The following is a 57671-nucleotide window of genomic DNA, read 5'->3' as shown; positions in this document are numbered from 1 at the left end:
GCAGCGCGTCTATGGAAAAAAACACCAGCGCCACCCAGATGAAAAGGAAGGTAATTCCCCGGGTCGGGGAGAAGGATTCATTATAACAGAAAATGGCCAGCAGGAAAGCAGTGCTCGGCGCAATATATTGAAGGAAGCCAACAGCTGAGAGTGGCAGACGGTTGGCCGAGGCGGTAAAACAGAGCAGCGGCACGGTGGTGACAACGCCGCCCGCCATCAGCAGCAGATTGAGTGAAAGCGGATTGTTCACCAGAGACGAAGTGGGGGTATCGGCAAAAAACAACAGGGCCAGGGCGGCGGGCAACAGCAGACCGGTTTCCACCAGCAGGCCGATTATCGAATTCACAGCCACCTTCTTGCGCAGCATCCCATAGAGAGCAAAGGTTACCGCAAGCACAAGGGCGATCAACGGCAGGGTGCCAATCTGGATAAGCTGCAGCAGCACGCCAGCTGCGGCAAGGCCCATGGCGGTCCACTGCAGTCCGGTAAGGCGTTCACTGAAGAAGATCATGCCAAACAGTACGGTGATCAACGGATTGATATAGTAGCCAAGCGAGGTATCGAGGATATGTCCATTATTCACCGCCCAGATAAAGGTGAGCCAGCTCACGGCGATGATGACTGAGGTGGCAAACAACGTCAACACGGTGTGCCAGTTGGCAATCGTCCGGCGCACACGTCCCCATCCGCCTTGAAAAGAAACAATCAGCGCCAGCAGCACAAAAGACCATATCACCCGGTGAGCAAGAATCTCCAGCGGTGGAACCGTATCCACAGACTTGAAATAGATGGGAAAAAAGCCCCAAATAAGGAAAGCGCCGAGGCCGAGCAGCCAGCCAGAAACGGAACTGCCGGGAGCAGCTGCGGGAACACCTGCAGGAGGTGTGGAAGTGGTGGTCATATTTTCTCCAGAAATTGAGATGAGGCCACTATATAATCTGCTCCGGGAAAAAAATCATCGAATTGACATACAGTACACTGCGAGGGTAAAAAAAGGCTGTTGGTTCCACCCGGCAGTAGTGATATTGTACGAACAACAACTACCTGAAATTCTACGATTCAACTTTAAAGGAGCCCCGATGAACCCTGATACATTTTCCACCCTGCTGCAAGACCCAATGCTTTCACATCTCCTCATCTTCCTCGTTCTCGGGGCTTTTGCGGGAGTCCTCGCCGGTTTGCTCGGCATCGGAGGGGGACTGGTAATCGTGCCAATTCTTGCTTTTGCCCTGCCGCCCATGGGCATCCCGCAGGATATCCTGATGAACCTCGCGCTCGGCACCTCCCTCGCCAGTATCATCTTCACCTCAATCTCCAGCATGACGGCCCACAATAAACGAGGGGCGGTACGCTGGGACATCTTCAAAAGCATCTCTCCGGGCATCATCCTCGGCACCTTCATTGGTGCCCTCACCACGTCGTGGATACCCACCTGGATTCTCAAGGTGATCTTTGTAATCTTCCTCTACTATGCCGCTTCCAACATGATCTTCGGCCGTAAACCAACCGGTTCGCGGGACGTTCCCGGCACCGCAGGAATAGTCGGAGCTGGTGGAGTGATTGGTTTTCTCTCCTCGCTGGTAGGAATCGGCGGCGGGACTCTCTGCGTACCTTTTTTCCTGCTGTGCAATCTGGAGATTCACACCGCCATCGGCACGGCAGCCTCCATTGGCCTGCCCATTGCCCTCGCCGGAACTTTCGGAAACGTCATTGGCGGCTGGGGCAACCCGAGCCTGCCGCCCTGGAGCTTCGGCTTTGTCTACCTGCCCGCGCTTGCCGGTATTGTCTGCGCCAGCATGTTTACTGCCCCGCTCGGCGCGAAACTCGCCCACAAGATGCCGGTGGGCAGGCTGAAAAAGGCCTTCGCCGTGCTGCTGCTGGTCGTTGCCACCCGCATGCTCTATTCAGTGCTTCTTTATTTCCCGGTAACGCATAACTTTCTCACCACTGTTTTTCACTGATTAAGGAACTCCATGAAACCTGTTAAACAAGTCGCCGCCATCCACGACCTCTCCGGCTATGGCCGCTCGTCGCTTACAGTGGTTATTCCAATACTTTCCACCATGGGGTGCAACGTCTGCCCGCTGCCCACGGCGGTGCTCTCTTCCAACTCCTGCTTCCCCGGCTTTCATTTCGTCGACTTGACGGACGACATGGTGAAAATCATCGACCACTGGAAGTGTCTCAAGTGTGATTTCGACGCCATCTACAGCGGTTTTCTCGGCTCGTCACGGCAGATCGACATCGTTGCCGATTTTATTGACAGTTTTCATCGTCCTGAACAACTCGTCGTCATTGACCCCGTGCTTGGCGACTCCGGAAAACTCTACAAAACCTTTGATGAAACGATGGTGGTCAAGATGCGCGAGCTGATCCACCACGCAGGTCTCATTACTCCCAATCTCACCGAAGCGGCCCTGCTGCTTGACAGGCCCTGCAAAGAGGAAATTGAGCTGTCTGAGGCAAAAGAGTGGATCACAACCCTTGCTGAACGCGGGCCAAAGACAGTGATCATTACCAGCGTGAAACTGAAAGATGAGCAGGGCCAGACGTCGGTAATCGCCTGGAACAGCGTCGGCAAAAGGATGTGGAAGGTAAGCTGCGAATATCTCCCCGCCGAATATCCCGGTACCGGAGACACCTTCGCCAGCATTGTTACCGGCGCGCTGCTGCAGGGAGACAGCCTGCCCATCGCCCTCAACCGTGCGGTGCAGTTTATCAGCCTCGGGGTGCGCGCCACCTTCGGCTATGACTACGATGCGCGCCAGGGCATCATCCTTGAGCGTATCCTCCCTGCCCTGCACGCCCCGGCGCAGATCAGCAGCTATGAAATTCTCTGATTTCCACGGCGGAACACTTCCGCAACTCATCGCCAGCGACCTCGACGGTACTCTCCTGCCAAGAGGTGGAACCTTTTTCCCCCAGGACATTGAGACTCTGCACCGCCTCGGGGAAAAAGGTGTGGTGCGGGCGATTGTCACCGGCCGCAACCTTCACTTTGCGTGCGAGGCAATCCCCCCGGACTTTCCCATTGACTACCTTGTCTTCTCCTCCGGCGCAGGGATTGTCCGCTGGCCGGAGTGTGCAATGATCTTTACTGACAGCCTCGCCCCACAGCAGACGGAGAAGATTGTTCACACCCTGCATCAGGAACGGCTCAACTTCATGATTCACCGCACCATTCCGGGAGAACATCGCTTCTATTTTGAACAAAATTGCCAGGACTGCGGCGATTTCACCCATCGCCTGCACGCCCACCGCAATTGGGGAACCCCCCTTGAAGAGGCGGACCTGCAAAACCTTCCCGCCAGCCAGGCACTCGCCTTTATTGGGGTGGATGAGAGTCGATTTCTGAAGATCAAACGGGTGCTGCCGGAGGTAAAGGTCATCCGGACTTCCTCACCCTTTGGCACGGATGAGATCTGGACTGAGATTTTTCCTCTGCACATCTCAAAGGGGGCGGCAGTCCACTGGCTCTGCAGAGAACTACACCTTGATATGCGCCACACCATGGGTATTGGTAACGACTATAACGATATTGATCTGCTTGACGCGACCGCGCAGAGCTTCATAGTGAACAGCGCGCCGCTGGAACTGCAGCAGCGTTATATGGTCACGCCGGAAAAGGCGGGAATGAGCTGGGCAGTGAAAAAAAGCGTGGAGCTTTAGTTAAGGGAGGGCAACTTCTCAAAAAGTGGTGGACAACAAAAAACATTTAAGAACAAAGATTTTCTTGGAATTTAAACGGGAAGGACGGAAAAAAAGGAGACAGGAGAAGGGAGAAGGGAGACAGGAAAAAGCAAAAGGCGGAAAGACAAAGACCGGGCAGCCAGCGAAACACACGAAATATACGAAAGCTTCTCTATATAAAAAGCCTTTTTTCGAATGTTTAGAGTATTTTTGCCGTTGGCAAAAAACTTTGAGAAAAAGATTTTTAAAAATTAAACAGGGAATTGCTGTTGTTATATCTTTACTCTGCGTGTCCTTCGTGTCCTTCTCGGTGAAATTCTTTGTTTTTTTCACATTTTTAGAGTATTCCTTTGACAAAAAATTATTTTCACTGTTTCGTTTTTCACCAGAACACCTTAAAACAATTTCATCCTGCAACGGATGTCATTGAGGTTTGTTGCCCTGCTTTCTCCCTTTTTATCTTTGTCTTTTTTCATCATTTTGCAAGTATACGATATTCAAATTTATCAGATTGAGGTTTTAATCAATGACAGATAAATCAAGATATGTGAATCCGTCTGGAAGCTCTGTAGAATCAGAAGATAGAAATAAAATTGAGGCTGCCACCAATTTTATTTTTTCTAAAAATACAACTGGAATAATTTTTGGGATTTTATTATTCTTTTTTTTATATGTAGTTAGTAGATATAATTACTTGTTATTCCACACCTTAGCAGAGTTATTTTCAATCGCTGTCGCATGGAGTCTTTTTATCGTTGTCTGGAACTCACGGCATTTGTCAAACAACAGGGCTTTTGTTTTTATCGGGATTGCATATTTATTTATTGGTTCGATTGATTTGGTCCATACTCTTTCTTACAGGGGTATGGGGGTGATAGCACAAGAATGGGGATCTAACACTGCAACCCAATTGTGGATCGCAGCTCGTTTTATGGAAAGTATCTCCTTCGTTATTTTCCCTATTATATTTTTTAAGAAAATACGCTATTCCATCGTATGGTCGGCTTATTTCGTAATAACCGCATTAATCTTTATAACCATATTCTATTGGAAAATTTTCCCTGATTGCTATATTGAAGGGGTTGGACTGACCATTTTCAAAAAATCCAGTGAATATATTATATGCTTAATTTTATTCATTGCGTGGGCTTTACTCTCTCAAAGAAAAAGCAATGTAGATCGAGTCGTTTACCGTCTGCTGGTTTTTTCCATTGTTCTAACTATCTTTCAAGAGTTTGTATTCACTTTTTATATCAGCGTTTATGGTATCTCCAATTTTATTGGACACTATATTAAGATTCTCTCGTTTCTTCTCATATATATCGCCCTGGTCAGAACCAGCCTTAAGAAACCATACGAAACATTATTCAGAGAACTCAATACATCGGAGGTGAAATTCAAGGCGCTTTTCGAGGGAATGATCAGCGGAATAGCTTTACATGAGATTATTTGCGATAAAGAAGGGAATCCAATTGACTATCGATTTTTGGACATCAATTCGGCCTTTGAAAAAATGACTGGACTACATAAAAAAGATTTAATTGGGAAAACCGTGTTACAGGTGTTACCGAAAACCGAACCTTACTGGATTGAAACCTATGGCCGCGTAGCATTAACAGGAAATTCTGTCCAATTTGAAGACTACTCTATACAATTTAAAAAACATTTTGAAGTAAGTGCCTATAGCCTGAAATTTGGACAATTTGTTGTTGTGTTTAATGATATCACGGACCAGAAAAATTCCGAAGTGGAAAAAGATAAACTCATTGACGAAAAAGATAAACTCATTGGTGAATTGAAAAAATCTATGAATGAAATAAAAACGTTACGGGGTATTCTTCCTATTTGCTCACATTGTAAAAAAATCCGTGATGACAAGGGCTCCTGGAAACAAATAGAAGAATATATTCGAGATCACTCAGAAGCAGAATTCAGCCACGGCATTTGCCAGGAATGTGCAAAGAAATATTATCCGGAGATGGATCTTTATGCCGATAAAAAAACTTAACAAGAATTCTGCTCTCCCGATTGAATAATTTCTCTTTTTATGGTATGTTTTTTCCTTTAGTACATTGAAAAATCGCGCTTTTGGCAGGCGACACAAGCTGAATCGTAAAGTAGTCTCCGGGAGTATGGAAGATTTTGAGAGTGAATATGCCGAACTACAGGCAGATCCGTTTTAAATTGCCAGCTCTGAAAGAAACCGGAAACGAAAAACGTTTTATGGGGTCCTTGAATAATCTTGTATTTCGTTCATATTCGAGGCACAGAAAGAAATTTACCGGAGCTATATGTTTGATATTGCGAGGATAAATTTTTGACTGTAACGAAGAAGATGGGCGAAAGACTGATTATTCAAGGTTCCCTTATGTAGAACTGGGGTTTGATCTGGACCACAAGGGTTCAGACTGCACTGCTTTTTGTGGTGTAATACAAGTTCGCCGATTTTCAGCGTGCGAAGTATAAACACTCTAACTCTATCCACGAGTTGGAATGTTTCCCTTCCCTTCTCTCTTTTCCAAATCTACCCCCCAACATAGAGGTGCTCAATGATTGAGCTTGTTGATCTCGTAAAGTCTTACGACGGCGTGACCAATGTCGTCGATGGTCTGAATTTAACCATCAACAGCGGAGAACTTGTAGTGCTGATCGGCAGCAGCGGCAGCGGCAAAAGCACAATTCTGCGCATGATTAACCGCCTTAATTCCATTACCGGCGGCGATATTCTCATCGACGGTGAAAGTATCCAGAAAAAAAACCCCATAGAACTGCGCCGGGGAATCGGCTACGTCATCCAGAAGGTGGGGCTGATGCCGCACATGACGGTCGGAGAGAATATTGAGATGGTTCCCAAACTGCTCGGCTGGGACAAGAAAACCCGCAGAAAACAGGCAATGGCGATGCTCGCCCGGGTCGATCTTCCGGCAAAAGAGTATTACCCGCGCTACCCTGGTGAGTTAAGCGGCGGGCAGCAGCAGCGGATAGGGGTTGCCCGGGCGCTGGCGGTAAACCCCGAGGTCATCCTCATGGACGAACCCTTCAGTGCGCTCGACCCCATTACGAGAGAGCAGCTGCAGCAGGAAATTCTTGCCCTGCAGGATGAACTGCATAAAACCATCGTTTTCGTCACCCATGATATGGATGAAGCACTAAAGATCGCCGACCGCATCGCCCTGCTGAAAGACGGAGAGATTGTCCAGTACAGCACACCCGAAGAGCTGTTGCGCAACCCCGTCAACGAATATGTGCGGGAGTTTGTCGGCAACGACCGCCTCTGGCAGACGCCGGAATTCCTCTATGCCCGGGATATCATGCGCACCAATGTGACCCGTATCAGCATGAAGCGGACTGCCGCCCAGGCCATTGAAATGATGAAAGACAAAGATACCTATGTCGGCTACGTGATTGATACGGAATCCAGACCGGCTAAACGCTTCCGCGGGGAGGTGTCGATGCAGCAGCTGAAAAACGCCAGGGGCAGAAAGATGGCAGAGATAATGAACCCCGATGCGGTGTTTGTCTATGACCATACAAATATGGCAGAGGTCCTCAGCCTCATGCAGGAGCAGAACTACAAGCGGGTTCCGGTGCTCAATCGAGATCACTGTGTGGTTGGCTATATCAACCGCAGTGCTCTGCTCAATATCATCACCGATGTCATGCCGTCGGCAGGAAGCGATGATCCGGTCGAGCTGACTGCCGAAACAATCACGGAGGCCGCATAATGAATTTTTTTGAATATATCATCATGCAAAAAGCGGAGATTTTCACGCTGACTCTGCAGCATCTGGAAATAACCGGGATGTCCGTCCTCATGGCGGTTGCCATCGGCGTTCCGGTGGGCATCATGATCACCCGCTTCAAGAAAGCAGCGGGAATCGTACTTGGCATCGCCAACGTCTTCCAGACTCTACCGTCCCTCGCGCTCTTTGGCCTGATCATTCCCATTATGGGTATCGGCTATACACCTTCAGTGTTTGTCCTTTTCCTCTACGCCCTGCTCCCCATCATAAAAAACACCTATCTCGGTATTGACAGTGTTGACCCGGCGATAATTGACGCCGGCAAAGGGATGGGAATGACGGATGGACAGATCCTCGGCACGATTGAGATTCCCCTCTCCCTGCCGGTAATCATGGGCGGCGTGCGTATATCCACGGTCATCAACATTGGTACGGCCACTATCGCAGCTCTTATCGGTGCCGGTGGCCTCGGAGATCTCATCTTCAAGGGGATCTCCATGAACAACACCAACATGATTCTTGCCGGTGCCATCCCAACAGCCCTGCTTGCCATCGGCGCAGATTATCTGCTTGGCTGGATGGAACGAAGACTCACGCCGACCGGCGTCTCTGCTCCTTAATGCAGTTTCATTTTTTACATAAGAGATTTTACCATGAACAAGAAATTTTCGGTGATTCTTACCGCAACCGTCCTTCTTGGACTCTTCCTCGGGGGCTGTTCCAGTGATAAACAGAAGCCCATCAAGATCGGCCACAAAAATTATACCGAACCCAGAGTTCTCGGACAAATTTATTCGGTATTGCTGGAAAGCAATACAAAATACAAAACCACTGTCACCGAGTTTGGCGGCTCACAGCTCGTTTTTGCCGCATTGAAGAATGGAAATATAGATCTCTACCCGGATTACACTGGTACACTCTATGCCACCGTTCTGAAACAAGAAGGAGAGAAGGATCCGGAGAAGGTCTTTAAGATGGTGAAAGATTTTATGGAAGGTCCGGACTATAACTTTATCATTGGTAAACCCCTCGGCTTTAACAATACCTTTACTCTCTCACTGCCGCAGGATATTGCAAAAAAATATAATCTGGAAAAGATCTCCGATCTCGTCACCGCCGGCCCTCAACTCCGTATGGGCGGAACGATGGAATTTCTTTCCCGTGCCGATGGATTGCCGGGCGTGAAGAAGCTTTACGGCTTTACGTTCAAAGAAGAAAAAGGGATGGATCCGGGAATACGCTATACTGCCATAGAAAACGGTAATATTGATATCTCTGACTCTTACAGCACGGACGGGAAACTCAAAGAGTTTAATATGAAGACTCTGGAAGACGACAAGCACTTTTTCCCACCTTACTATTGCCTTACCATTTACAACGGTGCTTTTCAGAAGAATTTTCCAGGAGCCATGGAAGAAGTAGAAAAACTTGCCGGACAGATCAATGAAGAAGATATGCAGGAAATGAATTTTCAGATCGACAGCGAGGGAATACCGGAGAAAAAGGTCGCTGAAGATTTTCTGCGGAAGAAGGGCTTGATCAAGTAAAAGAAGCAGAATGATTTTACCCCTGTCAGGCCACATCAGATCCGTGTCATGATTTCAAATCAACAGATTGACCATCAGCCCGATCGGAAACATCTCAAGAACTTCAGCTGCCATCAGTGAAGGTTATCTGTCTGGCCGGGTAGAACGGAGGATTACGCCAGCCGGTGTGTATCCGTAACAAAACACAGCCTTTTACACAGGAGATTCACTATGAACAAGAAACTTTCAGTTATTCTTGCCGCCACCGTCCTTCTCGGACTCTTCCTCGGAGGCTGCTCCGGCGACAAGCAGGATCTCATTAAAATCGGACATAAAAACTATACCGAATCCAGACTTTTCGGCCAGCTCTACTCTGTACTGCTGGAAACCAATACGAAGTACAAAACCACCGTCACGGAGTTTGGTGGCTCACAGCTCGTTCTCGCTGCATTGAAAAGTGGAGATATAGATCTCTACCCGGATTACACTGGCACACTCTATGCCACCGTTCTGAAAAAAGAAGGGGAAAAGGACCCGGAGAAGGTCTTTAAGATGGTGAAGGACTTTATGGAAGGTCCAGACTATAACTTTATCATTGGTAAACCCTTCGGCTATAACAACACCTATACCCTCTCACTGCCCCAGGATATTGCAAAAAAATATAATCTGGAAAAGATCTCTGATCTGGTCACCGCCGGTCCTGAACTCCGTATGGGTGGAACAATGGAATTTCTTGCCCGTGCCGATGGATTGCCGGGCGTGAAAGAGCTTTACGGCTTTACGTTCAAAGAAGAAAAAGGGATGGATCCGGGAATACGCTATACTGCCATAGAAAACGGTAATATTGATGTTACCGACGCCTTCAGCACGGACGGGAAACTCAAAGAGTTTAATATGAAGACTCTGGAAGACGACAAGAACTTTTTCCCGCCTTACTATTGCCTTACCGTGTACAACGGTTCCTTTCAGAAGAAATTCCCAGGGGCCATGGAAGCAGTGGAAAAACTTGCCGGACAGATTAGTGAAGACGATATGCAGGAGATGAACTTTCAGGTCGACAGCAAGGGCATCCCTGAGAGAAAGGTTGCTGAAGACTTTCTCCGCAAGAAGGGTTTGATTAAATAAGCAGGAAGGAACAAAAGAAACAGAGAAGGGACCCAGAAAAGTAAAGCCCGACGGAGACGAGTTGTCCGCCGGGCTTTTTTGCGTCTGGAGCTGTCGAGAGAGGGGATGAATTTCACCCCTGCACTTTTTGCATTTTGCGCCAGTGTTGATGCAAAAACAGGGAAAGGAGCAGCACCGTGCCCCCTGCCCCGAGTCGCACCAGATCCGCGTCACGGTTCCAGATCATCAGATTGACGACCAGCCCGGCCGGAATCAGCACGTTGTTCATAATCGCCAGCACACCGGAATCCACCATTGTCGCGCCTTTGTTCCACAAAAAATAGCCAAGCCCGGAAGCGACCACGCCGAGATAGATCAAAATTCCCCACTGTAAACCAGTCGTCGGCAGTTTTTCAGAATTCCCCCACAGGATGAAGGCTGCCACCGCCACCACCGTTGCACCGAGATAGAACCAGCCAAAAATCCCCGCCTGTCCGATCGCACCCTCTTTGAGCTGTTCCCGCTCTATCAGTGCCTTGTATCCCACCTGACCAAGGGCGAAGCTGAAATTAGCCCCCTGCACTACAAGAAAACCGAGCAAGACATCGTCCCCCACCTGATGATAGCGGATGATGACCGCGCCGAGCACCGCGAGTGCTGCCGTAAACAGGTAGCGGGCGGAGAAACGATGATGAAGTACATCAAAGATGAGAGTAACATAAACCGGTGTTAACACAGTGAAGAGCAATACCTCCGGCACCGTAAGCAGGAGAAAACTCTTGTAGTAAAAGACATACATGATACCGAGCTGCACTGCTCCAAGAGCCATTAAACGCAGTGCCAGCCCGACACGCACCTTCCGCAGCAGCGGAAGGAAAAGTAGCGCTGCCAGCACAATGCGCACCAGCACTGCGAAATAGGAATCCACCTGACCTGCAAGATAGACGCCGATGAGACTGAAAGAGAAGGCCCAGATAAGAGTGGTGATAATGAGATAGTTCATGGATACCCCTGATTAGAAGAAAACAAAGTAATTGCTCAAAAATTTATGGAAAAAGATGAAGACAAAAAGGGAGACAGGAGACAGGAAAAAGCAGGGTAACATAACCTGGTGACGGCCATGTGGAGGAAACTGTTTCAAGGTTTTCTTGTAAAAGACGGAACAGCGAAAAGACTTTTTTGCCAAAGGAAGGCTCTAAACATCCGAAAAAGGGCTTTTTATATAAATTTTTCATGTGCTTCGTTGTCTTTCCGCTTTTCGCCTTTTGCTTTTTCCTGTCTCCCTTCTCCCTTCTCCTGTCTCCCTTTTTTATTCGCTCCGCTCTCAATCTCATCCGCACTCTTCGCCAGCTTCTCGGCCTCCTTCTGCCGATCGGTAACCCGGTAGAGGGTGGCAAGGTTGCGCAATACGACAGCCACACCTCGATCCGAGTCACCAAAAGCCTTTTTGCGAATAATCAGTGCCCGTTTAAAAAAAATCTCTGCCTGCTGTACATGACCCTGTCGGCCATAAATTGAAGCAAGGCTGTTGAGAAGGGAACCAACGGCGGGAGATTCCGCGCCAGGATTTTTTGTGTATATTTTCAGGGCGTGAAGAAAAAGCGGTTCCGCCTTTTTATCCTTCCCTTCCCCCACGTAAAAAAGAGCGAGGTTGTTAAGACTGTCGGCAAGAGCAGGATCATCGTCAGAGCGGTTTGCCTGTTCAATTTTCAACGCTCGTTCAAAGAGCTTTTCCGCCTTCCCCATATCCCCCTGATGCAAACGCAGCACGGCGAGGTCTGTCAGTGAACTGCCAACGGCAGGAGCAGACCTGCCGAGTTTCTTTTCCCGGATCTCCAGTCCCCGTGTGAACAACGGTTCAGCCTCTTCATAGCGGCCAAGCTGAAGATAGAGTCGGCCGAGAGTATGCAGCGCGGCCGCGTTCTCCTCAAGCTTCGGGTCAACCTCTGCCTCCGCCGCTTTCAGCGCCTTGTCCTTCTTTTTCTTTTCTGCCCCGTCCACCTTCTGTGAAATGTCATCAGCTGGTGGCCGCGACACGATCAATTGCTCCTCACTGCTCAGCTCCTGCCAGTCCTTCTCTGCTGCGACGAGAGAGACGACAAAGAGAAAGGTGAAAAAAAACACTATAGTGCCTGCACCATATTTCATAATCGGCAAACCTTTAAGCAAAAAGCGGATAAGCTGATGGAGCTGAGAGTTGTTCTTCTCCAAGAGAACGCGAAGTATAATCAGTTCACTGTGGATTATCCCGAAATTTCCACCCTTCCCAGTGCAACCTGGCCCCATCAAATTTATCGTGCCCCCGCACCTCGGCGACGGCATACCCCATGGGAATCACATTGAGCGGGACGATGCCCTCCGGCAGGCCAAGAATCTGCCGTACACTCGCCATACGGTCTTCGAAGGGAAAAGCAGCCGTCCATACAGCCCCCAGTCCCATTGAGGCAACGGCAATCAACAGATTTTCACTGGCTGCCGAACAATCCTGGATCCAAAGCTCACGCTCAACCCCCTCTCCGGTGCGCTCCATATTACCGCAGATGACAAAGGCGGCGGCAGCACCGGCTGTCATTTTGGCATGGGGCAGTGCCGCGCCAAGCTTCTTCAGCAGAGCCTGCCCGGTGACAATGATGATTTCCCACGGCTGCCGATTAACAGCAGTCGGCGCAGCCATGGCCGCCCTTGCGAGAGTGGTAAGCTGCTGTTTACTGAGAGGGGTGTCGGTAAATTTTCGTACGCTCTTACGGTTAAGGATGATATCAATCGTCTCGTTCATACACGTCTCCTTTTCTCCATTTACCGGGCGTCTGCGCCCATTGCTCTGCGTCCTCTGAAACTCCTCAAATCTGTCCACCACATCTCTGCCATCCCCCCTGCCCGCGATGAAAAGCTGTCGGGTGCAGGAGCAAGGTCATGACTCACCAGAAGAGAGATAATGGTACCTTGAAGAACCATTCTTTTGCACATCTTCTTCGCTGCAGTCAAAAAATTATCTTCGGACAAAGCGAAGAACGAGACCCTTATGGTATCATGCCCGTCTCCGACGAAGCAGCATATTGAAAATCCGCCGGAAATATGGCAAAGAAGCACTGCAGAGAAAACAGGCCCTCATTATTACAGGAGCACCATCATGCAACAGCTCAGTGAAAAAGAAAAAAACCGACAGATCAGCCGCGAGGCGATAACCTCCGTTCTGCTCTATTTCGCTTTTTTCCTCTGGTGGTATTTCACCGGCTATGGCATCGCCGAAAGTGGCACCCCGGAGACCTATACCTATATCTTTGGCCTGCCAATGTGGTTTTTTCTCAGCTGTATCGTTGGTTATGTCCTCTTCTGTGTGGCCAGTATTTTTGTCGTGCGGCTGGTCTTCAAGAATTTTGATCTCGGCAGCGAGGTGGAAGAATGACCTCCTACCAGAGTATCCTCATCAGCGTGGTGATCACCTACCTCTGTCTCAACCTCTTCATCGGCCTGTTGATCAGCCGCCGTCAGTCACACGGCGCAACGAGCAGAGGCTTTGTCAACGATTACTACATCGGCGGCCGCTCCATGGGCGGGCTGGTCCTCGCGATGACACTCATCGCCACCTTCACCAGTGCATCGAGCTTTATTGGCGGCCCGGGAATCGCAGCAGCAAAAGGCCTGGCGTGGGTCTATCTGGCGATGATCCAGGTACCCACCGCTTTTATCATCCTCGCTATCCTCGGCAAGAAATTTGCCCTCATCTCCCGCAAAACCGGCGCGGTCACAGTGACCGATTTCCTCCGCGCCCGCTATCGCTCGAAAGCAGTGGTGCTCATCTCTTCGCTCTGTCTCGTGCTCTTCTTTCTCGCTCAGATGATGTCTCAGTTCATCGGCGGCGCGGTACTCTTTCAGACCATCACCGGACTGGATTATGTTTACGGTCTGCTGCTCTTCGGCGTGGTGGTCATCCTCTACACCTCCATCGGCGGCTTCAAGGCTGTGGTCACCACGGATACCATACAGGGACTGGTGATGGTGCTTGGTTCAATCATCCTGCTGGCGACCATTGTTTATCAGGCGGGCGGTTTTGAGTCGCTGACCACACGGCTGCACGTGGTGACACCCAACTATGCCGACATTACCGCCGGTGGCACTATCAGCAAGAGCTGGCTTATGTCCTTCTGGGTCCTGGTAGGAGTCGGTGTACTCGGCCTGCCGCAGACCGCAGTGCGCGGCATGGGCTTCACCGACACAAAGGCACTGCATGCAGCGATCATCTACGGCACCATCGTCATCGGCTTTCTCATGCTGGTGATGCACATCTCCGGTGTCTTCGCCCCGGCTGTCATTGATATGGAGACACTGAAGTCCACGGACTATCTCATCCCGACCATCGTTACCCGGTATATGAATCCGGTGGTGGCGGGGCTCTTCATCGCCGCACCCCTCGCAGCGGTGATGTCCACCGTCTCCTCCCTGCTGATCCTCGCCTCGGCAGCGATCATCAAGGATCTCTATCTTAATTATCTCGTCAGTGAAGAGAAGCGGCATGAAAAAAAGTTTACCCAAAAACTGCCCGCCGTCTCCCGGCTGACCACCGCTTTTCTCGGTATCCTCGTCATCCTTTTCGCTATTACCCCGCCGGATCTCATCGTCTGGATCAACCTCTTCGCCATGGGCGGTCTGGAGTGCGCCTTCTTCGCACCGATCATCTTCGGACTGTACTGGCGGCGGGCCAACGCCACCGGTGCCATCCTTTCCATCATCGGCGGCATCGGCAGCTATCTTACCATTCAGTACAGCAGCTGGACGCTGTCTGGCACCCATACGATTGTACCGTCGATGATAATCGCAGTGGTCAGCTTTGTGGTGGGAAGCTGGCTCAGCAAACCTCCAGAAAAAGAGGTGGAGGAGTTGTTCTTCGGGGAGTAAGAATTATGGGCAAACATCCCTGTCTCCCAATGTGGCGTGTATGTTTCGCGGGTTATCGGTGTTCCTTCGGTTACAGTTGCACCGTTATTGTTACGTTTACCGGTACCGTGTAGACAAGGCATGCCTTGTCTCTACAACACCATTGCTGGAATCACTGTTGTACCGATTTTTCACCAATGATGATGTAATGCCACTGTTATCACTATTGCGATCAATTTTACATCCTGTTTATCCATTCGTGATCACCCAACAAAATATCCACGCAGCCGCATTCTTTGGTCAATACAAAATGTGATTGGTATTAAACAAAATCTTTGTCCTTAAATCTTTTTCGCCTTTATTCGTTGGCAAAAAAAATCTTTTGTTGTCCCGTCTTTTACTTTTCTTCGCGTTCCTTTGCGTTCTTCGCGGTAAAAAATTGTCTTACCGCTTTTGCTTTTCCCTTTCTTCTGCCTTCCGTAGCTTTTGAGAAATTACCATTATTTCATATAATTTGCACAAATACGATCCAGCGCTTCAACAGTCAGATCGATATCCTCAGGCGTGGTAAAGATACCGGGGCTGAAGCGTAGCGCCCCCCGTCCCGCCGTACCAATGGATTCGTGAACCAGCGGAGCGCAATGCAGACCAACACGGACGGCGATCTCAAAATCTCCATCAAGAATAGCCCCGACATCGTCCGGATCGGCACCCTTCACGTTGACTGTCTCCACCGCGAGATGCGGCCGCGTGCGACGGTCAGCAGCCCCGTACATCTCCAGTCCCTTGATACTCGCGAGGCCATCATGCAGGCGGTGCATCAACGCGTCTTCCTCTCCGCGAATTTTTTCCAGCCCTTTTTCCTGCAGATACGCCAGCGCACAGGAGAGACCAAGAATTCCCATATAATTCTGCGTACCAGCCTCAAGGCAGTGGGGAAAATCCTCCGGCTGGCGGAGACTTTCCGACGCCGTGCCAGTTCCCCCAAAGCGGGTTGGACGAATTCCACAGGAGGGGTTGAGCACGAGGCACCCTGTTCCCGTTGGACCATAGATCGACTTGTGACCGGGAAAGGCGATGGCGCTCGCCCGCATTGCCTCCATGGAGACAGGGATTCTGCCTGCGGACTGGGAGGCGTCAACGAGATATTCAAGAGCGAATTCCTCGCAGATGCTGCCAATCTCCTCCACCGGCTGAATCGTCCCCAGCACATTCGAGGCGTGGGTAATCTCCACCATTTTTGTCTCGGGACGGATGGCCTCACGAACAGCCTGAGGATCCACATAACCATCGCCGTCAAAGGGAATTATTGTTGTTGAAATTATTCCCTCCTCCTGCAGATGAAACAAGGGTCGCAGAACGGAATTGTGCTCCAGCCGGGTGGTAATGACATGATCTCCCGGAGAGAGCATGCCCATAATGGCCATGTTGAGGGCATCGGTGGCGTTCGCCGTAAAGATGACCCGCTTGGGATCTGGAGCATGAAAGAAGGCGACAAGGTCTTCTCTTGTCCTTGTAATGCTGGCCTCCGCCTCAAGGGCAGCGTCGTAGCTCCCTCGGCCAGGAGAGACTCCCGTTTCAGCATAGAGAGCAATCATGGTATCAAGAACAGTTTTTGGCTTTGGCCAGGTGGTGGCGGCATTATCGAGATATATCATGGGAAACTCCTGAAATGAGAGAAATGATTTGGGAAAGGGAGAAAGGAGACGGGAGACAGGGAAAAACAAAAGACGGAACAGCGAAAAAGGACTTTTTATATAAAAGCGTAACTTCTTAAAAAGCTATGGAAAAAGACAAAGGCAAAAAGCGGAAAGGCAATTTTTACCGCGAAGAACGCAAAGGAACGCGAAGAAAAGCAAAATCTTTTGAGAATAAATATTTTACAAATTTAAAGCGGGAAGGACGGAAAAAGGCTGCGGAGATAATCTCCGCAGCCCGGAACAACTGCAACCTTCGAGGTACCGTCAGGTACACACTTTTGGGTTGGGCAGGCCAGCGACCTTCCGTGCCCCGAGGCGGAGTCCCTCAGGAAACATCGCGTCAAGGGTAAGCAGGGAAAGCCCTGTTCCCTTCCGCAACTCCTTGTTCAAGGGAGCACGGAGATTATTTTCATAATAGTCGCGGACAAAGTGAATAACCTGCCACTGCTCTGCCGACAGTTCGGCAATACCGGACTCTGCCGCAAAGGCGACTGCGAGCTCTTCATTCCACTCATCGGGGTCCCAGAGGAACCCCTCCCAGTCACAATACACTTCCTGACCGGCAATCGTGCGGAATACGCGTTCTCGCAGTCTTTCATTGGCCGATAATTCGCTCATATCAGCTCAGGCCTTTCCTGCTGCTTTCAGCGCTGCGAGAACCCGTTCCGGGGTTGCCGGAAGTTCAGTAATGCGAGCGCCACAGGCATCTTCAATGGCGTTGATTACCGCCGGAGCAGTGGAAAGCATTGCCATCTCGCCAACACCGGTGGAACCGAGGGTTCCCTCCTTCCGTGGAGTCTCGCGGGTGACAACCTCAGAGTCGAAAAAGGTTTTGAAGGTCGGGAACTTCAAAGTTCTCCAGTCTTTCGTCTCCCCGGCGACATAGATTTCACGCAGGGCATAGCCAACCCCCATATCCATCCCGCCCTCCATCTGACCGGTGAAGTTGTTGGGGTTGATGATCGGTCCGGAGTCCACAGTGGAACTCATCTTCACAATCTTCACCTCACCAGTGGTGGTATCCACCTCAACCTCAGCCAGCTGAATAGACATGACGTCGGTCTCCGGAGACGGACCCTGACCGGTTTTCGGATCAAGCGGTGCTGAATCCACCGTATTCCGCTTACCGATGCAGCGGGTCTGTTTACCGGCATCCGTCAGTGCCTTGAAGGTTTTACCGCCTGCCTCGTCCATTGCTTTACGCAATTTCTGAAGAGCATCAACGGTCGCTCCGCCGATCATCAAAGTGACACGGCTCCCGGAAGCGGGGCCTGCGGGAGAGGTGTTGCCAGTGCTGCGGAGCTGAACCTGAATCCTGTCCAGCGGCAGACCGAGAACTTCCCCGGCCAGTTGACTCATCATGGAATCGGTGCCTTCGCCAGGATCAGCTGCGGCAGCATATACCGTAACGATATCATCCTCGCCGATCTCCACGGCAGCTGAGGCCTGGTCACCGGGGAAACCGATACCAAAGGCGGCAGCACCAAGACCGATACCACGTTTCACCGTGCCGTTTTGGGTAGCATCACGTTCGGTCTTCGCGCGATCCCACAGCGGTTTCATATCTGCACACTGCTCAGGAAAGGGCCAGACATCGACAACAACGTGACCGGTCGCCTTGGTCTGTCCGGTTTCCAAACTGTTGATTCTCCTGAACTCCAGCGGGTCGATACCACATTTTTTTGCCAGCATCTCAACAGCAGACTCCAGCGCAAAATGCACCTGTGGGGGACCCGCGCCACGGGCAGCAGAGCCATAGGGATTGTTGGTATAGACCAGTTTGGATTCCACATGAATATTGGGCACATAATACGCGCTGGTCAACATGTGCAGAGCGCGGAGAATGAATTTGTGTCCGGCGGAGTTATACGCACCGTTATCAGCCACAAGATCCATGTCGAGGGCAACAATTTTGCCGTCAGCATTGGCCCCTATTTTGAACTTCATATCGTAGGCGTGACGCTTCGAGCTGATCAACATGGATTCATACAGACTCGGGGTATAACGTACCGCGCGGTTGAAATGGAGCGCCGCAGCTGCAGTGAAACCTTCAGAGCTGATTTCAAGTTTCTGTCCGAAATTCCCGCCAGAATAGGCTTCTTCGTAGCGAACGCTGTCGAAGCCGAGAGCGTCCTGGATATTGGCTTTGTGCAGATGGATGTTAATACTGCGGCCGATAACGACCAGTTCGGCATCTTCACCCTCGCCTTCCATGAAAGCAACACTGTTTTCCGGTTCCAGCGGCGCCTGGTGGACAATCTGGGTAGTAAAATGATCCTCGACCACCGTGGCGGCCTCTTTCCAGCCACGTTCAATATCACCCTTGATCAGCGGCTGTTCAAAACAGATGTTGGGGATATCCGGATGAACCCTCGGGGCACCCTCTGCCATGGCTTCTTCGGGAGAAGAAAGGGTAGGAAGGATACTGTATTCCACCTTCACTTTATCAGCCGCTTCAAGGGCCTGCGCCCGAGTTTCCGCGACGATAATGGCCACCGGCGCACCAAGGCAGTGAACCTTGTCTTCACAGAGCAGAGGACGGTCTTCCACCGCCATCTTGATGCGGTTGGTTCCCTTGATATCCTTTGCCGTCATGCCGCCAATCCAGCCGTGTACTTTTTCTGCCTCGGAGAAGTCAATTCCCTTGATTTCAGCATGGGCGTACGGGCTGAGAACCATGGCGATTTCGGCCGCACCGGGCATGTCGATATCCGCAGTAAAATTCGCGGTACCACAGGCCTTGGCCATCGCACTCGGCCGGATATGAGACACACCCCGGGGGGGATCAGTCGGTTTCGGAGTAATGTCGTCCGGGTTTATCTCCCCGCGCATGAAAGAAGCCGCGAGCTGCACCGCCTCAATAATTTTCTTATACCCGGTGCAGCGGCAGAGATTGCGCCGCAGAGCATATTTTATCTCTTCATCTGTCGGCTTCAGATTTTCATCAAGCAGCGCTTTGGCCGACATGATCATCCCCGGAGTACAGAAACCACACTGAATGGCACCGGCGAGGCAAAAGGCCTTCTGCAGCAGATGCGGATTTTCGGTGGTCCCGAGACCCTCAACAGTGATAATTTTTGCACCCTCAAGCCGGGAAACTTTGGTAAGGCAGGAGAGTACAGCTTTTTTGTTTACAATCACCGTACATGCACCACACTGGCCTTTTCTATCGCAGGACTGCTTTGCTCCGGTGAGCTTCAAGTCATCGCGCAACAGGTCAAGAAGCACCATGTTGTCATCGGCGATGATCTCTTTTTCCCGACCGTTAATCGTCAGTTTAATTTTTTTCACCTTTTCCTCCGTAGTGAGAAAAACAATAAACAGGCAGAACACACCATGGCCTCATTCAAAATGAGATCGCAGGCATGTCTTCCCCCTTACAAGTATTTTTTTTAAAAAAAAGGTGACATCAATTAAAAAATGGATGCCACGGGATAAATGCTTTTGCAACGTACCAGCATCACGAGATTCCGCAACCTGAAAGACGGTGCAACTTTTCACGCAATCTCTACTTTTTTCAACAAAAAAACGGGCTGAAATCAAAGATTCCAGCCCGTTACACAGGGAGATTTGAATTGAGGGGCTTATTTTTTTACATCGCTTTCCGATATTTTACCAGATCGGCAACCTGCAGAATAGGCATGTTGTACTTATCGGCTACGGCAACAAGCTGTCCGCCCCGCATCATGGTGCCGTCGTCATTCATCAATTCGCAGAGAACACCACAGGGCGTAAGCCCGGCGAGACGCATGAGATCCACCGTAGCCTCGGTATGCCCGCCCCGCTCCAGAACTCCGCCGCTGCGGGCGCAGAGGGGGAAGACATGGCCGGGCCGATTCAAATCGGCAGAGGTGGCACCCTCGGCAACAGCAGTACGAATGGTGGTGGTGCGATCCTTCGCTGACACACCGGTGGTTACGCCCTCAACCGCCTCAATGGTAACCGCGAAGGCGGTCCTGTTGACACAGGTATTATTTTCCACCATCTGCGGCAGATCCAGCGCTGCCATGCGATCCTCTGTCATACAGAGGCAGACGATACCGCTGCAGCGGCGAATGAGCAGCGCCATCTGTTCTTCCGTGAGACTTTCGGCGGCAAAGATGAGATCACCCTCGTTCTCCCGATTCTCATCGTCAACGACAATGACACCGCGTCCTGCGGCAATGGCATCTATTCCTTTTTGAACTCGTTCCTGATAACTGTCTTCAAATAACTGCATAAATTCCTCCTGCAGAAAAATTGGCATGAGAGCCCGCACAGTTCCCTGCGCCGGCACTTTCTTCCATCCGGACTGTGACCGTCGGCTCTGGACTGGTACCAGATCGGCGATTTCCCATTCCATGGCAAAATCGTTCGCGGGCTCTCCCGAAAAAACAGGAATACCGCCGGTGAGGAATTTCACCTCGCCCTGAAAAGACGGCGCGGACGCGCTGTCTTCTGCCTCAATTTTTCACACTGCGACCCTGTGTGATCGGACAGAGACTATACCACTTGACAGAAAGAGGGGGGGTGAAATTTTTTCAAAAATTTCAGTCATGTACATCACACCTCCTGCACCACTGCCCCGTTTACCTGACCTTTTTTCACATTGTACTCATTCAACCCCAGCCTAAACCTTGATGATGCCCATGGTGTAGGAGATGAGCATCAAAAAGCTTACCACACCCATTCGTTTAAGAAGCCCGGTCAGCAGGACAAAATCATCAATTCTTTCGGTTGAAACTTTTGGTATAGTAGTCATCTCGGCAGTTAATCAAAAAAAAAGAATAAATTGAAATAATTTTACGCGAATGGTGCATTGCCGAGGAAGGTCGTGCATTAAGCCTTTGGCGGGATGCCGGTTGGGGACAGCTTGTGGTGAATGGTAAATACCAGACCAATCGATTTGCCGACGAACTGACAGCGGCCTGTGTAGAGATGCTGCAGGCATGGTCTCCCGATCCCGCACCCCAATGGGTAACCTGCATCCCATCCCTGAATCATCCTGAGCTGGTACCCGATTTTGCGGCAAGATTGGCGAGCGCACTCGGGTTGCCCTTCGTGCCATGTATCGCAAAAACTCGGACCAATAGTCCGCAAAAATTTATGGAAAACAGCTACCAGCAGGTCAAAAACCTGGATGGTGCATTCCATATAAACTTGGAACCCAAAGACTATCAGCCATGCCTGCTGGTTGATGACATGATCGATTCCGGGTGGACTTTCACAGTGGCATCGGCCTTATTGCGTCAAGCGGGTTGTTCCGCCGTATATCCAATGGCATTAGCCTTAAACTCGCCAGGAATTAACTGATGATGAACGACTTTTTAACAGAAGATACAAAAGCGATAATTTTGCTCTGCGGTGTTTTCGGGAAAAATCGCTCAGAGAAACCACTGTCATTGACAGAATACTCATCGCTTGTACGCTGGCTCATCGCGGTGAAAATGCGCCCAGGTAATCTGCTGCAAAAAGAAAATATTTCCGAAGCTTCCATGGGCTCAGGTATTGACAAACAACGTTTGGAATCACTGCTCGGTCGAGGTGTCCAGCTTGGCTTTGCTGTAGAAGAATGGCAGCGCAATGGCATCTGGATTATCAGTCGAAGCGATGCCGACTACCCTGTTCGCTATAAAAAGCATCTTAAAGACAAGGCTCCGCCATTGTTGTTCGGTGTGGGGAACCGTTCCCTGCTAAAAGGTGGCGGACTTGGTATTGTCGGCTCTCGTAATGTAGATCAGGCCGGTGAATCTTTTACCCGTCAGGTCGCTGAACTCTGTGCGTATAATCGAATCCCGGTTATTTCAGGCGGTGCTCGGGGTGTTGATCAGATTTCCATGACTGCGGCCCTTGAGGCTGGTGGCGTTACCATAGGTCTTCTTGCCGAGAACCTTTTAAAGAAAAGCGTAGAGCGCAGTGCCCGCCATGCGATTGCCGACGGACGCCTGCTGTTACTCTCTCCTTACCACCCCAATGCCCGCTTTACCGTGGGAACAGCCATGGGAAGAAACAAGCTGATCTATGCCATGTCGGATTACGGTCTGGTCGTCAGCGCAGAGCACAAAAAAGGCGGCACGTGGGCTGGTGCTGAAGAAGAACTCAAACGGAAAAACGCACGGTCCGTCTTTGTTCGGGTTGGAAATGACGTTCCACAGGGAAACAGCAAACTGCTGGATCTTGGTGCAATAGCATGGCCCGATTCGATTGGTCCCAATAACTTTAGACAACAGCTGCATGAACTGGCAGTTAACGCCCCGGGAAACCGGCCTAAAAAGGATACGAGTCTCTTGGATTTTCAGGCGGCCCGGGAGACGGTTCCCGCTGAAGAGCTGCCTCCAGTCACCGAGGTTGTGGAAGAAAAATCAACAATCACTAAACCGGAATCTGTAGTTGAGCCCGAAGTCAAAACACCTGAGTGCCCGGCATCTATATATCAAGCCGTATTACCGGTCATTTTAAATAAACTGAACAGCCCTGCCACCGCTGAGGAACTTGCTGAGACTATAGATGTGAACAAAACACAGCTCAATGTATGGCTGAAAAAGGCTGTGGACGAAAATAAGCTTATTAAGCTGTCGAAGCCAGTGCGCTATGTTGGAAGAATGAAGGCGGAAGGATGAAGGCGGAAATCCATGCAGTCGCGTTCTCTGATCAGTAAAAAATGTGATTGGTATCACACCTCCTGCACAACTGCCCCGTTTACCTGAAAAAAAAATCCCCACCTGAAAGAATCAGGATGGGGATTTTTTTTACGTACGGGTACTGCTGCTGCACTGCGGCATTCTCACGCGAGGGTGATAAAAGCCTTCTTCGCTGCGCCGCAGACAGGACATTTATCCGGAGCTTCACCGAACTCAATGTAACCGCAGATCGGGCAGAGATAGAAGTCGCTCACGTCAAGATCTTTCCCGGCTGTGACAGCTTCAAGAGCTTTGGTATAGAGCTGAGCATGGACCTTCTCAGCGGTTTCAGCGAATCTGAACATGGTCTGCGCTTTATGACCTTCAGCTTCAGCCTGTTTGGTCATCGGGGGATACATATCTTTAAATTCATACGTCTCACCGCTGATAGCGGCGGCAAGGTTGTCGATGGTGGATTTAACCTGCTCAAGAGCTTTGAAGTGACCAGCGGCGTGAATACGCTCAGCTTCAGCAGTGGTACGGAACAGTTTTGCAACGTTGGCAAAACCTTCCTTATCAGCCTTCTCAGCGAAAGAACGATACTTTTGGTTGGCCTGGCTTTCACCGGCAAATGCGGTACTCAGATTTTCAGTTGTTGTGGGCATAATAAAACTCCTTATGGAGGTCAAACCTCCGTTGAAATGAAAAAGGACTCTTCCCTTCTCGAACCGCAGGAAAAATGCCTGCAGCACAGAATGAGAAACAAAAGTAATAATAATTCCTATTTAGTCAAGCCTCTGTCAAACTGAATTTTCCCGCCGCAATCTCATCATCTATATCTTTCAAGGCACGCCGCATTTGTTTGAGTGCCTGGGTGACACGATTTTCATTCTCTACAAGGGCAAGGCGCAGCCAGCCTTCCCCTTCCTGCCCAAAGCCGGCACCCGGTGAAAGGGCAACGTTGGCACGGTCCATCATCTCAAGAGAGAAACGGATGGAACCCATTTGTGCGTACGGCTCGGGAATTTTCACCCACAGGAACATGCCCGCCCGCGGCGGCGTAACGTCCCAGCCCATCTTCTGCAGCGCATCACAGAAGAAATCTCTTCGTTTCTGATAAATCCCGACCTGCTCGGCGAGTTGAGGTTCACAGTCACGCATGGCGACAATACCCGCGACCTGAATGGCAGAGAAAATCCCATAATCATAATACCCTTTGATCTTCGCCAGACCGCCGATCATCTGTTCGTTACCGACACAGTATCCCAGCCGCCATCCCGCCATGTTGTACGACTTGGAGAAAGAGCCGAATTCCACGCCCACGTCCTTCGCGCCGTTAACCTCAAGAAAACTCGGGGCCTTCTCTCCATCAAAAACTATACGGGAATACGCAAAATCGTTAATGACCATCAGGTTATATTTTTTAGCCAGCTTGACCACCTCTTCAAAGAACTTCCGGCTGACCATCGTGCCGGTGGGATTGTGAGGAAAGTTGAGCATCAGCAGCTTGGGGGGCGGATAGAGCGAGGTACACATTGTGCTGATCTGGGAGAGGAAGGTATCCTCATCTTCTGAGATCGGAACACGCAGCACGTTGGCCCCGGCAATCACCGCAGCATAAACATGGATAGGAAAAGCCGGTGCCGGAGTGATCACCGTATCGCCCGGTCCCAGCAGGGCAAGACAAAGGTGAGAAATTCCTTCTTTCGAGCCGATGGTGCAGATAACATCGCTCTCCCCGTTGAGCTCGACGTCGTAGACGCGCTTATAGTAGAGAGCAATTTCCCGCTTGAGATTTTTCATCCCTCCGGCAACCGGATAGCGATGAGTTTTTGGGTCAGAGGCCACCTCAATCAGCTTTTCGGTGACCATTGGCGGCGTAGGATCCATCGGATTTCCCATGCCAAGATCGATAACATCATCACCCGCCCAGCGCTTCTCCATCTTCATCTTGTTAATCATTCCGAAAAGATAGGGCGGGAGCTGATTCATTCGCTCGGCGCAGCGCACTTCAAAAGTCTTATCCATGGTGATTACCCTCTCTAGGATTTTTAAAATTTCAGACTGGAATTTGTCGAATTTTTTGCAGATATGACAAGCCTTTGAGCATATCACGTCACGGCAGAATTACCATTTTTTTATTCTTCTCCGACAGCCAGAGCCCCCTGCGCCAGCCCGGCGAGGTGCAGTCCCTCTGTCACCTCTCTGCTCAGTTCAGCAGCAGGGATATTCCAGCGTGGCGCAATAAGCAGCTGCGGATGGGTGGTGGAGAAGAGGCGGTGCAGAACCACCCGCTGCGGAATACGCGGCAGCAGACGCAGCAGGAAATTGACACAGTCTTCGTGACTGAAGAGCGGAAAGGGCTGGCGGGCATACTGTCTGGCGAGGGGTGTCCCCTTCACCACCTGCAGATGGTGAAGCTTGAGGGCATCCACTCCGGCAGCGCAGACCATCTCGACTCCGGCGATCATTTCCGCCTCGCTCTCCCCTGGAATGCCAAAGATGAGATGCGCCCCGCACTCCAGCGGCGGATGACGGTGAATACGCGTGAGGGCAGAGAAAAAATCCTCCACAGTATGGTTGCGGTTGAGGGCATCAAGACTGCGCTGAAGGGTGGACTGCAGCCCCAGCTCAAGCAGACCGCTTTTGCCTCGGCAGCGAACAAGTTCGGCGAGCGGTTCGAGCAGGGAATCAGGGACCAGGTCCGGGCGGGTGGAAAGGATCAGGCCGACACAGGCGTCATCATCAAGAAGACGCCCGCAGTGTTCGAGCAGAAGCGACGGGTCAAGAGCGGTGCAGCTCTCCTGTTGAAAATAGGCGAAGTAGCGGTGAAAACGTCCTTTGAGCAGAATTCGTTTGCCCTTCTCAATCTGTACAGAGAGGGAATCCTCCGCAGTGAGAAAACCCGCAGTGAATCCTTCCGGACGGCAGAATGTGCAGCCGCCGCGCAGGCGGTTGGGACAGGGTATTCCGAGATCCAATGGCAGCTTGCCCACCGCCTCCCCGTAACGGTCGCGGCAGTGGTGACTGAAGGTATTGACCAGCCTGGTCATTGCCGTTCGAGATGGACAATGACGTCCTTCAGCGCCCGCTTGGGCACATGGTGAACCCCGGCCTCATCATGCCAGTAGCGGATGTCCTCTTCATCCCGTGCAGTCTCCAGGACCACCTTCTCATCCGCTTCACCAAGAGCCAGTACGAGGCGAAGACTGAGGTGTTCCGGCATTTTGAACAGGCTGGCGGCGCCCGGTCCAAAAGAGCCAATGCGACAGACACCAACACCCTCCTCCATAGCCCCGAGGATAATATTCTGGGTGGCCGAACCGAGGTCGAAATACGCTTCCGTATCCGGCCCCTTCTGCCATCTGCTGTTGAGCAGGCAGAGAATATAGGCGGAGGGGCGCTGTCCTGGCCCGGGCCCCTTCCACTGCGGCAGATAACCTGCCCAGGCGAGATGGGGAAAGAGCTTTTCGCACAGTTCCGGGGTATCAACGATCTGATACTGCCAGGGCTGACAGTTGCGACTTGAGCCACTGAGACGGGCCAGCTCAAGGAGACCGGTGACAAACTCCCGACTCAGTTTTTTCTCTTCTTTGAATCTGCGAAGAGTTCGCAGTCGGGCAATTTTTTCACGCATGACGTTCCTTTCTTTTCAGGGTGTTTGTGTTGACTGCATCACACTATCCGCCGCATTCGCTGCCGCAGATAATCAATCCCCTGCTGAAGAAAAAAGAAGATCGCCGCAAGGAAAATGATCGCCGGTCCCGAGGTAAGGTCAAAGACGGCAGAAAGCCACAATCCGCTGCTCGTAAAGACGGCACCGAGCAGGCAGGCAAGGACCATCATCCCGGAGAGCGAATGGCTGTAACGACTGGCAATGGCTGGCGGAATGGTAAGCAGCGCAATAACGAGAATCAGCCCCACCACCTGCACCACCAGTACCACTGTGACGGCTACACAGCCCACCAGCAGGAAATAGAGCTGCGTTACCGGAACCCCCCGCGTGCGGGCAAACTCCTCATCACAGGACATCAGCACCAGATCGCGGAAGAGCCAGAGAGTTCCGATAATCAGCACTACCGCCACTACGCTCATGAGCCACAGCTCGGAGACGGGAACACTGAGGATGGAACCGAAAAGGTAGCTCATCAGATCCACATTGTAGCCGGGGGTCAGGTCGAGCAGCAGAATCCCGCTGGCCATGCCCAGCGCCCACATAACCCCGATGATGGTATCGGCGTGGGCCCTCGAACGCAGTGAGACCGCCGCCATCACCATCGCCGAGCAAAGGGCGAAACCAATAGCCCCCGGCAGCCATGGCCAGCCCATGTAGTAGCTGAGTCCAATGCCGCCGTAGGCACTGTGAGCGATACCGCCGGAGAGAAAAACGAGGCGGTTGACCACCACGAGGGTGCCAATGATGCCACAGATGACTGCGGTGAGCAGTCCCGCCATGAGGGCATTCTGCATAAATTCAAATTGAAGCAGTTCAAACATGAGGGTGAATCTCCTTTTGCACGGGCAGTCTGCGGAATTGTTCCACGGGACAGATGGGATTATCCCGGGCGGCAGAATAGAAGGCATCTACCAGTTCCCCCGCCGAGCCGACACGGGCATGACTATGCACAGTGTGATTGACACAGGCCACTGAGCGCGCGTAGGAGGCAATGGCAAGAAGGTCATGAGTGACCACGAGGATAGTGCGGTCGGCATTCAGTTTGGAAAGCAGTTCGAAAAACTCAGTCTGGGCACGGGTGTCGAGGCTGGCAGTAGGTTCATCGAAAATCAGCAGTTCCGGCTCAGAGACCAGTGCCCGGGCGATCAGCACCCGCTGAAGTTGTCCGCCGGAGAGGTCACCGATGCGCCTCCCGGCGAGATCAGCAAGGGCGAGTTGTTCAAGAACAGCCATGGCGAGGCGGTTATTTTCCCGGTGACGTGGGAAAAAACTGCGTTTTCTCGGATCGAACAGTCCCATGCAGACGACCTCAAGCACGGTAGCCGGAAAGCTCTGGTTTTGATCAGTCTGCTGCGGTACATAGCCGACGAAACCGTTTTTCTCGCCGGGAGGACGTCCTCCCACCAGCACGGTACCCCGGGTGGGAGTGAGCAGGCCGAGAATCAATTTGACGAGGGTCGTCTTGCCGCCACCGTTGGGGCCAATAACCGCAAGAAAATCCCCTTTGTTGATCTGGAGATGAACATTGCACAGGACCATTTCTGAAGCGTAGGCGTAACAGACACCGTTCATCAGCACGAGAGGTTCACCCGTTTTACTCATTTCTTCTCCCCCGCAATATCTGCAGCCACACTGCGCAGGTTCTCTTCCCAGTCCTCCGCAAGCGGATCTGCCACCCGCACGACTCCGCCAATCTCTTTGGCAATCAAGTTCGCCGCCTTCTTCGAGAACTGCGGCTGGATAAAGAGGGTGCGAATCCCCTCTTTCTTCGCCCTGGTAATCAGGGCCGCGAGCCGGGCAGGTTTTGGATCCTTGCCCTCAAGTTCTACCGCCTCCTGGTGCAGTCCGTACTCTCGGGCAAAATAGCCCCATGAGGGGTGAAAGACCATAAAGGTAAGCCCCGGACGGGCATCAAAAAGCTGATGCAGTTCTTCGTTGAGGACATCAATACGGGCCGTGAAGGCCGCCTCGTTTCTGCTGATGTTCTCAGCCTGCTGTGGGAAGAGCAGCCGGAGGGCGGTCGCCGAAGTAACAACCTGCTTTTTCACCAGTGGGGGAGAAAGCCAGATATGCGGATCAAGCCCGCAGCAGCTCTGCTTCCCCACTGCTCCATCTGCCTCTTCCGTATGTCGGAGAGATTGGACAGGCTGACGTACGATGCCCTTGTCCGTGGGAATACACTGCAGATTCGGATTGCTTGATTTCATTCTCGGCAGCCAGGAATCCTCAAAGGGGACACCGATGGTGAACCAGGCCTTTGCCCGTGCCAGTGCTGCCATCTGCGAAGGCTTCGGCTCATAGGTGGCGGGACTGGCACCAGGCAGCACCATGACCCTGATGTCCGCGCTGTCGCCAACAAGCTGCTGCAGAAAATATCGCTGTGGCACGATGGAGACGAAGAGTACCGGTTTCGCCGCCAGCGCGGGCATTGCGGTAAAAAAGAGAGAAAAAAGAAGAGGAAGAAGAAAGAATTTTTTCATTATTTCACACTACACTGAGAAAAGAAGGATAACGGAAGAGCAGATTCCGAGATGAATTTCAGCAGGGAAAGCACAGCCTGCTGCGTACAGGCCGCATTCAAAGTACACTATACAATATATACAGACAGCTGAAGATTTCCAGAAGCACTCGCACGTTCAGGGTATTTCTCCCTCTTTTTTCTTCACCGCTGCAAAGGAGATCCCCCCTTAATCCCGTCGAAACGGCCCCGGAGGCAAGGGAGTATCCCCGTGAAGAAAGAGATTCACTGCTGCCTGTCCGGCCATGCTCTGCGACGCTGTCATCCAAAGTTCACTCGAGATCATCATCTGTATCGGTTCGGGCAGCAGTGTAGAAAAAGTGAAACCGCCTTCGCTGTCACCTCTGCCCTTCCAGCGGGTACGTCCGCTGCGCAGATCTACCAGTTCTCCCGAGGCATGCACCCCTGCACGAATGCCAGACACCTGATGGCGGGTACCGGTTCCGTCCACGGTGAGATAAACAACGCCCTCTGCACCGAAGATCCGCCGCAGTTTCTCCGGAGCAATGTTACGAATCTGCTCCTGCCTCTTAAATCCATGGCGGGCAAAGACCTCGCTGGTCAGCACCGGGGGCAGCACATAATAGCCAGCCTCGGAGAGTATCACCACCGACCAGGCCAGCAGGTTCTCTCCGGTGGGAAAACCCGGAGTACGATTAACCGGTGGAACCAGCAGCAGCACCCGGGGCAGACTCTGGTTGAAGCGGGGGGTAGAATTGTTCGCACCGATCAGAGTGCAGCCGGAAAAAGAAAACATAACGAGAATAACGAGCAACCCCCCCCTTCTCATTCTACTTCCCATAACCTGCCTCCCTGTTGGAGAGCAGAAAATCCATGAAGGTGCCGGAGGGCGGATAGAGATCCTTCTCCTGCATATATTCCACCTCCATACGGTCTTCATTCCCGGCCTCGGCGTAGAGCAGCCCGAGCTGGGCATGGTAGCCCGGAGGCAGCTTCTGCCCCCGCATCGCCGCTTCCCGCCCAAATTGCTCCATGCGCAGAATCTCCCCGTTCACATTGTATCCGCCCTGCAATATCCGGCTGATAACATTCTCAAAGGGCCCCCAGGCATAGAGTGGCTGTTGCGCGCATCCGCTGAACGATACTGCGGCGAACAGAAGAAAAAGAAGAAGTCGAGACATTGCTACACTCCTCATCAAGGTACCCTGAAGGGTACCTTGAATAATCTTGGATTTCGTTCATGTTCATATTCGAGGCAGCCTAAAGACGCATGATGGTGAACCCCTCCGGCCCGCTGCTCCGCTGATAAAGAGGTTTCGGCAGGCGGCTTTCCCACTCATGGCTGTAAACAGAACGGATAACGAGAACAATGCGGTTCGGATACTCTTTTGCCAGCCGCCGGATGTCAGCAAGGGTAAGAATCCTCTTTTCCCCTTTCAACCGTTCATCCTTCCGGGTAAAGCCGTAATCCAGCTCTCCCGCCCACTCAACAGCAAAGACATCGGTGCGCTTCCAGTACCAGCATACCGCCTGCAAACTACTGGCCCCCGATATAATAATGTCGTCCGGGCTGATGCGGTGGGCAAAACTCTTGAGCAGCGGGCCCGGCATCTGCGACACCTCCATGCGGTCGGGAACTGTCCACGGCATCACGCTGAAGAGCAGCAGCGGAGCAATACCGAAGGTGAAGGCACTGCCCACCCCCAGACCCTGGCGGGTTGCAGACAGCAGGAGCAGCATCGCCGTCAACCCCGCTCCAACCAGCCCGGCCCTGGCAGAATCCACGAAAAACGGCGTCCCCCCTGGTATGCCGGTGAAGTGCTTCAGCCCTTCTATGCCAAAGATCTGCACGTAGAGCAGTACCCCGAGGGCAACGAGACAGATCAGGCTGACGACAGCGGCTCCGCCCTGAAAGAGTTTACGTCTCTCCCGGTTGGAAAAGAGACGACTCAACCCTTGTGCCATAAGTACCGCAAAAGGCACAAAGCAGGGCAGAATATAACTCATCAATTTGCCGTGGGAGACAGAAAAGAAAAGCAGGGGGAGGAGAAACCACAGGACAGAGAACCGCAACAGGCGACCTTCCGAATTCAGTGGTGTCCCCGGCTGCGGATCAAACTGGCTCCGCTGAAGCAGTCCGGCTGCGGCGGCGGGAATCATCAACACCCAGGGAAAAGACATCAGCGGTCCACCGGTGAGAAAGTACCAGAATGGCTCTCCATGCTGGGCATTTTCCCCGATGAAACGGCGGAAATGCTCGTTAAATATAAAGTAGTTCCAGAAATCTTTTTCCCACCAGTTGATCTGCAGAACCCATGGTAACGTTACAAAAAACGCCAGCAGCAGCGGCAGCCAGCTCATGCGGAAGAGATCGACAAAACGCCGCTGCCACATCAGCCACGGCACCAGTACCAGAACGGGCAGGGCGATACCAGGGAACCCCTTGGAAAGAAAAGCGGCGGCACAAAAAAGGCCGGCAAAGATAAGCAGTACCCACTCACAGAGAGAACCACGCCGGGCCTCAGTGGCGGCAAAAAAGGAGATGATGCAGCCGGTGAGGAAAAAGGTGAAAACAGCATCAGGCAGGGCCGTGGTTCCAATGGCGAAAACTTCCGCACAGGAGAGGTAGATCAATGCCGCGAGGCTGCCGGTGAGCAGAGGTGAAGGAGGAGAGAGAATCTCCCGGCCCGCCTCTTTCTCTGCCAGCATCTTCTGCTTTACTGCCAGCTTTGCTGCCCGACGCTCTTTGCGCGTCATCTTCACCCGTGGTATTTTTTCCCGGCTGCGTAACGACGCACGCCAGACGAGAAAGAAGAGCAGCACAGCGGTACCGCCCGTGGCCACAGCCGAGGGCAGACGTACAGCAAAATTATTTTCTCCGAGATATTTTTCTGAATATGCGCCAAGCCAGTAGCCGAGAGGCGGCTTTTCGAAATAGCGTGCCCCGGCGAGTTTTGGCACAATCCACTGTCCCGAGGCGAGCATCTCCCGGGGAATCTCGGCATAACGCATCTCATCGGGACGGATCAGGTTGCGTTCACCAAGGGGAAGGATATAAACTGTACCGAAAAAAATAATCGGCAGGAGAAAATAAAGAAGTTTTCGCATGGTCACATCCTGCAGTTAGATGATTTGTCTGGAGTGTTGACAAAAACTACCCGCCAGAGTCACAATTTTCAAGCAAAGAGTCGAAACGGGGACCTTTCCCGGATCTGGAAAAATGTATAATATTCACCATCTGACATGAGGGCCGCGGTTTGCCCCGAGGCCTTTGAAAAACTTTCCCTGATGGAAAAAAATCAGGTGGCTGACGTCGATACCATTTACATTTTGTATTGGCAGATTCAAAGGCAGGGAGACAGGAAAAAACAAAAGCAAAAGTTTTTTGTAGAGACGCCCAATTTGGGCGTCTTCAGCACAACAGGTGGCTCATCTCACAACAGACGTTTCTACAATGAAATTAGGGTATAACCCTGTTTGGCCTGAGAAGCAGCCTCCGGTTTTCCCTGCAGCGAGAGTACACCCTCGCGTCCATCCACCATGCTCTCCTCAAGCGGGCAAACAGGCAGCACCCTCCCCTCCAGCAGTTCCCCTGGCGGACAGAAGAAGATCTCCTGCTCCGCCGCCATTTCCAGAAATTCCGCAAACATCTCCGCGCAGGAGATCCCCTCTGCTTCCGCATGGATGGTCAGGACGTTGAAGGCATCTGGTTTTATCAAGTCGAGAAGGGTCTCATTGTAGTGCGCCCGACTGCACATCCGCCCCACCATCTCGTCATAGGTGGGCAGCGTATCTGGTATCTGGGGAATTTTGGACACACTGCCATCCGGCAGCAGAGGATAAAAAGGTGAATTCCCGCGACAGTCGGACCGGTAGTGAAAAGGCAGAGGTTCCAGCGCCTGCAGCGCCGCTGCGCTCACCCGCCAGGCAGGGGCAGCGAAACACTCCGGCGCCCGGCCGAGAATACGCGTCAGCTCAGCAACACCGCGTCCAACAACAGACGCAACCTCCGTCTCATCCATCTTCGCGATGCGGCGCTGCCAGCCCTGATGGTCCCACGCATGGAGCCCGATCTCATGTCCCGCCAGCGCCGCCGCGCGGATGACCTCCTCACAACGCGGCCCGATCAGCGGCCCCGGCCAGAACGTCCCCTTGAAAAGGATATCCAGCCCATAGAGTCCCGGTGCCCCGCTGCGCAGCATCTTGAGCAGAAAGGCTGGCCGCAGCAGCCGCCAGAGGTGGCGCCCCATGTTGTCCGGTCCCACCGAAAAGAAGAATCCGGCACGAATCTTTCGCTCACCAAGGAGGGAGACGAGGCGTGGTACACCCCGCCGTGTTCCCCGCAGGGTATCGACATCAATTCGCAGACCGACCAGAGTCACGTTCTGCTCCGCAGAGTGGACAGAGCATCATCAAGGAAATAGCCGAGAGTCTTCTCCACACTCTGTTCAAAGGACACCTTCGGTTCCCATCCCAAAAGTTTATGCGCGTTGCGAATAGAAGGGCGACGGTGCTGCACATCCTGATAGCCCTTTCCATAGAAAGCACGCGCCTCAATATTTTGCAGTCCGGCATCGGGCGGAAACTCACTGCGATGGGGATGCGTGGCAAATTTGCCGCGCAGAATCTCTGCCAGTTCAGCCATGCTGAACTCATTGTCAGGATTACCAATATTGAAGATCTCGCCGTTGCAGCGTTCGCCCTCGTTTTCAATAATACGGAAGAGACACTCCACGCCATCCTTCACATCGGTGAAACAGCGCTTCTGCGCCCCGCCATCCACCAGACGAATGGGTGTTCCTTCAACAAGGTTGAGGATAAACTGAGTGATGACCCTCGAACTGCCGATCCGTGCCGACTCCAGCGAGTCCAGCCGTGGTCCCACCCAGTTGAAGGGGCGAAAAAGGGTAAACCGTAATCCCCGCGTAGCACCGTAGGCCCAGATCACCCGATCGAGCATCTGTTTGGAACAGGAGTAGATCCAGCGCTGCTTGTGGATGGGGCCAAGGACAAAGTTTGATTTCCGCTCATCAAACTCATCATCATCACACATGCCGTACACCTCCGAAGTGGAGGGAAAGAGCAGCCGTTTGCCGTATTTGGCACAGTAGCGGACGATGCGCAGGTTCTCCTCAAAGTCCAGTTCAAAGACCTTCAGCGGATTGCGCACATATTCAATAGGAGTGGCGATAGCGACCAGCGGCAACACAACATCACATTTACGCACGTGATACTCAATCCACTCCCGCTGGATGGAGATATCGCCCTCGGTAAAGTGGAAATCGGGATTGTTGAGCAGCCGGGTGAGGGTGTTGTTCCGCAGATCCATGCCGTGCACCTCATAACGGCCGCTGGCCAGCAGGCGTTCGCTGAGGTGATTGCCGATAAAGCCGTTGACACCAAGGATGAGCACCTGAGTTTTGCGCCCCGCTGATCGCCGTTTCGGCGCCCCGCTGAAAATCATGCCGGGGGCGATGTTGAACTCGGCGGCAAGTTGATGGCCAGTGGTATAAAGCCCCCCTTCCCCCTCGCCAGACTCCACCTCCAGCGCCCCTTTACCACAGGCAATGGTCAGCGGCTTGTTCTTCAGCACAGTGCCGGGGACAGCGATCTCCGGCTCCTGTCCTGCAACCTCGCGCACCTTCCAGAGGAAGACCTTCCTGTTGCCGATCCAGGAAAAAGCCCCTGGCCAGGGGCGGGTAACTGCGCGGATGAGGTTGTACATTTCGCTGGCGGAACGAGACCAGTCAATCTCACCGTCGGCCGGGGTACGGCCACCGAAATAACTCACCTCTTTTTCGTCCTGCGGAGTGCCAGAAACGATACCGGCTTTAATCTTCGGCAGCAGTTCGGCGAGCAGTTCGCCCGCAGCCACGCCGAGTGCCCGCTGCAGCGTGAGGGCTGTATCGCTGGCCTTAACAGCTACCGCACGCTGGCCAAGGATCGGTCCATCGTCTGCTTTTGACGTCATCTGATGCAGAGTCACACCGGTCTCTGTCTCCCCGTTCACCAGCACCCAGTTTACCGGACAGCGGCCGCGATACTTCGGCAGCAGGGAGCCGTGGAGATTCAGCCCGCCCAGAGGAGCAAGAGCGAGCAGCTCTGCGCTGACGAGGTGGCGATAGTAGAAGGAGAAAATAACCTCCGGCGCCATGTCCCGAATTCGCTCCACCCAGAGCGGATGGTTAATATCCTCCGGCGCATAGACAGGAATATTGTGTGCAGCGGCAAGCTCGGCCACGGAGTCGAACCAGATATTCTCCCCGGGGCTGTCTTTATGGGTGAAAACCGCGACGACATCAAAGCCGTGGTCAAGAAGGGACTGGAGACCAATACAGCCTGTCTGGTTGTAGGCAAGGACTACTGCTTTCATAGTGTTTTGTAGTTTGAAGATGAAGGAAACGGTGAAGAGCTCCTTAAAAAGTAATACCAATTACATTTTGTATTGGCGAATTCAAAGGCAGGTGGGCGTCTTCAGCACAACAGATGGCTCATCTCACAACAGACGTTTTTGCAATGAAATTAATTTATCATCCTGTTTGTCCTACCGTGTTTTTTGGGTCAGTAAAAAATGTAAATGGTATAAAATGATCTCATGGCAACCGACCTTTTCCGGAAGAGGCCAATGGTAAACGTGTTGCATTTATTACTTGAATTCAGCCGTCATTCAAATTACTGGATGCCAGCAATCGTTTTGCAGCAACTTGCAGCCACCGAGGTCTTTGCGTAAACCATTTCGTTGTCGTTGATGAAATCATCTGCCGAATCTCCCTGTGAATTACACGTACTTCCCTGAAAAATCCTCAAATGCATTTGTGACGGCGAACCCAACATCACTGCCCAGAGCTTTGAAGTGTTCCTTGCCACATGCGATTTTAGCTTTTTCAGTTGGCCGCAGAGCATCGGTGAATAACGTGCTTTTGGTCTCAACAACAAAATAGAGTTTTTCTTTGCCATCGACTTCAATCAACACGGCCCAGTCCGGGTTATAGGTTCCCAGCGGGGTGTCGATCTTGAACCAGTCCGGGAGCTTTGCATACAACTTGATGTCGTCGCTTCGTTCAAAAGCGGTGGCAAACTCCAGTTCTATATTGGAATCGTATACCACGTAGTCAAAGACCGATTTCTGGCTTTCGACCATGTTTTTTTGCAGGTAACCAAAGAGCTCGTTATCGCTGAAAAGTTCCTGTGCATAAAATTGATCGTCGCCAATCTTGTGGTACTTGATGCCATCAACAACAAAGAGGCGCATCTGGTGCTGGATAATTGTTGAAACCTGCTCGATAAATTTTTGCGGGTTATTCTTAAATGATTCCAGACGACCGCTGTCATTGATGATCTTAACAATCGTTCGACGGGTCAGGTTTGTTTCATTCTGGAGATAAGTGATCAGATCCGGGAGCTCAAAAGATCGTGATTCATAAACACTGGCTGTTTCCTGAACATGCTGAGCATGAATGCCACCCCGGTCAATCTCGGCCTTGGCCTTTCGGTAAATAAATCTGGCTTTTCCTACCTGCAGATTGACTTTGATCTCTTCAGCGCATTTTGCAGTAAGTGCGTTCACATCAAAATCCACCCTGAAGGTTGTCTTGTATTTGATCCGATCCCAAAGCTCTTTGAACTCCGGACTTAAAAATACGGCTTTGTTCAGAGACACCTTTTTTTTGTCGTCACGGTTCTTGATGTTGAGATTGCCGGAAACTTTCTTCAGAACCGCAGCAATTTGAGGTGCATGCGCTTTGAATTCCTCGGGCAGTTCCAGCTCACCGCTTTTCAAGGCCCTTTTCAAGGAGTCCTGAACCTTGCCTTTGGCATCAATATAGCCGGTAGTTTTCAGATGATTCCAAAGTTTCCTGGAAGCATCGACACCAAGGTATTCGCTGTTGTCGTCATCTATTGGCACAACAATGTTGGCAAACAGGTGCTCTTCAACCACACCGAATTTAATGCCTTCTTCCTGCTCGATTTCTTTCTGCAGCTGCTCGGCAAACTTCTCATAGGACTCATTGGCCATAACCGTGAGCGTGTTGACCTCAAATCCATGAACCCGCTCGCCATCCTGATTGACACATATACGCAGGCCACGGCCAATTTCCTGCCGTTTCTTGATCACTGAATTGGTTTCGTTGAGCGTACAGATCTGGAAAACGTTGGGATTATCCCAGCCTTCTTTCAGAGCGGAGTGTGAGAAGATAAACTTAAGCTTTGAGTCAAAGCTGAGCAGTTTCTCCTTCTCTTTCATGATGAGATTGTAGGTGCTTTCATCCGCAGCGGTTTTACCGGATGCATCCTTCAACATTTCATTGCCAGCAGTATCCTTCTTTTTATCAACGGCGAAATACCCGTTATGCACACCAGCAGCGACGGTATCCAAATCCGCCCCTTCAAAGAGAGTGCGGTATTTAGGTTTGTGGATTGCCCGGGCATACTCGTCTTCAAACATCAGAGCGAATTTACCCTTTTGCGGATTGCCGTCCTCATCGTACCTGCGGTAATTGGCCACCTTGTCGATAAAAAACAGACTGAGGACTTTGATGCCCTGAGGGCGCAGGCGCATCTCTTTATCCAAATGTTCCTCAATGGTCTTACGCATCTGCAGGCGTTTGTATTCATCCGGGTCAACTTCGCCGATGGCCTGACCCAGTTTCAAAATTTCCGGTTTGCTGGTAAAGTTGATATATTCGCTGCCCTTTTCGCAGTAGATATACTCAACGATGTATCCATCATAAATGTCACGACCGCCGCTGTATTTTGCATCCAGAAGATCAGCGCCGCTTGAGACCATTACAGACTTTCTCTTGATATTACCGTTTTTCATACGACAATCAATTTCGATTTTGGCAGTGATCGGGCTCTTTTTGTTGTTTACGCTCAAAAGCTTAATGTAGGCCTTATTATAGCCGTCTTTGACTTCAACCCCGGCAACCTCGATCTGCTTTACCAATTTCTGCTCATAGGCATCAACCGAGTCCAGCTTGTAGAGCATATTATGTTTGTCTACATGGGTAGCAGAGTAGCGCAGGGTACAAAGGGGATTGAGTGAGGCGATCGCCTCTTTACTCTTTGGGGTGGTATCAACACTTTGGGGTTCATCAATGATAACGATGGGGTTAGTTTCCTGAATGAATTCAATGGGTTTGGCCCCGGCCATACGGTCATGAAAACGATGGATAATGTTCGCTTTGTTTTCATTTTCCGGATCACTAAAGCTTTTCCGGAAAGCGGCAATATTGATAACCATGATCTGAATATCTGAACTGGTGGCAAAGCTTCTTACATCGGAAAGTTTGCTGGAGTCATAGACAAAATAGTCAAAACTGACATTTTCATAGAGCTCACGAAAATGCTCCGCCGTGATTTGCAGTGACTTATACACACCTTCTTTAATGGCGATAGAGGGAACTACAATAACGAACTTGGTAAATCCGTAGAGTCGGTTCATTTCAAAGATCGAGCGCAGATAGACATAGGTCTTTCCGGTACCGGTTTCCATCTCCACGGTAAAATCCATGGAGTCCATTTTTTTGGAAGGAGCCAGCCCATTTTTCAGTTGTATCTTGCGGATGTTTCTATGAATATCCTCGGGTAACAACTTCAGTCTGTTTCCTATACCAAGGTTATTTAAGTTACCGGGAATGTCCTGCTGGGGCGAGTATTGCAGCGGAGCAACCGTAAAATTTGTCTGGCAGAGTTCCTGACCTTTAAAAACACCGGTAACGGATTCTATGGCCTGTTTCTGGAAATCCTGATTCGGATCGAATTGTATTTTCATTCCGAACCTCCAGTTTTAACCACGGAATACATGGAAGGTTTTGAAACCACGAATGAACACAAATGGGCACTAATATTTTTTAACCACGAAAAACACGAAAGGTTATTGTTCATGATTTGCCTCCTTTTTTGTTTGAGGCTTCGATTTGTTTAACGGCTTTGTCGAAATCGGACTCTATGCGCTGGGTTTTGTTAAACTTGTCGTATTCTGCAAACGCCTTCTCTTCGGCTTTTTTGCGGGAAACTGAACCATATCCTTCGAGGATTTTATATTCATTAAACTCAAGGAAGCGGTTCACACTTTCGGAAAAATTTTCCATGGTAAAGGTGATACGATTTTCAATAATGTGCTCAATATAGTCGAAAAACGCGGTCACTGTCCGTTCCAGCTTTTTGATATCCTCTTCCTGCAAGTAATTTTTTCCAATAGTGGTATCAGATTTAAGCACGCGACCGTCCGGCGCGTTCTTGTGAGTCAGCATCCCCATCAACGGCTTCTCGGCATCTGCATTCAGATAGATGATTTCCGCTGCAGTATGACCGGTGATGGCGAAGTGGAATTTATCCTGCACATGGGCATAGAAATTCCGGGTGGTTTCCGATTTGGGGGCATAGTCGATACTGCACTCGGCAAAGATATCGGTGATCTGCTGATAGATACGACGCTCGGAGGCGCGGATGGAGCGGACGCGTTCCAGCAGTTCGCGAAAATAATCCTTGCCGAAAAAACGCCCGTTTTTCAGCCGCTCATCATCCATGGCAAAGCCCTTGGTGATGTATTCCTTGAGCAGCCCAGTCGCCCAGATGCGGAATTGGGTGGCTTTGGAGGAGTTTACGCGGTAGCCGACGGAGATAATCGCATCCAGATTGTAGAATTCCAGCTTTCGTTTAACCTGACGGGAGCCCTCCTGTTGAACTGTTTCCAAAATGGAAACAGTTGCCTCCTTCGACAATTCACCATCCTGATAAATATTGTCCAAATGCTTTGAAATAGCAGGAATACCTACTCCAAACAACTCTGCAATGCGCTTTTGGGGCAGCCATATGGTTTCGTCACGCAGAATACACTCCACCTTCACCTGTCCATTCGGAGCGGTGTAGAGCAGGAAGTCGGTCAGTTCATCCTTCGTGGTCAACCGCCGTTCTTCCTTGCTTTCAGGCTGTTCCGTGGTCACCTTCTTCTTTCGTGTCTTTTCGTGTTTTTCGTGGTTCATCACAAGCTCCTTACATCGACAATGCCAGCTGTCCTAAGAATCTGAACCGCATTAGTTTTGACTACGTCATCTTTGAAACCGGAGTCCTTGAATACCACCCGCATGATTTCCGGATTGAGCTCATCCTTCAGCCTGGCAATGCCTTCGACAACCTCAAGGGAGATAGCATCCGACAGGCAAACAATGAGTGCTCCCATTCCTATATCGAAGACCTTGTGTTCAGCAATGGTGCGTTCAGTGATAGGCAGGGTCAGATCGAGACCGTACTTAAGCAGGATCTCGTAGAGGACATCTTCCTCTTTGCGGTCGGATTTAATGTTGGAGATGAAGTCTTCGAGGGTGCGCTCCGTCATGTCAAAGTCGACTTCCCACGGTTTGATGTTGGTGGAGTCGAGTTTGAATACCTTGAAGCCAAGATCGATTTTTTTAACCACGGAAAACACAGAAGACACGGAAGTTTCGGCTTTGCCGAATAAATAATTTTCTTTTTTATATTTTTCTGTGTTTTTCGTGTGGCCTGTGGTTGCCAATTCTTTTTTGATCTTTGCAGCAGCCCGGCGAATTCGTTCTTTGCTTATTTCAGCGATACTTTTATACCCAGCTTTGAACCCCTCAGATTTCACGTCTATCTTTTCAGGTAGTTGGGCTACAACAAAGCGTCTGCCCCCAATATCTTCTGCATTAAGCTGTAGAACAGCATCGGCAGTAGTCGCAGCCCCAGCGAAAAAGTCAAAAATGATGTCTGCTTTCTCTGTTGACTGATCTATAAGAGTTTTTAGTAAGTTAGTTGGTTTGGGAAAGTCGAAGTATTTTCCGCCGATCAAACTGGTTACTTCTCTCGTTCCATTCGTTGTATAGCCAACGTGTTTTGAATCTAGACAGGTCGAGAATCCTGTAACTGTCGAATTTAGGTCATTTACAAATTTCTTTTCACGAGGTCTTCCTTTGGGAGACTTAGGAAATAAAATACGTCCTTCCTTAATCATCTTTAGAACATTATCTTTGCTTTTTGACCAGCCCCTGCTTGGATTTGGAGGATAAGAAATGCCAGTTTGGGGGTCTACAATATCGTAGTGTAAATTTGGGCGTTGCGTCGCTGTGGCTAGTCCAGAAAGGTCAATGCTGGCCCATGGGCCACGTGGATCATTATCAGGATTTTTGTATTTCCCCAGATCTACTTCAGTTCCTTTCAGAACGATGTTTTCAGTCTTTGAATAAGCGACAATATATTCGTGATCGGGGGATACTCGTGATTGATTCCGATTGTCGGCCCGTTGTCTTCTTCGCCACTGAAAAACGCCTAATAAGTTTTCTTCCCCATAAATCTCGTCACACACCTTTCGAAGGTTGGAAACTTCATTGTCATCAATACTGATAAAAATAACCCCATCATCCTTCAGCAAATTTCTCGCCAGTTTCAAACGCGGATACATCATGTTGAGCCAATCGGTATGATAACGCCCGCTGGTTTCCGGATTGTTCGAGAGGTTGCGGCCTTCACCATCCACCTGTCCGGTGATTTCTTTATAGTTCTTGATATTGTCCTTGAAGTTGTCTCTATAGACAAAATCCTTACCAGTGTTATAAGGCGGATCGATATAGATCATCTTCACTTTTTTGTGGTAGCTCTTCTGCAGGAGCTTGAGCACTTCAAGATTATCACCTTCAATGAAAATATTCTGCGTGGTATCCCAATCCACCGACTCTTCCCTGCAGGGGCGCAAGGTGCCAGTGCTTGGCGTTTGAGCAATCATCCGGGCCTTACTTTTACCGTTCCATGTAAAGCTGTAGCGTTCATCGCGGTCGTCCACAAAGGTGCCGAGCACTTCCTTCAGGGCTTCAAAGTCGATCTTGCCTTCGGTGAAGGCTTCAGGAAACAGTTCCTTCAGCTTGCTCACGTTTTCGGCTACAAGATCCATTGTTTTTCCATCCATTTTTTCCATATCCAAGCTCCTGTATTTTTTACCACGAAAAGCACGAAAGACACGAAAGGTTAAAGAGCCAATCTTGTGATTGATGCTTTTGGGTACGTTCCAAAATTTACGAGCAATCCAAGCTTCATCCCGGTTGCCTTCAAATAGTTAATCACCTGCGCCTTGTGTTCAGGTGCAATATCTTTCACCGCTTTGAGTTCAACAATAATTTGTCCATAACAAATCAGGTCGGGTCTGTAAGTTTGCTGGAGAGGTTCCCCTTTGTACTTCAATTGTAGTTCCTGTTGAGCGACAAAAGGAATCTCACGATTTTTTAATTCCTTCTCAAGACACTCTTGATATATGGACTCAAGAAAACCACATCCCATTTCACGATAAACCTCAAAGATAGCTCCCTGAATTACATAGCACTCTTCCTTAAAGAGTATTTTTTCTTTCGTGTTGTTCGTGCCTTTCGTGGTTCGTGTCTCGTGATTCATAAATTCCCCGCCAGTTGCTTGAGCTCTTGTTCAAATTTCTTGATTTGTGTATTCAGCTCCACCTGCCGGTTAAAAGCCGCTTTTTTCAGCTGCCCGCGCAGTTCCGATATGTTCCATTCAATTTCCCGGCAGCGCGTCAACTGCTCGAGTCGGTCGGCCGCCTTGCCAATGGTGAAAGTTCCGGACAATACAGAGCACTCATATCCGGTAAAGCGATCTGTCCAGGCATTGTATAAAGTGCCGTAGGTCTGAATCGGCATATTGCCCCACGCAAATGATTGGATAAAGGCCGCTTCCCACTCATTTAATGCCTTGCTGCTCATCCAGCCGGTGGTGAAAAATCGTTCGGCGACAAAGACTCCATGTTCCGCCTGACTGAATCGTTTGGGAGCGATGCTCAGTGCAAATTCACCTGTCTCAGTGTACAGGCCAAGCATCAACGGATACGGAATGACCCGGTGGATAATTTCAGCGATTCGTTTGTGGACTTTCTGGGAATTCATTTCAACCTGCAGAACCGCCACCTCAAGATACTCCCGCTCATTGTCCCTGAAGGGCAAAACCGGACAGGTTGAGGATTTCAGAGTGTATTCCCAGTAAACGTTTTTTACGTTTTCCCGAAACAGCTTTTTATCACTGGCAACAAGCTCGCCGCTTTCAAGAAACTGCTTTTTCGGGACCCGCTTGCCTAACAAAGTCGCCTCGGGAAAGGAGATCGTGTTCCAAACGTAATCAATGGCTGCTTTTTTATTCTCTGGCATCGCCTGTCTCTTCACCGTCATTTTCGAGCAGGATCAGGTAGCTGACCACTTCAAAATCACCCATACCCTTAAAGCTGTTTTTATTAATCACCGTTCCGCCGGGAGAGAAGAGACTTTCCACGCCACGTTCTTCTGCCGCACCGGTCAGGGCCTGCACCGCTTTGGAGAGCAGGCTGCGATAATGCGACATATCAGAACCGCCCTTTGTCAAACGGGAAAGGCGGGTGGTGGCTGCACCATCAACGGACTTTCCATGAATGCTCATCTTTTTCAGCAGATCCAGAATCTTTTTAGTCTGGGTAAACTGTAAAATGACGGAACTGTCGTTTGATACATAAACCAAATAATACGGCGACAGTGCGTAGGTTGTGTCCGAAACGGTTTGTGCTCCTTCATTTTTAAGGCAGAAAATTACTCCTGGGGAAAACTCGCCCTTTAGTGAGTCGTCAATAATGGCAACGGCAAAAGCTCCCGGAGGTATCCGCTCCAGCAGGTTTTCACAGACGACGTTTGATTGATTATTAAAGCCAGAGCCAGGAAAGGACATGTATCTGGATGAAACACCCCAGTCAGAAAAAGAACAGGCATTGCCTGCTTTTATGTAGTCGCCGAGATCCATGCGGAAATCGTTCAAGGTAAGGTCGGTGATTGAAATCCCCCCCTCAACATCATCTATATCCACAACTTCGTTCTGAAGCTTTTCCAGCTGCTTACGCCGGTATTCAAGGTCATTCATCTGGCCGGAGCCGTTAAATTCGATGACGTTTTCTTCACCGGTAGCAGAGATATCAAGCAGGACCATTCGACCGGAGACACGGGCCTCTAGATTGATGTACTCATCCAGCTCCATATTGGGCCAGAAATTCACCAGCTGAATTTTTTCATTTTTTGACCCCAGGCGGTCAATACGCCCGAAGCGCTGAATAATGCGAACCGGATTCCAGTGGATGTCATAGTTAATCAGATAATCGCAGTCCTGCAGGTTTTGCCCTTCTGAAATACAGTCTGTGGCAATCAGCAGATCAATCTCAGCAGTGAGTGAGGAATCTATCTTGTCACGCTCTTTTGATACTGGAGAGAAGGAGGTAATGATAGAGGCCAGGTCTTTACGTATGCCGGGCATCTCGGTTTTGTTTTCACCAGAACCGGTAACCAGGGCGGCATAAACCCCAAGCTCTCTATGTGCCCATTTTGCAGTATGTTCGTATAAATATTTTGCAGTGTCCGCAAATGCAGTGAAAATGAGGAATTTTTTATTACCCGGGTTAATCGGGTTGTTCACTTTATGCTGAATCAGCTCCTTCAACCATCGCAGCTTTTCATCCTGAGGGGCTTTTACTGCATGAGCAGATGAAATGAGTTTTTCCAGAATTTCCCGATCTTCCTCAAGTTCCTGCTTCCAGCGAACCGTGTCCATGTCCTGAATCAGGACTTTGACTTTTTTACCGACAACAAAAGGAGAGAACGCATTATCTTCAATTTCAATTTCTTCGATATCAAACTCTTCGACCGCTGCATTATTATCATGGTCTGCAATTTTCTGAATCAAACCTGTTACTTCACCAAGAAGTTTTTCCAGCGTCATCGTAAAGGAGTTGATGGAGCTTTCCATGCGTTTGAAAAGGTTAACCCGTATCAGGTGAATCAAACTCTGCTCACGGTCAACATGTCTGAAGACCGAACCGCCAGCAACTTTCCGGTCATACTTACGGCTATATTCTTCAACCTTGTGTGACAGAACATATTTAAGCGGAGCATAGGCGCTCAGGTTAAGTAACCGGATGTCTCTATTGATACGTTCAAGTGCCGGAAAGCGCCCCTCTGTATCGATGTCCGTCTTGACATTGACGGGCTTGAGCCTCTCAGGAAATTTGCCAATTTCAGACATATCATAATATTTTTCGATATGCTTTCTGGAACGTGCAATAGTCAGAATGTCTAAGAGTTTGAAATAATCAAAGTTCAGGGTCTCCAACAGCGATTCTGTGGTCCTTTGGCTTTCATCCAGAGTCAACCATACGTTAAAACGTGTTTGGGCCATTTTAAGCGTCTGCTCAATGCTGATAATTCCATTTGATTTTAACGCCTCATCTTTGGCTTCAACAATAAATGCGACCTGGTTCTTCAGATCATTCATCCTGTTGTTTACAGGAGTTGCAGAGAGCATGAGAACTTTTGTTTTTACACCTGCCTTGATGATATCATTCATCAATTTTGAGTAACGGGTCAGAGAATCATCTTTGCGGGAGGGGTTGTTTCGAAAATTATGAGACTCATCAATAACCACCAGATCATAGTTTCCCCAATTCAGGGTTTCCAGATTTATCTCACCAGACATGCCGCGCAATCTTGTTAAATCAGTATGGTTCAACACATCATAATTGAACCTGTCCGAGGCCATGATGTTTCGTTTGTCATTTACCGTATAAAGAGTCCAGTTTTCCCGCAGTTTTTTAGGGCATAAAACCAGAACTCTATCATTGCGCAGTTCGTAGTATTTAATGATTGCCAGCGCTTCGAAGGTTTTACCCAGGCCCACACTGTCTGCAATAATGCAACCGTTATAGCGTTCAATTTTATCGATGGCCCCCAGCACACCGTCACGCTGGAATTTGTAAAGCTTCTGCCAGACTTGAGTGCCTTTAATTCCGGTCTGGGTTTTAATGATTTTGTCTTCATCCAGTTCGCCAATAAAATCTCTGAAAATATTGAAGAGCGTCAGGAAGTAGATTTGCCGGGGCGTCTTGTCTGAGTAGATGAGAGCGAGGGCTTCTTGCAAAATGTCCCCAAAGTCGTCACTTTTTTTTCCCGAATTCCAAAGCTCATCAAACCACTTGATCAATGAATGCGCTTCCTCAGAACTGCGGAAGAAGGTATTCATGTGATAGGCTTCTGATGGAACAATACCCAAACCGTCAGTAGTAAAAGATGAGCTGCCTACAATAGCAAAGTGTTCACCGTTGTTGGCATGAGCCAAATGAATAAGATTCTGGTGTAACGATGATGGCAACTGGCGAACTTCACATTTCTGTTTCAGCCACTCCGAGCACTCCCGGGCGATGCGAGTGACATCAAGTCGATTTCGGAGGCGGCGGTCCAAGTGATTTCCGTGCAGATTATTTAGAAAAATCTCTTCATCATTGAGGCTTGGAACAAGGAGTCGAAAATTGTCGATTTTAGAAAGCTCCCTTTTCAGCTCATCATACGCATAAAGAGAAAAGAGAGTGGAAACCACAGAAAGAGTGCATCCGGCGACGATATTTTCTTTGAGCTCAGAAACAACATTTCCCAGAGATTTGTTATCAAGTATTCCAGAAGAGTGCTTCACTGATCTTCACCTTCTTTGGAATATCTTGCTTTTCCGTCACGGACCCAGATATCGACCTCATCTTTCTTAAATTTCCAAAGACGGCCAATTTTATGGGCGGGCATCTTCTTGCGGCTTATCCATGTGTAAACAGTATCTTTACTGATACCAAGATATTGAGCAATTTCCTCGACGGACAACCAGCGATCTTCCATTTTTTATACCTCTGAAATTTATAGTTTCAAACTGATTCAATTGGGATTGATACATGATGTCTGTTTTTTTGTCAATCGGGTTTAGTCGGGTTTAATCAGGTTTTACATGAAATGGTAGTGTAGATAATGGTATCAAGCTTTTTATTCCTAAATACATGAGGATAATTTTTGGGGGTTTTTCAGCAACTCTCCAACTTCCTCCATCCCCTTTCCCAGCCTTTCGCTCCAAAGCCTTCCGTCAGCATTGAGCATAATTTCTACGGTCTGTGGATCTTTCAGAGCAGCCAGAAAGTCTGATCCCATATCTCTTTAGAGTTTCAGGATTGCCCTGTCTTTTATGTATTTGTATTTTCCTGCATTTTTCCCTCTTGACGTTTAACTGTTAAAATGGCTATTATATTGACCATCTAAACAAAAAACAATCCTGTTAGAGGCCCTTTATTTTTTGTTTAGCTTTTTTATCCCATCCTCGAACGAGGTAGGCTTGATAATCCGTAAGGAGGGCTTTTATTATTTTATATCCTGATGGTATGTCATTGTTTATATTGGATTTTCCCCTGATAAGATCTACAGGATCTTTATCAAGAGCCTCAGCAATCGACTCAACAATATTCAGAGAAGGGTTCGCTTTTCCACTTAGGATGGCGGAGATGGTCCCGCGTGAAACACTGGACATTGTTGCTAAATTTCTTATTGATATTTTTTTAGTCTCTAAAATTTCTGAAACATTTTGTGAAAATATTTTATTCAACATGCCCATAATCAAATTATTGTTTTTATGCGTTTTAATGACGTTATAAGAAAAGGAGTTTTTAGATAACATAATCTACAACTCTGTTTTGATTTTTACACGAGGTTTGATTAAATTATGAGAAAATTCAATGCGATGGAGCTCATTATGAAAGATGATAAACCTCAGGACTGGTTAGCCCCAGAACCTGCGGAGTTCAAGACGAAGCAGCTCTCTCTTTTTACAGATTTTCTTGTTAATTCAGAAAAAGAGAGAGAAAAACTGTCCAACATTATTAACATTTGGGACAGTATGCCCAAATACAGCGTAACAACGAAAATGCAGAACAGGCTCCGCCAGGGCGGATACCTTCCCAAGTATGAACGCACCTTCAACTATATGGGCGAACCCTATACTATTGAGATCTCACCAGCTCGTATTGGCAAAGGTAAAGAAGAGAAGGAATACTATCCTTCTGTTATGGAAGAGTTTGTAGAGGACGCGCTGCGCAAACTGGCGTGTGAACCAGAACAACTATATTTCAGCCAGAAGCGGGGACGTGTCGGTGTGAAGTTTTCGCTCTATCAACTGCGCAAAGAGTTGAAAGAGCGTGGACACGCCTATACCTGTGCGGAGATTAAGACATCTCTTGATATTTTATCTCAGACAAAAATCAAGGTTGAGTATGCCGAAAAAATGATCGTAACTTCGCCGATTACCAATCTTATTGGTGTATCAGAAAAGGAAATCCAGAAGAATAAGAAAGCGCGATGGTATGTGGAATTTTCTATTTTCCTCAGTCTCGGACTGATGGAAAAAACCTATCGTCAGTACAACTATGAATTAATGATGGGTTTACGCGGACAGCTTACCCGGTGGATTTATAAAAGGCTGGTCTCCCGTTACACCCAGGCAAGTATTTTTTTGCCTTATGATTGTTCACTCAGGATGATTGAACGTGATAGTGGTTTACTTAATGCGTCAACGACACCAGACAAAAAAAGACTTCTGCAACGATCCCTTGAAGAACTTGTTGAGAAGAATGTTTTAATGGAATTTCAAATAGATAAACCAGAGCGAGGGCCAAAAAATAAAATTATAAACATAGGGTATCACCTACGCCCTACCATGGAGTTCGTTGATGAGATTAAACGGGCAAATAAGAGGTTCGCAATCAAAGATACCCGGTGAAAAACCGGGAGGTACAGTACATGACTGGGAGCCTGTCCGAGAATGCTCTTTTGCCCAAACTTCTCGTTATTTTCAGAAACCAATGCTCGTAATATCAACTATATAGATGTGCTTATTTTGTGAAAATGCCTCGATTTTGGATAGAATGCCTATTCTCAGACAGGCTCCTATAGTCCCTGGCTGGTGAATCGATACTCTTTTGAATTTATAATCGTCGATATGTTAGCAAGTTAGCAGTATCTGCTGGCTCAAGTCAGCTGCTATGCACTATAGAGGTAATTTCGGGAGGTACAGTACATGGGTCTCGGGAGGTACAGTACATGGGACTCGGGAGGTACAGTACATGACTAAAAATAAACCGGGAGGTACAGTACATGACTAAAAAGAAAACCGGGAGGTACAGTACATGGGTGGTTTAAAAACCGGGAGGTACAAGACATGGGTGGCCTAAAAAACGGGAGGTACAGTACATGGGTTTCGGGAGGTACAGCACAGGGGTCAAACAAAAAAAACCAATATAATTAGGGAGTTATAGTGTAAATAATTACCCTTATCCTTGTTTAACCTTGTTTAACCTTTAACCTTGTTTAACCTTCTTTAACCCTGGTACCCATAATGGCCTCTTCTTCAGCACCCTCCCCTGCCCAGGAAATTCCTCTTGATCTGATAGATGAAGATCCGAATCAGCCCCGGAAGAAAGACAATCCTGGATTCACAAGGAAAAGTCTCCAGGAGCTTGCGGACACTATTTCTGTTTCTGGCGTAAAAAGTCCGATCTCTTTACGGATTCATCCCGAAAAAGCTGACCGATACATGATAAATCATGGTGCAAGGCGGTTCCGTGCCTCAAAAATTGCTGGAAAAACAACGATCCCTGCATTTCTCGACAAAACCTTTACTGAACTGGATCAAGCAATCGAGAACCTGCAACGAGAAGATATGACACCAATGGAGATAGCTGTTCTTCTCCAAAAAGAGCTGCAACGTGGTACAAAACGGATACACATTGCCAAAAAAATAGGAAAGTCTCCGGCATATATTACTCAGCACCTTGGATTACTTGACCTGCCTCCGGCAGTCAAAATCGCATGGGATAAAGGCAAAGTAAAAAACGTCTCACTGGTTAGTGACCTTGCAAGAGCCTATCGAACAGATCCAACCCGAACAACAGCATGGATCGAAGACTCTCCAGAGATAACCATGAATGGACTCAGATCTTTGAGAAAATATCTAAAATATGTCCACCAAAACGTTGATCCTGTAAAAAATCCTGAAAAAGCTTCTGAAGAAAAACAACAAAACAGGCGACCTTCAATAAAATGGCAAATATGGGTTGATTATCGAGGGCAGAAAGCCGTTTTACTTTATCGGGAGCCATCTGCTGCAGGAAGAGGCTGGTTACGCGTAGAAGGCGAAATTCGAGCCAGAGAGGTTGATTTAAGCGAATGCTGCTGCCAGCGGGTACTAAAGGTTGACCAAAATCAGATCATTTCTTCAGATTGACCTTCCTTTACACTGGACTACAATGCCTGATTTTTTAAGTTGCAACTAACAAAAGAGGGTGAAATGAAAAAACGTGTTGCACTTATTGTACTCATCCAGCACCCTGCTATATATAACGGTAGCAAGTTTGTTTTCTACAATATCATCAGGAACTATAATAGTCCCAGATTCCAGTTGGTAAACACCTTTAATCTTGCCAGCTTTAAAATGATTCCAAGCTGTTCTATAACCAATGCCAAGGTTCTTGGTATATGCAGATAGCATCATAAAATTCATCCTAAGCCCTGTTTGTATTACTACAACATACTATATAATACTACATTACAAGTGAATCTTTATAATACAGAATCTACAGGTCAACACCTTTAAGCGGTAGGTACAGGCTGCAGGTCAGTACTTTTAGGCGGTAGGTACAGGCTGCAGGTCAGCACCTTTAGGCGGTAGGTACAGGTTGCAGGTCAGCACCTTTAGGCGGTAGGTACAGGTTGCAGGTCAGCACCTTCAGGCGGTAGGTACAGGTTGCAGGTCAGTACTTTTAGGCGGTAGGTACAGGTTGCAGGTCAGCAAAAAAGCACCTTTAGGCGGTAGGTACGGGTTGCAGGTCAGTACCTTTAGGCGGTAGGTACAGGTTGCAGATCAGCAAAAAAGCGGTAGGTACAGGTTGCAGGTTGCGGTAGGTACAGGTTGCAGGTTAAAAAAAATAACACCCATAAAACAAGGGGTTATACGTAAAAAATGATTTCTAAGCTGTTTTAACCTGTTTTATCCCTTTACCCTTAAATACATACCCCTTTAAAAGTATAAATAATTGCTCCAAATCTGTTTAGCCTTCTTTAAACCCTGGTACCCATAATGGCCTCTTCTTCAGCACCCTCCCCTGCCCAGGAAATTCCTCTTGATCTGATAGATGAAGATCCGAATCAACCCCGGCAGAAAGACAACAAAACAGGCGACCCTCAATAAAATGGCAAATGTGGGTTAATTATCGAGGGCAGGAAGCCGTTTTACTTTATCGGGAGCCATCATCTGCTGCAGGAAGAGGGGTTACGCGTAGAAGGCGAAATTCGAGCCAGAGAGGTTGATTTAAGCGAATGCTGCTGTCGGCGGGTACTAAAGGTTGATCAAAATCAGATCATTTGAAAAAACGTGTTGCACTTATTACTTGAATTCAGCAATCCATTCATCCAGAAATTGTTGAGCTGTGTAAACTCCTGACCAGCATTATTAAAACCAGCCGTCAACAATGTAAACAGGAAAATTAAAAATGAATAATGAAAAAAAATTATCAATTATCAACTGACAATTTTCCATTGGAGAAAATATCATGAAAGGTGCTTTGGATGTATTGACCGTAAAGGGATTTAAATCCATTCAGGACCTCAATGAGTTCAGGTTGGGAGACCTCAATGTCATTATCGGTGCAAACGGGGCGGGGAAAAGTAATTTTGTGCAGATATTCCGTATGTTGATGGCGATGACGCAGAAAAACTTTACCAAATATATACTTGAGCGCGGCGGTGCAGACAATTTTCTTTTCAATGGGCCAAAAGTAACTCCAAAAATAACTATGAAGTTTGAGTTTGCCTCGCACAGTGATAATACAGCTGGCTCAAATTCGTACGGTTTTGAACTTACTCCAACGGTAGATGAAAAATTTCTGATTAGCGAAGAACGTAAATACGTAACTACAAATTGGCGCTCTTATGGAAGCCCATCCGAGGAAAGCCGTTTATATGATGAACGGAATGAGAAATCGTGGGATGGGCAAGGGAATGGTGTCGGACATTTCGTTTATGAATCCATCTCAAATTGGATGGTGTACCACTTTCATGATACCAGTTCGTCCTCGCCCATGCGTCGTTCGGAAATCGTGGAAGATTACCATAAGCTGAGAGGCGATGCAGCGAATATCGCGCCATTTCTATTGCATCTCAAAGAGGATGAATCCTTTTCTGGATGTTATCAAAAAATTGTTGATGCAATCCGTTTGGTAACACCGTTCTTTGATGACTTCCGGCTGGATGTACAGAAACGTGGTGAGGCGGAAAAAGTCCGGCTAAGCTGGAGTCAGAAAGGATCGGACTTTCCAATGCAGCCCTATCATCTTTCGGACGCTACCATTCGTTTTATCTGCCTCGCCACAGCCCTGTTGCAACCGAATCCTCCTTCCACAATCATCATCGATGAACCGGAACTGGGTCTGCATCCGGCAGCAATAGTGATTCTCGCTGAATTGATTCATTCTGCGGCAACAGGAACTCAGGTCATTGTGGCAACGCAATCGCCCGCGCTTATCGACCAATTTACTCTTGAGGACATTATTATTGTGTATCGTAAAGATGGCGCGTCAACATTCCAGCGACTGAAGGAAAAGGATTTTTCGGTATGGCTGGAAAACTACTCCATCGGCGAACTCTGGACCAAGAACGTGATTGCGGGAGGTCCGGTTTATGAGTGAGAGTGAGTATATTGAGGTCGTCGCCATCGTGGAAGGAAAGAAGGCCGGGCCTTGTCCGTGTTCTCCCACAAGCTTTTCCTGCGCAAATCGACCAATGGTTTCAAAAAGACCTGATGAAATTTATTTTACTGCTGAATAATATCGTGCTATCCACTCCCTTGTCATTTTTTGAGCCTGTGCAATCTGCTCCGAAGTCATTTTAGATGTAACTCTATCTCGATTTTTTATTGCAACAGGATATCCGCTTTCAGCACACACGTTATACCATATATATGCCTGAATATAGTTTTGTAAAACACCTTTCCCAAATTCATACATAAGTCCCAGATTATTTTGAGCGTCAGAATATCCTTTTTCAGCCGCTTTTTTATACCATTTGAGGGCCTGCGTATAGTTCTGAGTAGTACCTTGCCCTTTACTGTACATCACTCCTATATCGTATTGAGCGTCAGAATATCCTTGTTCAGCCACTTTTTTACACCATTTAAAGGCCTGTACATAGTTCTGAGTAACGCCTTGCCCTTTAAGATACATAAGTCCTATATTGTATTGAGCGTCTGGAACTCCTTGTTCAGCTGCTTTTTTATACCATTTGAAGGCTTCTCTATAGTTTTGAGTAACACCTTGTCCATTAAAGTACATAATCCCCAGGCAATTTTGAGCTTCAGAATTTCCTTGTTCAGCCAATTTATTAAAAATATTATAAGCAGTTGAATATTCGTCTTTATCACAAGCTGCTACGGCCTCTTCAAATAACCCTGCATTTGCCATGTCAGGCACTGCAGTCAGAACAAGAATAGCTAGAAGTACGTAACAAGTGGTTGAACAGATTCTACTCATACTAAAGTCCTCTTTTTTGGCAAACCTTATTTTTTTCAATATAGCTGTCCTTCCCTGGCATTGGCCTGTAAGTGCCAGCTCCTCTCCTCGAACATTCAGGGGGGACTCGGCCTTCCGCTCTTCAATTTCCATGTCACACGCTCCGCATCTCCGTAGTTCCCCGAGATCATTGCAAAACTGTAGTTTAAGCGAAGGCCGTTTATTTCCCCTTTCTGTTTATACATCTCTCAGCCCCATTACGCCAAGATGAAAAACTCTGTCCAAACGCCTCGGCAGGGAGAGCACATACTCCCATTCGAGTATCCCTGCAAGTGGCAAGGCGAAAAGACGCTATGAGAAAAGTGTGGATTTCGATACATCATCCTTGCCTTTTTTGGGAAAAAAGGGAACAATTGGACAGCTTTATAGAGTATGTTTGCGACGCAATTTCTGAAGCGGCGATCAAGTGGATCAGAGAGCCACTCCAGAGAGGGCCGTTGACTGGCAGTGACTGATTTTGCGGAAATATCTCAGAGACCGGGTATCCGTATCTCAAATAAGACACATGGACGACCCCGAAAATTTAATAAAGAGTTCTGACCATTTTTTCGATCACAACCACCTGTAAACAAAATCAAAAATAACAATTTATGTCTTCTAAAAAACACCTTAACAATAATGGATTCACTCTCGTTGAACTAATGATCGTCGTAACTATAATTGGTATACTGGCGACTATTGCCGTACCTGTCTATCTAAACTACATCAAAATAGCCAGGACAAAAGCACTGGAAGCTGGAGTTGCGAACATAGGCACATGGATTGTTGGCTACATAGCCCTCAATAACTTGAGTGACTATCAAATATATACCTATGAAAACAGCGATTCAACAGAAGAAGTTCTATCAACAGAAATTGAAGATATCTGGGAAGAAGAAAATGGTGCCGGTCTTGATGACAACTCCAACAATATAAGTATGATCAACACAATAAGCAAAAAAAGTGGGGTTGTTAACTGGCCTTCTGTAATTAATATAGGAGAGTTGTTTGAACAACAAGCTCTATATATTACTGACGATATTGACGTTAAATACACACCCGGTACACAAGAATCAGGTTTAGACGATCTAAAAGGTTCTATAGTTATCTGGTATGGTGCAAAAGACACAGACGTCATTTATATTTATTTTGTTGACTCAGATGGTATACAATCAAAGACATTCTGGAAAATTTAACGGAAAATGGATTAGAATTAAACAGAGAATTGCTACCAGTTTATTCCATGCGTTACAAATCATTCCACCGTTATCGTTATGTTTATCGTCACAGTGTAGACAAGGCATGCCTTGTCTCTACAACACCATTGCTGGAATCACTGTTGTGCCGATTTTTGATCGTCTCTACGGAAATCTTTTGCTTTTTCCCGTCTCCCGTCTCCCGTCTCCTTTCTCCCTTTTCCTTTCTCCCTTTCCCCCCAGCGTCTTTTCCACAAAATACCTCGGCCGTCCACGCACATCATGATACACCCTGCCGAGATACTCCCCGAGCAGTCCCATGCCCATGAACTGAAAGCCGATAAAGACAAAGAGTACGGCAAAGAGAGTAAAGATACCGCCCTCCGCCCACTCCGGCCCGTAGCAGAGACGGAGAATACCAAGCAGGGTACCAAAGCCGATACCAAGCACGGAGATGACCATACCGAGCAAAGAAAGCATCCGCAGGGGAAAGGTGGACATTGAGGTGAGCAGATCAAACTGCAGGGCAACCAGCTTGAGGACACTGTATTTGGAGTCGCCGTGCTCACGACTGTGGTGGGCTACCTCAATTTCACGGGTGGTGGCGGCAAAGCTGTTGGCGAGGATGGGAATAAAGGTGGAACGCTCGCGGCACTGCAGGATCGCATCAACGATGGGCCTGCGGTAGGCACGCAGCATACAGCCGTAATCATGCATCATCACCCCGGTGCTCTTCTGCACCATGCGGTTGACGAAGGCGGAGGCAAGGCGGCGGAAGAGACTGTCCTGCCGGTGCTGGCGCACGGTGCCGACCACATCCACCCCGCCAGCCATCTCCGCGAACAGACGGGGAATCTCTTCCGGCGGGTTCTGCAGGTCAGCGTCGAGAGTTATAACGATCCCGCCCACACTTTGTGCCATACCGGCAATGACTGCGGCGTGCTGGCCGTAGTTGCGGTTGAGCAGTACCGCCACAACCTCCGCCTCGGCTGCCGCCGCACTCTCCAGCAATTGCGGGGAGCGATCACGGCTGCCGTCATCCACAAGGATCAGCTCGAAAGGGCAAGCAATTCCCCGGCAGGCAGCAAGGGTCCGCCGGAGCAGCTCCGGCAGGTTCTCCTCCTCATTAAAAACTGGAATAATAACGGAGAGCCTCACTTCAGCACCTCTTTGATGGCGGTAAGGACATCGTCCTGATCGTCCTCTGTCATATCCGGAAAGAGCGGCAGAGAGAGAATGCGATCGGAGTTCCATTCGGTATTTGGCAATGTCCCGGCAACCCCGGGCATGCTCTCCCGGTAATAACGCTGGGTATGGGCGGCACGGAAATGCAGTCCGGTGCCAATATTTTTTTCTTTCAGTCGAGCCATGAAGTCGTCACGGCTCATGCCTGCCCGGTCGGTATCAAGGCGAACGATGAAGAGATGCCAGGCATGGCGCATGGCATAGCCGAACTCCTCTGGGCGGCGCAGGGGCGAAAGTTCGTCAATACCGGCCAGCAGTTCGTGATAGCGTTCGGCAAGGCACGTGCGGGCGGCATTAAATTCATCCAGCCTCGCAAGCTGCCCGAGGCCGAGAGTGGCACAGATGTCGGTGAGATTATACTTGTATCCCGGCTCCAGCACCTCCGCCTGAGGGGAACGTCCCTGCTGACTGCGATCCCAGGCATCCACCCCGAGGCCATGAAACTTCAGACGGCGGATGTGCGCGATCAGTTCGACATTATCGCTGCAGATCATACCGCCCTCACCGGTGGTGATATTTTTGATGGGATGAAAAGAGAAGACGGAGGTACCACAGGTACCCACGGGTTCACCTCGATACTCGGTGCCGATGGCGTGGGCGGCGTCCTCAACGAGGGCGATCCCATATTTTTGGGCAAGGAGATTCAGCGCATCGAGATCAAGGGCGGCACCGGCAAAGTGAACCGGAATAATAAGACGGGTGCAGGCGGAAATCTTTGATTCCACCGTCTCCGCAGTGACCATCAGGCTGTCGCGGTCCACATCAGCGAAAACAGGTGTGGCTCCGGCCAGTTTGATGAGGTTGATGGTTGAAACCCAGGTCATCGACGGAGTGATTACCTCATCACCAGGTCCAATGCCCAGCGCTTTCAACAGCAGGTGCATGCCTCCGGTGGCAGAAGAAAGCGCTACGGCCGCCTCGGCCCTGCAGCGGGCGGCAAACTTTTCTTCAAATTCTACGGATTTTTTACCGGTAGTAATCCAGCCGGAGCGCAGCACATCGGCCACGGCGGCTATCTCATCTTCAGAGATGGTGGGCCTGGAAAAAGGGAGAAATGGAGTTCGCATGATATGTGTGCCACCGGAAAAAGGGAAAGGGATAAGAATCTGCGTCAGTATAGTCTTAAATCTGATACTCCTCAAACATGAAAATGGCGATGATGGAGAGGTCTCCGACGAAGCTGCAGCAGAGAGTTTTTTGCCTTATCTTGACGCGGTGTATAGATTTCGGAGTTGAGCTGATTATCATTGTTTCGTATTCGGGAACGCCTGCCATTCCCGTTACGATTGCCGTCAGGGCATACATTGTCTCTACACAACATTGCGGAAATCATCGTCGTATGTTATTTGCACGGCGTGTTCATCAGCAATAAAACCCCATCTGCAACTCCAGCAACTCCATTCTCAACAAGGAG

51 protein-coding genes, 1 pseudogene and 1 riboswitch (2 of these 53 cut by a window edge) are annotated in these 57671 nt (G+C 49.4%); of the genes and pseudogenes, 17 read left to right on the top strand and 35 right to left on the bottom strand.

Going from position 1 to position 57671, the window contains the following annotated elements:
• Positions 1-901 carry the 5' portion of an EamA family transporter RarD gene (rarD, locus tag JWG39_RS05035; RefSeq protein WP_205218286.1) on the bottom strand. 26 nt of this gene lie to the left of the window's left edge, so the window shows 901 of its 927 coding nt (coding positions 1-901); its start codon is at positions 899-901; its stop codon lies beyond the left edge, outside the window.
• Between the two features lie 217 nt (positions 902-1118).
• On the opposite strand from rarD, the gene JWG39_RS05030 reads away from it, so the two are divergent.
• From JWG39_RS05030 to JWG39_RS04995, 8 genes are all read left to right on the top strand, one after another.
• Positions 1119-1961 carry a sulfite exporter TauE/SafE family protein gene (locus JWG39_RS05030; protein WP_205218355.1) on the top strand — a complete coding sequence of 281 codons (843 nt, stop codon included), beginning with the start codon at positions 1119-1121 and terminating at the stop codon, positions 1959-1961.
• 12 nt (positions 1962-1973) lie between these two features.
• Positions 1974-2840, top strand: coding sequence for a pyridoxamine kinase (locus JWG39_RS05025; RefSeq protein ID WP_205218285.1), 867 nt, complete (start codon positions 1974-1976; stop codon positions 2838-2840).
• Positions 2827-3669 carry an HAD family hydrolase gene (locus JWG39_RS05020; protein WP_205218284.1) on the top strand — a complete coding sequence of 281 codons (843 nt, stop codon included), beginning with the start codon at positions 2827-2829 and terminating at the stop codon, positions 3667-3669. Before JWG39_RS05025 ends, JWG39_RS05020 begins: the two co-directional genes overlap by 14 nt.
• A gap of 547 nt (positions 3670-4216) precedes the next feature.
• On the top strand, positions 4217-5698 hold the full coding sequence (locus JWG39_RS05015; protein WP_205218283.1) for an MASE3 domain-containing protein: 1482 nt from the start codon (positions 4217-4219) through the stop codon (positions 5696-5698).
• Positions 5699-6239: 541 nt separating this feature from the next.
• Positions 6240-7415, top strand: a complete 1176-nt coding sequence (locus JWG39_RS05010; protein WP_205218282.1) for a betaine/proline/choline family ABC transporter ATP-binding protein — start codon at positions 6240-6242, stop codon at positions 7413-7415.
• Complete coding sequence (locus JWG39_RS05005) at positions 7415-8053, top strand: ABC transporter permease (RefSeq protein WP_205218281.1); 639 nt, start codon at positions 7415-7417, stop codon at positions 8051-8053. Before JWG39_RS05010 ends, JWG39_RS05005 begins: the two co-directional genes overlap by 1 nt.
• A gap of 33 nt (positions 8054-8086) precedes the next feature.
• Positions 8087-8980 carry an ABC transporter substrate-binding protein gene (locus JWG39_RS05000; protein ID WP_205218280.1) on the top strand — a complete coding sequence of 298 codons (894 nt, stop codon included), beginning with the start codon at positions 8087-8089 and terminating at the stop codon, positions 8978-8980.
• A gap of 210 nt (positions 8981-9190) precedes the next feature.
• Positions 9191-10084 carry a glycine betaine ABC transporter substrate-binding protein gene (locus JWG39_RS04995; protein ID WP_205218279.1) on the top strand — a complete coding sequence of 298 codons (894 nt, stop codon included), beginning with the start codon at positions 9191-9193 and terminating at the stop codon, positions 10082-10084.
• 112 nt (positions 10085-10196) lie between these two features.
• Here JWG39_RS04995 and JWG39_RS04990 read toward each other — a convergent pair whose 3' ends face one another.
• The 3 genes from JWG39_RS04990 to JWG39_RS04980 all read right to left on the bottom strand — a co-directional run bounded on the left by JWG39_RS04990 (position 10197) and on the right by JWG39_RS04980 (position 12839).
• Entirely contained in the window at positions 10197-11066 is an 870-nt protein-coding gene (locus JWG39_RS04990) for a carboxylate/amino acid/amine transporter (protein ID WP_205218278.1), read from the bottom strand.
• Positions 11067-11281: 215 nt separating this feature from the next.
• Entirely contained in the window at positions 11282-12211 is a 930-nt protein-coding gene (locus JWG39_RS04985) for a tetratricopeptide repeat protein (protein WP_205218277.1), read from the bottom strand.
• Between the two features lie 85 nt (positions 12212-12296).
• Entirely contained in the window at positions 12297-12839 is a 543-nt protein-coding gene (locus JWG39_RS04980; RefSeq protein ID WP_205218276.1) for a nitroreductase family protein, read from the bottom strand.
• Positions 12840-12976: 137 nt separating this feature from the next.
• Here JWG39_RS04980 and JWG39_RS04975 point away from each other — a divergent pair, with 137 nt between their 5' ends.
• The 3 genes from JWG39_RS04975 to panF all read left to right on the top strand — a co-directional run bounded on the left by JWG39_RS04975 (position 12977) and on the right by panF (position 14959).
• A complete protein-coding gene (locus tag JWG39_RS04975; protein WP_205218275.1) occupies positions 12977-13123 on the top strand; it encodes a hypothetical protein in 147 nt (48 codons plus the stop codon).
• 70 nt (positions 13124-13193) lie between these two features.
• The gene (locus tag JWG39_RS04970) at positions 13194-13469 is read left to right on the top strand and encodes a YhdT family protein (RefSeq protein WP_205218274.1); all 276 of its coding nucleotides are present in this window, start codon (positions 13194-13196) and stop codon (positions 13467-13469) included.
• On the top strand, positions 13466-14959 hold the full coding sequence (gene panF, locus JWG39_RS04965; RefSeq protein WP_205218273.1) for a sodium/pantothenate symporter: 1494 nt from the start codon (positions 13466-13468) through the stop codon (positions 14957-14959). The genes JWG39_RS04970 and panF overlap by 4 nt, the downstream gene beginning before the upstream one ends.
• 479 nt (positions 14960-15438) lie before the next feature.
• On the opposite strand, the gene JWG39_RS04960 is transcribed toward panF, so the two are convergent.
• The 5 genes from JWG39_RS04960 to JWG39_RS16715 all read right to left on the bottom strand — a co-directional run bounded on the left by JWG39_RS04960 (position 15439) and on the right by JWG39_RS16715 (position 21379).
• A complete protein-coding gene (locus JWG39_RS04960; protein WP_205218272.1) occupies positions 15439-16596 on the bottom strand; it encodes an aminotransferase class V-fold PLP-dependent enzyme in 1158 nt (385 codons plus the stop codon).
• Between the two features lie 306 nt (positions 16597-16902).
• Positions 16903-17256 (bottom strand): TusE/DsrC/DsvC family sulfur relay protein, encoded by a 354-nt coding sequence (locus JWG39_RS04955; protein ID WP_205218271.1) that lies wholly within the window; start codon positions 17254-17256, stop codon positions 16903-16905.
• Positions 17257-17262: 6 nt separating this feature from the next.
• On the bottom strand, positions 17263-19929 hold the full coding sequence (locus tag JWG39_RS04950) for a molybdopterin cofactor-binding domain-containing protein (RefSeq protein ID WP_205218270.1): 2667 nt from the start codon (positions 19927-19929) through the stop codon (positions 17263-17265).
• A 301-nt stretch (positions 19930-20230) separates the two neighbouring features.
• Positions 20231-20857: a 3,4-dihydroxy-2-butanone-4-phosphate synthase gene (ribB, locus tag JWG39_RS04945; RefSeq protein ID WP_240191993.1), complete on the bottom strand. Its 627-nt coding sequence runs from the start codon at positions 20855-20857 to the stop codon at positions 20231-20233.
• Positions 20858-20908: 51 nt separating this feature from the next.
• Positions 20909-21058, bottom strand: a riboswitch (FMN riboswitch).
• A gap of 189 nt (positions 21059-21247) precedes the next feature.
• On the bottom strand, positions 21248-21379 hold the full coding sequence (locus tag JWG39_RS16715) for a hypothetical protein (RefSeq protein WP_275888958.1): 132 nt from the start codon (positions 21377-21379) through the stop codon (positions 21248-21250).
• A 113-nt stretch (positions 21380-21492) separates the two neighbouring features.
• Between JWG39_RS16715 and JWG39_RS04940 the strand changes: the two genes are divergently transcribed.
• Together JWG39_RS04940 and JWG39_RS04935 are read left to right on the top strand one after the other, a co-directional pair.
• Positions 21493-21930 carry a phosphoribosyltransferase gene (locus JWG39_RS04940; protein WP_205218361.1) on the top strand — a complete coding sequence of 146 codons (438 nt, stop codon included), beginning with the start codon at positions 21493-21495 and terminating at the stop codon, positions 21928-21930.
• On the top strand, positions 21930-23237 hold the full coding sequence (locus JWG39_RS04935; protein WP_205218268.1) for a DNA-processing protein DprA: 1308 nt from the start codon (positions 21930-21932) through the stop codon (positions 23235-23237). The genes JWG39_RS04940 and JWG39_RS04935 overlap by 1 nt, the downstream gene beginning before the upstream one ends.
• A gap of 164 nt (positions 23238-23401) precedes the next feature.
• Here the strand turns inward: JWG39_RS04935 and JWG39_RS04930 are convergent, their stop codons facing one another.
• The 21 genes and pseudogenes from JWG39_RS04930 to JWG39_RS04835 all read right to left on the bottom strand — a co-directional run bounded on the left by JWG39_RS04930 (position 23402) and on the right by JWG39_RS04835 (position 47899).
• Entirely contained in the window at positions 23402-23902 is a 501-nt protein-coding gene (locus JWG39_RS04930; protein ID WP_205218267.1) for a rubrerythrin family protein, read from the bottom strand.
• Positions 23903-24026: 124 nt separating this feature from the next.
• Positions 24027-25265, bottom strand: a complete 1239-nt coding sequence (locus JWG39_RS04925; protein ID WP_205218266.1) for an aminotransferase class I/II-fold pyridoxal phosphate-dependent enzyme — start codon at positions 25263-25265, stop codon at positions 24027-24029.
• 110 nt (positions 25266-25375) lie between these two features.
• Positions 25376-26290, bottom strand: a complete 915-nt coding sequence (gene mnmL / locus JWG39_RS04920) for a tRNA modification radical SAM protein MnmL/YtqA (protein ID WP_205218265.1) — start codon at positions 26288-26290, stop codon at positions 25376-25378.
• A complete protein-coding gene (locus tag JWG39_RS04915; protein WP_205218264.1) occupies positions 26287-26874 on the bottom strand; it encodes a nitroreductase family protein in 588 nt (195 codons plus the stop codon). The genes mnmL and JWG39_RS04915 overlap by 4 nt, the downstream gene beginning before the upstream one ends.
• Positions 26875-26912: 38 nt before the next feature.
• A complete protein-coding gene (locus JWG39_RS04910) occupies positions 26913-27734 on the bottom strand; it encodes a metal ABC transporter permease (protein ID WP_205218263.1) in 822 nt (273 codons plus the stop codon).
• Complete coding sequence (locus JWG39_RS04905; RefSeq protein WP_205218262.1) at positions 27727-28515, bottom strand: metal ABC transporter ATP-binding protein; 789 nt, start codon at positions 28513-28515, stop codon at positions 27727-27729. The genes JWG39_RS04910 and JWG39_RS04905 overlap by 8 nt, the downstream gene beginning before the upstream one ends.
• Complete coding sequence (locus JWG39_RS04900; RefSeq protein WP_205218261.1) at positions 28512-29393, bottom strand: metal ABC transporter solute-binding protein, Zn/Mn family; 882 nt, start codon at positions 29391-29393, stop codon at positions 28512-28514. The genes JWG39_RS04905 and JWG39_RS04900 overlap by 4 nt, the downstream gene beginning before the upstream one ends.
• A 207-nt stretch (positions 29394-29600) precedes the next feature.
• Entirely contained in the window at positions 29601-30233 is a 633-nt protein-coding gene (locus tag JWG39_RS04895; protein ID WP_205218260.1) for a GNA1162 family protein, read from the bottom strand.
• Positions 30223-30573, bottom strand: a complete 351-nt coding sequence (locus tag JWG39_RS04890; protein WP_205218259.1) for a DUF4810 domain-containing protein — start codon at positions 30571-30573, stop codon at positions 30223-30225. Before JWG39_RS04890 ends, JWG39_RS04895 begins: the two co-directional genes overlap by 11 nt.
• Before the next feature lie 79 nt (positions 30574-30652).
• Positions 30653-32500 carry a phospholipid carrier-dependent glycosyltransferase gene (locus JWG39_RS04885; protein WP_205218258.1) on the bottom strand — a complete coding sequence of 616 codons (1848 nt, stop codon included), beginning with the start codon at positions 32498-32500 and terminating at the stop codon, positions 30653-30655.
• 341 nt (positions 32501-32841) lie between these two features.
• On the bottom strand, positions 32842-33774 hold the full coding sequence (locus tag JWG39_RS04880; RefSeq protein WP_205218257.1) for a polysaccharide deacetylase family protein: 933 nt from the start codon (positions 33772-33774) through the stop codon (positions 32842-32844).
• Positions 33771-35765, bottom strand: a complete 1995-nt coding sequence (gene arnA, locus JWG39_RS04875) for a bifunctional UDP-4-amino-4-deoxy-L-arabinose formyltransferase/UDP-glucuronic acid oxidase ArnA (RefSeq protein ID WP_205218256.1) — start codon at positions 35763-35765, stop codon at positions 33771-33773. The genes JWG39_RS04880 and arnA overlap by 4 nt, the downstream gene beginning before the upstream one ends.
• A gap of 405 nt (positions 35766-36170) precedes the next feature.
• Positions 36171-39167 carry a type III restriction-modification system endonuclease gene (locus tag JWG39_RS04870; RefSeq protein ID WP_205218255.1) on the bottom strand — a complete coding sequence of 999 codons (2997 nt, stop codon included), beginning with the start codon at positions 39165-39167 and terminating at the stop codon, positions 36171-36173.
• A 109-nt stretch (positions 39168-39276) separates the two neighbouring features.
• Entirely contained in the window at positions 39277-40380 is a 1104-nt protein-coding gene (locus JWG39_RS04865) for a virulence RhuM family protein (RefSeq protein ID WP_205218254.1), read from the bottom strand.
• The gene (locus tag JWG39_RS04860) at positions 40380-42323 is read right to left on the bottom strand and encodes a site-specific DNA-methyltransferase (protein WP_205218253.1); all 1944 of its coding nucleotides are present in this window, start codon (positions 42321-42323) and stop codon (positions 40380-40382) included. The genes JWG39_RS04865 and JWG39_RS04860 overlap by 1 nt, the downstream gene beginning before the upstream one ends.
• Positions 42324-42373: 50 nt before the next feature.
• The gene (locus JWG39_RS04855) at positions 42374-42793 is read right to left on the bottom strand and encodes a GxxExxY protein (RefSeq protein ID WP_205218252.1); all 420 of its coding nucleotides are present in this window, start codon (positions 42791-42793) and stop codon (positions 42374-42376) included.
• Positions 42790-43554, bottom strand: a complete 765-nt coding sequence (locus JWG39_RS04850) for a DUF4391 domain-containing protein (RefSeq protein WP_205218251.1) — start codon at positions 43552-43554, stop codon at positions 42790-42792. Before JWG39_RS04850 ends, JWG39_RS04855 begins: the two co-directional genes overlap by 4 nt.
• Entirely contained in the window at positions 43541-46882 is a 3342-nt protein-coding gene (locus tag JWG39_RS04845; protein WP_205218250.1) for a helicase-related protein, read from the bottom strand. Before JWG39_RS04845 ends, JWG39_RS04850 begins: the two co-directional genes overlap by 14 nt.
• Positions 46879-47076 carry a methylation-associated defense system helix-turn-helix domain-containing protein MAD1 gene (gene mads1 / locus JWG39_RS04840; RefSeq protein ID WP_205218249.1) on the bottom strand — a complete coding sequence of 66 codons (198 nt, stop codon included), beginning with the start codon at positions 47074-47076 and terminating at the stop codon, positions 46879-46881. The genes JWG39_RS04845 and mads1 overlap by 4 nt, the downstream gene beginning before the upstream one ends.
• A gap of 183 nt (positions 47077-47259) precedes the next feature.
• Positions 47260-47415 (bottom strand): annotated as a pseudogene (locus JWG39_RS17020) (P-type conjugative transfer ATPase TrbB); the annotation flags it as partial.
• An 88-nt stretch (positions 47416-47503) separates the two neighbouring features.
• Entirely contained in the window at positions 47504-47899 is a 396-nt protein-coding gene (locus JWG39_RS04835) for a helix-turn-helix domain-containing protein (protein ID WP_205218248.1), read from the bottom strand.
• A gap of 75 nt (positions 47900-47974) precedes the next feature.
• Here JWG39_RS04835 and JWG39_RS04830 point away from each other — a divergent pair, with 75 nt between their 5' ends.
• From JWG39_RS04830 to JWG39_RS04820, 3 genes are all read left to right on the top strand, one after another.
• Positions 47975-48997: a hypothetical protein gene (locus JWG39_RS04830; RefSeq protein ID WP_205218247.1), complete on the top strand. Its 1023-nt coding sequence runs from the start codon at positions 47975-47977 to the stop codon at positions 48995-48997.
• A gap of 615 nt (positions 48998-49612) precedes the next feature.
• On the top strand, positions 49613-50500 hold the full coding sequence (locus JWG39_RS04825) for a ParB/RepB/Spo0J family partition protein (protein ID WP_205218246.1): 888 nt from the start codon (positions 49613-49615) through the stop codon (positions 50498-50500).
• Positions 50501-51824: 1324 nt separating this feature from the next.
• Entirely contained in the window at positions 51825-52958 is a 1134-nt protein-coding gene (locus JWG39_RS04820; protein ID WP_205218245.1) for an AAA family ATPase, read from the top strand.
• Between the two features lie 120 nt (positions 52959-53078).
• On the opposite strand, the gene JWG39_RS04815 is transcribed toward JWG39_RS04820, so the two are convergent.
• A complete protein-coding gene (locus JWG39_RS04815; RefSeq protein WP_205218244.1) occupies positions 53079-53930 on the bottom strand; it encodes a tetratricopeptide repeat protein in 852 nt (283 codons plus the stop codon).
• Positions 53931-54427: 497 nt separating this feature from the next.
• Between JWG39_RS04815 and JWG39_RS17360 the strand changes: the two genes are divergently transcribed.
• Positions 54428-55012 (top strand): type IV pilin protein, encoded by a 585-nt coding sequence (locus JWG39_RS17360; RefSeq protein WP_205218243.1) that lies wholly within the window; start codon positions 54428-54430, stop codon positions 55010-55012.
• Positions 55013-55177: 165 nt separating this feature from the next.
• Here the strand turns inward: JWG39_RS17360 and JWG39_RS04805 are convergent, their stop codons facing one another.
• The 4 genes in view from JWG39_RS04805 to JWG39_RS16705 are tightly spaced (at most 55 nt apart) and all read right to left on the bottom strand, a layout consistent with a single transcriptional unit that may run on beyond the window.
• Complete coding sequence (locus JWG39_RS04805; protein ID WP_338032178.1) at positions 55178-56170, bottom strand: glycosyltransferase; 993 nt, start codon at positions 56168-56170, stop codon at positions 55178-55180.
• Complete coding sequence (locus tag JWG39_RS04800) at positions 56167-57324, bottom strand: aminotransferase class I/II-fold pyridoxal phosphate-dependent enzyme (protein WP_205218241.1); 1158 nt, start codon at positions 57322-57324, stop codon at positions 56167-56169. Before JWG39_RS04800 ends, JWG39_RS04805 begins: the two co-directional genes overlap by 4 nt.
• Before the next feature lie 55 nt (positions 57325-57379).
• On the bottom strand, positions 57380-57562 hold the full coding sequence (locus tag JWG39_RS04795; RefSeq protein WP_205218240.1) for a hypothetical protein: 183 nt from the start codon (positions 57560-57562) through the stop codon (positions 57380-57382).
• Between the two features lie 37 nt (positions 57563-57599).
• On the bottom strand, positions 57600-57671 hold the 3' portion of the coding sequence (locus JWG39_RS16705) for a hypothetical protein (RefSeq protein WP_275888957.1). The gene runs 57 nt beyond the window's last position; only the last 72 of its 129 coding nucleotides appear in the window; its start codon lies off the right edge, out of view — the gene reads right to left on this strand; it ends in the stop codon at positions 57600-57602.

Origin of the sequence: Desulforhopalus vacuolatus, assembly GCF_016918505.1 — a bacterium.
GTDB classification, from domain to species: domain Bacteria; phylum Desulfobacterota; class Desulfobulbia; order Desulfobulbales; family Desulfocapsaceae; genus Desulforhopalus; species Desulforhopalus vacuolatus.
The sequence above is the reverse complement of the archived record's forward strand: the minus strand, read 5'-3'. Positions and strand labels throughout refer to the sequence as shown.

Coding starts and splice junctions, on each gene's coding strand:
- JWG39_RS05030 (WP_205218355.1), top strand. CDS start 1,119: ATGCTTTCACATCTCCTCATCTTCCTCGTTCTCGGGGCTTTTGCGGGA.
- JWG39_RS05025 (WP_205218285.1), top strand. CDS start 1,974: ATGAAACCTGTTAAACAAGTCGCCGCCATCCACGACCTCTCCGGCTAT.
- JWG39_RS05020 (WP_205218284.1), top strand. CDS start 2,827: ATGAAATTCTCTGATTTCCACGGCGGAACACTTCCGCAACTCATCGCC.
- JWG39_RS05015 (WP_205218283.1), top strand. CDS start 4,217: ATGACAGATAAATCAAGATATGTGAATCCGTCTGGAAGCTCTGTAGAA.
- JWG39_RS05010 (WP_205218282.1), top strand. CDS start 6,240: ATGATTGAGCTTGTTGATCTCGTAAAGTCTTACGACGGCGTGACCAAT.
- JWG39_RS05005 (WP_205218281.1), top strand. CDS start 7,415: ATGAATTTTTTTGAATATATCATCATGCAAAAAGCGGAGATTTTCACG.
- JWG39_RS05000 (WP_205218280.1), top strand. CDS start 8,087: ATGAACAAGAAATTTTCGGTGATTCTTACCGCAACCGTCCTTCTTGGA.
- JWG39_RS04995 (WP_205218279.1), top strand. CDS start 9,191: ATGAACAAGAAACTTTCAGTTATTCTTGCCGCCACCGTCCTTCTCGGA.
- JWG39_RS04990 (WP_205218278.1), bottom strand. CDS start 11,066: ATGAACTATCTCATTATCACCACTCTTATCTGGGCCTTCTCTTTCAGT.
- JWG39_RS04985 (WP_205218277.1), bottom strand. CDS start 12,211: ATGAAATATGGTGCAGGCACTATAGTGTTTTTTTTCACCTTTCTCTTT.
- JWG39_RS04980 (WP_205218276.1), bottom strand. CDS start 12,839: ATGAACGAGACGATTGATATCATCCTTAACCGTAAGAGCGTACGAAAA.
- JWG39_RS04975 (WP_205218275.1), top strand. CDS start 12,977: ATGACTCACCAGAAGAGAGATAATGGTACCTTGAAGAACCATTCTTTT.
- JWG39_RS04970 (WP_205218274.1), top strand. CDS start 13,194: ATGCAACAGCTCAGTGAAAAAGAAAAAAACCGACAGATCAGCCGCGAG.
- panF (WP_205218273.1), top strand. CDS start 13,466: ATGACCTCCTACCAGAGTATCCTCATCAGCGTGGTGATCACCTACCTC.
- JWG39_RS04960 (WP_205218272.1), bottom strand. CDS start 16,596: ATGATATATCTCGATAATGCCGCCACCACCTGGCCAAAGCCAAAAACT.
- JWG39_RS04955 (WP_205218271.1), bottom strand. CDS start 17,256: ATGAGCGAATTATCGGCCAATGAAAGACTGCGAGAACGCGTATTCCGC.
- ribB (WP_240191993.1), bottom strand. CDS start 20,857: ATGCAGTTATTTGAAGACAGTTATCAGGAACGAGTTCAAAAAGGAATA.
- JWG39_RS16715 (WP_275888958.1), bottom strand. CDS start 21,379: ATGACTACTATACCAAAAGTTTCAACCGAAAGAATTGATGATTTTGTC.
- JWG39_RS04935 (WP_205218268.1), top strand. CDS start 21,930: ATGATGAACGACTTTTTAACAGAAGATACAAAAGCGATAATTTTGCTC.
- JWG39_RS04930 (WP_205218267.1), bottom strand. CDS start 23,902: ATGCCCACAACAACTGAAAATCTGAGTACCGCATTTGCCGGTGAAAGC.
- JWG39_RS04925 (WP_205218266.1), bottom strand. CDS start 25,265: ATGGATAAGACTTTTGAAGTGCGCTGCGCCGAGCGAATGAATCAGCTC.
- mnmL (WP_205218265.1), bottom strand. CDS start 26,290: ATGACCAGGCTGGTCAATACCTTCAGTCACCACTGCCGCGACCGTTAC.
- JWG39_RS04915 (WP_205218264.1), bottom strand. CDS start 26,874: ATGCGTGAAAAAATTGCCCGACTGCGAACTCTTCGCAGATTCAAAGAA.
- JWG39_RS04910 (WP_205218263.1), bottom strand. CDS start 27,734: ATGTTTGAACTGCTTCAATTTGAATTTATGCAGAATGCCCTCATGGCG.
- JWG39_RS04905 (WP_205218262.1), bottom strand. CDS start 28,515: ATGAGTAAAACGGGTGAACCTCTCGTGCTGATGAACGGTGTCTGTTAC.
- JWG39_RS04900 (WP_205218261.1), bottom strand. CDS start 29,393: ATGAAAAAATTCTTTCTTCTTCCTCTTCTTTTTTCTCTCTTTTTTACC.
- JWG39_RS04895 (WP_205218260.1), bottom strand. CDS start 30,233: ATGGGAAGTAGAATGAGAAGGGGGGGGTTGCTCGTTATTCTCGTTATG.
- JWG39_RS04890 (WP_205218259.1), bottom strand. CDS start 30,573: ATGTCTCGACTTCTTCTTTTTCTTCTGTTCGCCGCAGTATCGTTCAGC.
- JWG39_RS04885 (WP_205218258.1), bottom strand. CDS start 32,500: ATGCGAAAACTTCTTTATTTTCTCCTGCCGATTATTTTTTTCGGTACA.
- arnA (WP_205218256.1), bottom strand. CDS start 35,765: ATGAAAGCAGTAGTCCTTGCCTACAACCAGACAGGCTGTATTGGTCTC.
- JWG39_RS04870 (WP_205218255.1), bottom strand. CDS start 39,167: ATGAAAATACAATTCGATCCGAATCAGGATTTCCAGAAACAGGCCATA.
- JWG39_RS04865 (WP_205218254.1), bottom strand. CDS start 40,380: ATGAACCACGAAAAACACGAAAAGACACGAAAGAAGAAGGTGACCACG.
- JWG39_RS04860 (WP_205218253.1), bottom strand. CDS start 42,323: ATGGAAAAAATGGATGGAAAAACAATGGATCTTGTAGCCGAAAACGTG.
- JWG39_RS04855 (WP_205218252.1), bottom strand. CDS start 42,793: ATGAATCACGAGACACGAACCACGAAAGGCACGAACAACACGAAAGAA.
- JWG39_RS04850 (WP_205218251.1), bottom strand. CDS start 43,554: ATGCCAGAGAATAAAAAAGCAGCCATTGATTACGTTTGGAACACGATC.
- mads1 (WP_205218249.1), bottom strand. CDS start 47,076: ATGGAAGATCGCTGGTTGTCCGTCGAGGAAATTGCTCAATATCTTGGT.
- JWG39_RS04835 (WP_205218248.1), bottom strand. CDS start 47,899: ATGTTATCTAAAAACTCCTTTTCTTATAACGTCATTAAAACGCATAAA.
- JWG39_RS04830 (WP_205218247.1), top strand. CDS start 47,975: ATGAAAGATGATAAACCTCAGGACTGGTTAGCCCCAGAACCTGCGGAG.
- JWG39_RS04825 (WP_205218246.1), top strand. CDS start 49,613: ATGGCCTCTTCTTCAGCACCCTCCCCTGCCCAGGAAATTCCTCTTGAT.
- JWG39_RS04820 (WP_205218245.1), top strand. CDS start 51,825: ATGAAAGGTGCTTTGGATGTATTGACCGTAAAGGGATTTAAATCCATT.
- JWG39_RS04815 (WP_205218244.1), bottom strand. CDS start 53,930: ATGGAAATTGAAGAGCGGAAGGCCGAGTCCCCCCTGAATGTTCGAGGA.
- JWG39_RS17360 (WP_205218243.1), top strand. CDS start 54,428: ATGTCTTCTAAAAAACACCTTAACAATAATGGATTCACTCTCGTTGAA.
- JWG39_RS04800 (WP_205218241.1), bottom strand. CDS start 57,324: ATGCGAACTCCATTTCTCCCTTTTTCCAGGCCCACCATCTCTGAAGAT.
- JWG39_RS04795 (WP_205218240.1), bottom strand. CDS start 57,562: ATGTATGCCCTGACGGCAATCGTAACGGGAATGGCAGGCGTTCCCGAA.